The organism is Pseudooceanicola onchidii (genome assembly GCF_004959925.1).
In the GTDB taxonomy this organism is placed as follows: Bacteria; Pseudomonadota; Alphaproteobacteria; order Rhodobacterales; family Rhodobacteraceae; genus Pseudooceanicola; species Pseudooceanicola onchidii.
This window is the reverse complement of sequence record NZ_SPUW01000002.1, coordinates 1-55,558: the sequence shown is the minus strand read 5'-3', so window position 1 is coordinate 55,558 and position 55,558 is coordinate 1. Positions and strand designations below refer to the sequence as shown.

The 55,558-nt window shown below is 64.3% G+C and carries 54 protein-coding genes (1 of these 54 cut by a window edge); 18 read left to right on the top strand and 36 right to left on the bottom strand.

The window, feature by feature from the left end; translation table 11 throughout:
• The 3 genes from E4S58_RS08160 to E4S58_RS08150 all read left to right on the top strand — a co-directional run.
• Nucleotides 1-314: the 3' portion of a DUF2946 family protein gene (locus E4S58_RS08160; RefSeq protein ID WP_136635924.1), read on the top strand. 52 nt of this gene lie to the left of the window's left edge; only the last 314 of its 366 coding nucleotides appear in the window; its start codon lies off the left edge, out of view; the stop codon is at nucleotides 312-314.
• Between the two features lie 109 nt (nucleotides 315-423).
• Nucleotides 424-1,401 carry a copper chaperone PCu(A)C domain-containing protein gene (locus E4S58_RS08155; protein ID WP_240789509.1) on the top strand — a complete coding sequence of 326 codons (978 nt, stop codon included), beginning with the start codon at nucleotides 424-426 and terminating at the stop codon, nucleotides 1,399-1,401.
• 7 nt (nucleotides 1,402-1,408) lie between these two features.
• Nucleotides 1,409-2,002 (top strand): SCO family protein, encoded by a 594-nt coding sequence (locus tag E4S58_RS08150; protein ID WP_136635922.1) that lies wholly within the window; start codon nucleotides 1,409-1,411, stop codon nucleotides 2,000-2,002.
• An 18-nt stretch (nucleotides 2,003-2,020) separates the two neighbouring features.
• Here E4S58_RS08150 and E4S58_RS08145 read toward each other — a convergent pair whose 3' ends face one another.
• The 6 genes from E4S58_RS08145 to E4S58_RS08120 all read right to left on the bottom strand — a co-directional run bounded on the left by E4S58_RS08145 (nucleotide 2,021) and on the right by E4S58_RS08120 (nucleotide 8,456).
• Nucleotides 2,021-2,428 (bottom strand): Cu(I)-responsive transcriptional regulator, encoded by a 408-nt coding sequence (locus tag E4S58_RS08145; protein ID WP_136635921.1) that lies wholly within the window; start codon nucleotides 2,426-2,428, stop codon nucleotides 2,021-2,023.
• Nucleotides 2,429-2,543: 115 nt separating this feature from the next.
• A complete protein-coding gene (locus E4S58_RS08140; RefSeq protein ID WP_136635920.1) occupies nucleotides 2,544-4,976 on the bottom strand; it encodes a heavy metal translocating P-type ATPase in 2,433 nt (810 codons plus the stop codon).
• Nucleotides 4,977-5,039: 63 nt separating this feature from the next.
• Nucleotides 5,040-5,870 carry a metal ABC transporter permease gene (locus E4S58_RS08135; RefSeq protein ID WP_169052637.1) on the bottom strand — a complete coding sequence of 277 codons (831 nt, stop codon included), beginning with the start codon at nucleotides 5,868-5,870 and terminating at the stop codon, nucleotides 5,040-5,042.
• On the bottom strand, nucleotides 5,867-6,718 hold the full coding sequence (locus E4S58_RS08130) for a metal ABC transporter permease (protein ID WP_136635919.1): 852 nt from the start codon (nucleotides 6,716-6,718) through the stop codon (nucleotides 5,867-5,869). The genes E4S58_RS08135 and E4S58_RS08130 overlap by 4 nt, the downstream gene beginning before the upstream one ends.
• Nucleotides 6,715-7,566 carry a manganese/iron ABC transporter ATP-binding protein gene (locus tag E4S58_RS08125; protein ID WP_136635918.1) on the bottom strand — a complete coding sequence of 284 codons (852 nt, stop codon included), beginning with the start codon at nucleotides 7,564-7,566 and terminating at the stop codon, nucleotides 6,715-6,717. Before E4S58_RS08125 ends, E4S58_RS08130 begins: the two co-directional genes overlap by 4 nt.
• Entirely contained in the window at nucleotides 7,563-8,456 is an 894-nt protein-coding gene (locus E4S58_RS08120) for a metal ABC transporter substrate-binding protein (RefSeq protein WP_136635917.1), read from the bottom strand. Before E4S58_RS08120 ends, E4S58_RS08125 begins: the two co-directional genes overlap by 4 nt.
• 117 nt (nucleotides 8,457-8,573) lie before the next feature.
• Between E4S58_RS08120 and E4S58_RS08115 the strand changes: the two genes are divergently transcribed.
• Complete coding sequence (locus tag E4S58_RS08115; RefSeq protein WP_136635916.1) at nucleotides 8,574-9,002, top strand: Fur family transcriptional regulator; 429 nt, start codon at nucleotides 8,574-8,576, stop codon at nucleotides 9,000-9,002.
• A 52-nt stretch (nucleotides 9,003-9,054) separates the two neighbouring features.
• On the opposite strand, the gene E4S58_RS08110 is transcribed toward E4S58_RS08115, so the two are convergent.
• The gene (locus tag E4S58_RS08110; protein WP_136635915.1) at nucleotides 9,055-9,696 is read right to left on the bottom strand and encodes a YjbF family lipoprotein; all 642 of its coding nucleotides are present in this window, start codon (nucleotides 9,694-9,696) and stop codon (nucleotides 9,055-9,057) included.
• Complete coding sequence (locus E4S58_RS08105; RefSeq protein ID WP_240789508.1) at nucleotides 9,693-11,816, bottom strand: YjbH domain-containing protein; 2,124 nt, start codon at nucleotides 11,814-11,816, stop codon at nucleotides 9,693-9,695. Before E4S58_RS08105 ends, E4S58_RS08110 begins: the two co-directional genes overlap by 4 nt.
• Nucleotides 11,817-11,983: 167 nt before the next feature.
• Here E4S58_RS08105 and glmM point away from each other — a divergent pair, with 167 nt between their 5' ends.
• Both glmM and E4S58_RS08095 read left to right on the top strand, forming a co-directional pair.
• A complete protein-coding gene (gene glmM / locus E4S58_RS08100; RefSeq protein WP_136635913.1) occupies nucleotides 11,984-13,324 on the top strand; it encodes a phosphoglucosamine mutase in 1,341 nt (446 codons plus the stop codon).
• A 6-nt stretch (nucleotides 13,325-13,330) separates the two neighbouring features.
• A complete protein-coding gene (locus E4S58_RS08095; protein WP_136635912.1) occupies nucleotides 13,331-14,116 on the top strand; it encodes a metallophosphoesterase in 786 nt (261 codons plus the stop codon).
• Nucleotides 14,117-14,122: 6 nt separating this feature from the next.
• On the opposite strand, the gene E4S58_RS08090 is transcribed toward E4S58_RS08095, so the two are convergent.
• From E4S58_RS08090 to E4S58_RS08070, 5 genes are all read right to left on the bottom strand, one after another.
• Nucleotides 14,123-15,499, bottom strand: coding sequence for a nidogen-like domain-containing protein (locus tag E4S58_RS08090; RefSeq protein ID WP_136635911.1), 1,377 nt, complete (start codon nucleotides 15,497-15,499; stop codon nucleotides 14,123-14,125).
• Between the two features lie 69 nt (nucleotides 15,500-15,568).
• Entirely contained in the window at nucleotides 15,569-17,053 is a 1,485-nt protein-coding gene (locus E4S58_RS08085; RefSeq protein WP_136635910.1) for a calcium-binding protein, read from the bottom strand.
• A 111-nt stretch (nucleotides 17,054-17,164) separates the two neighbouring features.
• A complete protein-coding gene (locus tag E4S58_RS08080; protein WP_136635909.1) occupies nucleotides 17,165-18,049 on the bottom strand; it encodes a glycosyltransferase in 885 nt (294 codons plus the stop codon).
• A 1-nt stretch (nucleotide 18,050) separates the two neighbouring features.
• Nucleotides 18,051-18,728 (bottom strand): ABC transporter ATP-binding protein, encoded by a 678-nt coding sequence (locus tag E4S58_RS08075; RefSeq protein WP_136635908.1) that lies wholly within the window; start codon nucleotides 18,726-18,728, stop codon nucleotides 18,051-18,053.
• Nucleotides 18,728-19,984 carry a KpsE/RkpR family capsule polysaccharide export protein gene (locus tag E4S58_RS08070; protein ID WP_136635907.1) on the bottom strand — a complete coding sequence of 419 codons (1,257 nt, stop codon included), beginning with the start codon at nucleotides 19,982-19,984 and terminating at the stop codon, nucleotides 18,728-18,730. The genes E4S58_RS08075 and E4S58_RS08070 overlap by 1 nt, the downstream gene beginning before the upstream one ends.
• Before the next feature lie 84 nt (nucleotides 19,985-20,068).
• On the opposite strand from E4S58_RS08070, the gene E4S58_RS08065 reads away from it, so the two are divergent.
• From E4S58_RS08065 to E4S58_RS08055, 3 genes are all read left to right on the top strand, one after another.
• Nucleotides 20,069-20,836: an ABC transporter permease gene (locus E4S58_RS08065; protein WP_136635906.1), complete on the top strand. Its 768-nt coding sequence runs from the start codon at nucleotides 20,069-20,071 to the stop codon at nucleotides 20,834-20,836.
• Nucleotides 20,837-20,912: 76 nt separating this feature from the next.
• Entirely contained in the window at nucleotides 20,913-23,162 is a 2,250-nt protein-coding gene (locus E4S58_RS08060) for a glycoside hydrolase family 99-like domain-containing protein (RefSeq protein ID WP_136635905.1), read from the top strand.
• On the top strand, nucleotides 23,155-24,144 hold the full coding sequence (locus tag E4S58_RS08055; protein ID WP_136635904.1) for a hypothetical protein: 990 nt from the start codon (nucleotides 23,155-23,157) through the stop codon (nucleotides 24,142-24,144). Before E4S58_RS08060 ends, E4S58_RS08055 begins: the two co-directional genes overlap by 8 nt.
• Nucleotides 24,145-24,154: 10 nt before the next feature.
• On the opposite strand, the gene E4S58_RS08050 is transcribed toward E4S58_RS08055, so the two are convergent.
• From E4S58_RS08050 to E4S58_RS07965, 19 genes are all read right to left on the bottom strand, one after another.
• Nucleotides 24,155-25,495 carry a polysaccharide biosynthesis/export family protein gene (locus E4S58_RS08050; RefSeq protein WP_136635903.1) on the bottom strand — a complete coding sequence of 447 codons (1,341 nt, stop codon included), beginning with the start codon at nucleotides 25,493-25,495 and terminating at the stop codon, nucleotides 24,155-24,157.
• A gap of 207 nt (nucleotides 25,496-25,702) precedes the next feature.
• Nucleotides 25,703-25,906 carry a hypothetical protein gene (locus E4S58_RS08045; RefSeq protein WP_136635902.1) on the bottom strand — a complete coding sequence of 68 codons (204 nt, stop codon included), beginning with the start codon at nucleotides 25,904-25,906 and terminating at the stop codon, nucleotides 25,703-25,705.
• Between the two features lie 147 nt (nucleotides 25,907-26,053).
• The gene (locus E4S58_RS08040; RefSeq protein WP_136635901.1) at nucleotides 26,054-27,799 is read right to left on the bottom strand and encodes a DUF2793 domain-containing protein; all 1,746 of its coding nucleotides are present in this window, start codon (nucleotides 27,797-27,799) and stop codon (nucleotides 26,054-26,056) included.
• An 87-nt stretch (nucleotides 27,800-27,886) separates the two neighbouring features.
• The gene (locus E4S58_RS08035) at nucleotides 27,887-30,007 is read right to left on the bottom strand and encodes a GumC family protein (RefSeq protein WP_240789507.1); all 2,121 of its coding nucleotides are present in this window, start codon (nucleotides 30,005-30,007) and stop codon (nucleotides 27,887-27,889) included.
• Nucleotides 30,008-30,184: 177 nt separating this feature from the next.
• Nucleotides 30,185-30,406: a 50S ribosomal protein L31 gene (gene rpmE / locus E4S58_RS08030; RefSeq protein WP_136635899.1), complete on the bottom strand. Its 222-nt coding sequence runs from the start codon at nucleotides 30,404-30,406 to the stop codon at nucleotides 30,185-30,187.
• 12 nt (nucleotides 30,407-30,418) lie between these two features.
• Entirely contained in the window at nucleotides 30,419-30,802 is a 384-nt protein-coding gene (rplS, locus tag E4S58_RS08025) for a 50S ribosomal protein L19 (RefSeq protein WP_136635898.1), read from the bottom strand.
• A 473-nt stretch (nucleotides 30,803-31,275) separates the two neighbouring features.
• The gene (gene trmD, locus E4S58_RS08020; protein ID WP_136635897.1) at nucleotides 31,276-32,067 is read right to left on the bottom strand and encodes a tRNA (guanosine(37)-N1)-methyltransferase TrmD; all 792 of its coding nucleotides are present in this window, start codon (nucleotides 32,065-32,067) and stop codon (nucleotides 31,276-31,278) included.
• A gap of 3 nt (nucleotides 32,068-32,070) precedes the next feature.
• Nucleotides 32,071-32,571 (bottom strand): ribosome maturation factor RimM, encoded by a 501-nt coding sequence (gene rimM, locus E4S58_RS08015; RefSeq protein WP_136635896.1) that lies wholly within the window; start codon nucleotides 32,569-32,571, stop codon nucleotides 32,071-32,073.
• An 8-nt stretch (nucleotides 32,572-32,579) separates the two neighbouring features.
• Complete coding sequence (locus tag E4S58_RS17875) at nucleotides 32,580-32,732, bottom strand: hypothetical protein (RefSeq protein ID WP_169052634.1); 153 nt, start codon at nucleotides 32,730-32,732, stop codon at nucleotides 32,580-32,582.
• A gap of 35 nt (nucleotides 32,733-32,767) precedes the next feature.
• The gene (gene rpsP, locus E4S58_RS08010) at nucleotides 32,768-33,151 is read right to left on the bottom strand and encodes a 30S ribosomal protein S16 (RefSeq protein ID WP_136635895.1); all 384 of its coding nucleotides are present in this window, start codon (nucleotides 33,149-33,151) and stop codon (nucleotides 32,768-32,770) included.
• A gap of 47 nt (nucleotides 33,152-33,198) precedes the next feature.
• Nucleotides 33,199-33,507 (bottom strand): chorismate mutase, encoded by a 309-nt coding sequence (locus tag E4S58_RS08005; RefSeq protein ID WP_136635894.1) that lies wholly within the window; start codon nucleotides 33,505-33,507, stop codon nucleotides 33,199-33,201.
• Nucleotides 33,500-34,105: a GNAT family N-acetyltransferase gene (locus E4S58_RS08000; protein ID WP_136635893.1), complete on the bottom strand. Its 606-nt coding sequence runs from the start codon at nucleotides 34,103-34,105 to the stop codon at nucleotides 33,500-33,502. The genes E4S58_RS08005 and E4S58_RS08000 overlap by 8 nt, the downstream gene beginning before the upstream one ends.
• Complete coding sequence (locus tag E4S58_RS07995; protein WP_169052636.1) at nucleotides 34,095-34,628, bottom strand: GNAT family N-acetyltransferase; 534 nt, start codon at nucleotides 34,626-34,628, stop codon at nucleotides 34,095-34,097. Before E4S58_RS07995 ends, E4S58_RS08000 begins: the two co-directional genes overlap by 11 nt.
• 32 nt (nucleotides 34,629-34,660) lie before the next feature.
• Nucleotides 34,661-35,215: a GNAT family N-acetyltransferase gene (locus E4S58_RS07990; RefSeq protein WP_136635891.1), complete on the bottom strand. Its 555-nt coding sequence runs from the start codon at nucleotides 35,213-35,215 to the stop codon at nucleotides 34,661-34,663.
• Nucleotides 35,212-35,751 (bottom strand): GNAT family N-acetyltransferase, encoded by a 540-nt coding sequence (locus tag E4S58_RS07985; protein WP_136635890.1) that lies wholly within the window; start codon nucleotides 35,749-35,751, stop codon nucleotides 35,212-35,214. Before E4S58_RS07985 ends, E4S58_RS07990 begins: the two co-directional genes overlap by 4 nt.
• On the bottom strand, nucleotides 35,748-36,302 hold the full coding sequence (locus tag E4S58_RS07980) for a GNAT family N-acetyltransferase (RefSeq protein ID WP_136635889.1): 555 nt from the start codon (nucleotides 36,300-36,302) through the stop codon (nucleotides 35,748-35,750). The genes E4S58_RS07985 and E4S58_RS07980 overlap by 4 nt, the downstream gene beginning before the upstream one ends.
• Complete coding sequence (ffh, locus tag E4S58_RS07975) at nucleotides 36,299-37,816, bottom strand: signal recognition particle protein (RefSeq protein ID WP_136635888.1); 1,518 nt, start codon at nucleotides 37,814-37,816, stop codon at nucleotides 36,299-36,301. The genes E4S58_RS07980 and ffh overlap by 4 nt, the downstream gene beginning before the upstream one ends.
• Before the next feature lie 288 nt (nucleotides 37,817-38,104).
• On the bottom strand, nucleotides 38,105-38,806 hold the full coding sequence (gene pyrF / locus E4S58_RS07970) for an orotidine-5'-phosphate decarboxylase (RefSeq protein WP_136635887.1): 702 nt from the start codon (nucleotides 38,804-38,806) through the stop codon (nucleotides 38,105-38,107).
• Nucleotides 38,807-39,017: 211 nt separating this feature from the next.
• Nucleotides 39,018-39,317, bottom strand: coding sequence for a hypothetical protein (locus E4S58_RS07965; protein ID WP_136635886.1), 300 nt, complete (start codon nucleotides 39,315-39,317; stop codon nucleotides 39,018-39,020).
• 211 nt (nucleotides 39,318-39,528) lie between these two features.
• Here E4S58_RS07965 and clpB point away from each other — a divergent pair, with 211 nt between their 5' ends.
• Both clpB and E4S58_RS07955 read left to right on the top strand, forming a co-directional pair.
• Nucleotides 39,529-42,147, top strand: a complete 2,619-nt coding sequence (gene clpB, locus E4S58_RS07960; RefSeq protein ID WP_136635885.1) for an ATP-dependent chaperone ClpB — start codon at nucleotides 39,529-39,531, stop codon at nucleotides 42,145-42,147.
• A gap of 113 nt (nucleotides 42,148-42,260) precedes the next feature.
• The gene (locus E4S58_RS07955; protein WP_136635884.1) at nucleotides 42,261-42,680 is read left to right on the top strand and encodes a hypothetical protein; all 420 of its coding nucleotides are present in this window, start codon (nucleotides 42,261-42,263) and stop codon (nucleotides 42,678-42,680) included.
• 100 nt (nucleotides 42,681-42,780) lie between these two features.
• Here the strand turns inward: E4S58_RS07955 and E4S58_RS07950 are convergent, their stop codons facing one another.
• Nucleotides 42,781-43,269, bottom strand: coding sequence for a fasciclin domain-containing protein (locus tag E4S58_RS07950; protein WP_136635883.1), 489 nt, complete (start codon nucleotides 43,267-43,269; stop codon nucleotides 42,781-42,783).
• Between the two features lie 270 nt (nucleotides 43,270-43,539).
• On the opposite strand from E4S58_RS07950, the gene E4S58_RS07945 reads away from it, so the two are divergent.
• From E4S58_RS07945 to kdsA, 4 genes are all read left to right on the top strand, one after another.
• The gene (locus E4S58_RS07945; protein WP_136635882.1) at nucleotides 43,540-43,941 is read left to right on the top strand and encodes a hypothetical protein; all 402 of its coding nucleotides are present in this window, start codon (nucleotides 43,540-43,542) and stop codon (nucleotides 43,939-43,941) included.
• Nucleotides 43,942-44,011: 70 nt separating this feature from the next.
• On the top strand, nucleotides 44,012-44,962 hold the full coding sequence (locus E4S58_RS07940) for a KpsF/GutQ family sugar-phosphate isomerase (RefSeq protein WP_136635881.1): 951 nt from the start codon (nucleotides 44,012-44,014) through the stop codon (nucleotides 44,960-44,962).
• Nucleotides 44,963-44,964: 2 nt separating this feature from the next.
• Nucleotides 44,965-45,756 carry a 3-deoxy-manno-octulosonate cytidylyltransferase gene (locus tag E4S58_RS07935; protein WP_136636791.1) on the top strand — a complete coding sequence of 264 codons (792 nt, stop codon included), beginning with the start codon at nucleotides 44,965-44,967 and terminating at the stop codon, nucleotides 45,754-45,756.
• Entirely contained in the window at nucleotides 45,753-46,574 is an 822-nt protein-coding gene (kdsA, locus tag E4S58_RS07930) for a 3-deoxy-8-phosphooctulonate synthase (protein ID WP_136635880.1), read from the top strand. Before E4S58_RS07935 ends, kdsA begins: the two co-directional genes overlap by 4 nt.
• A gap of 64 nt (nucleotides 46,575-46,638) precedes the next feature.
• Here kdsA and E4S58_RS07925 read toward each other — a convergent pair whose 3' ends face one another.
• On the bottom strand, nucleotides 46,639-51,165 hold the full coding sequence (locus E4S58_RS07925) for a beta strand repeat-containing protein (RefSeq protein ID WP_136635879.1): 4,527 nt from the start codon (nucleotides 51,163-51,165) through the stop codon (nucleotides 46,639-46,641).
• A gap of 263 nt (nucleotides 51,166-51,428) precedes the next feature.
• Entirely contained in the window at nucleotides 51,429-51,881 is a 453-nt protein-coding gene (locus tag E4S58_RS07920) for a DUF302 domain-containing protein (protein WP_240789506.1), read from the bottom strand.
• 106 nt (nucleotides 51,882-51,987) lie between these two features.
• Between E4S58_RS07920 and E4S58_RS07915 the strand changes: the two genes are divergently transcribed.
• The 3 genes from E4S58_RS07915 to msrQ all read left to right on the top strand — a co-directional run bounded on the left by E4S58_RS07915 (nucleotide 51,988) and on the right by msrQ (nucleotide 55,148).
• Complete coding sequence (locus tag E4S58_RS07915; RefSeq protein WP_136635878.1) at nucleotides 51,988-53,493, top strand: FMN-binding glutamate synthase family protein; 1,506 nt, start codon at nucleotides 51,988-51,990, stop codon at nucleotides 53,491-53,493.
• Between the two features lie 116 nt (nucleotides 53,494-53,609).
• Nucleotides 53,610-54,515 (top strand): protein-methionine-sulfoxide reductase catalytic subunit MsrP, encoded by a 906-nt coding sequence (gene msrP, locus E4S58_RS07910; RefSeq protein WP_136635877.1) that lies wholly within the window; start codon nucleotides 53,610-53,612, stop codon nucleotides 54,513-54,515.
• Between the two features lie 3 nt (nucleotides 54,516-54,518).
• The gene (gene msrQ / locus E4S58_RS07905) at nucleotides 54,519-55,148 is read left to right on the top strand and encodes a protein-methionine-sulfoxide reductase heme-binding subunit MsrQ (protein WP_136635876.1); all 630 of its coding nucleotides are present in this window, start codon (nucleotides 54,519-54,521) and stop codon (nucleotides 55,146-55,148) included.
• 185 nt (nucleotides 55,149-55,333) lie between these two features.
• On the opposite strand, the gene E4S58_RS17970 is transcribed toward msrQ, so the two are convergent.
• Nucleotides 55,334-55,558, bottom strand: a 225-nt coding sequence (locus E4S58_RS17970) for a hypothetical protein (protein ID WP_205965369.1), incomplete at its 5' end; no start/stop codon positions are given.

The window sequence follows — 55,558 nt, the reverse complement described above, 5'->3', positions numbered from 1 at the left end:
TCGCGGTTGGCAGTGCCGTGTCGGCCGCCATGATGGCCCCCGACCGGGGAGATCTGGCCGAGGCGCAGCTGGCCATGATGGGCATGACCGCCGAAGATCTGTGCGGCGATCACGCAGGGCATGGCGAACACGGCGGGCATGATCACCGCTGTCCGTTCTGTCACCTCGTGTCGGATCCCGCGATGCCCGCCCCGGCCGACATTGCATCGCGGCTGATACCCGTGACTGCCTGGCAACTGGCCGGTGATCTGCACCGGGCCGCGCAGGCGCGCGATCACGCGCGATCGCCCCGGGCTCCGCCACTCTCAGTCTGATCGCGGCCCGTTCGGGCCATCCGACACATGGCGGCTTCGGCCGCACGTCAGCGCAGGCGGTCGCCCGGCCAACCGGGGCATCCGCGCGCGCGATCCGATGGAGATACCCATGAAAACCATGCTTCTTGCCGGGGCGCTTGTCGCGCTTGCCGGTCCCCTGTCCGCCCATGCCACCCTTGAACAGTCTCAGGCCAAGGCGGGCGCCACCACCAAGATCACCCTGCGCGTGCCCCACGGCTGCAAGGGCGAGGCGACGCATACCGTCCGCATCAACCTGCCCGACGGCTTCTACGCCGCGAAACCCATGCCCAAGGCGGGCTGGACCCTGTCCACCGGGACCGGCCCCTATGCCACGCCCTATGACAACCACGGCACCGAGATGACCGAAGGCCTGCGCGAGGTCACCTGGTCCGGCGGGCACCTTGAGGATGGCTGGTACGACGAATTCACCGTGCGCGGCACCATCGGCGCCGACATCGCCCCCGGCACCGTGATGACCTTTCCGGCGGTGCAGGAATGCGCCAACGGCACGGCGGACTGGACCGACACCTCGGGCGCGTCGGGCGTTCCGAACCCTGCGCCCAGGCTGACGGTCGTGGTGGGCGATGCGGGCCACGGGCACGGACATGCGGGCGGCACGGCAGACCAAGCCATGGCCCCGGTGACCGTCGGAGAGCTGACGATCACAGGCGCCTTCACCCGCGCCACCCTGCCCAATGCTCCGGTCGGCGGTGGCTTCATGACGATCACCAATGCAGGCGCGACCGATGACCGCCTGATCGGCGCGACCACCCCGGTCGCCGGCCGGGTCGAGGTGCACGAGATGGCGATGGAAGGCGACGTGATGCGCATGCGCGACCTGCCCGACGGGCTGCCGGTTCCGGCCGGTCAGACGGTGACGCTGAAACCGGGCGGCTATCACCTCATGCTGATGGAGCTGTCCGCGCCGCTGGTCGAAGGCGACACCGTGCCGGTCACGCTGACCTTCGAACAGGCCGGAGAGGTGCAGGTGCCGCTGCCGATCGGCAAGGTCAACGCCAAGGCCGCCGGGTCGATGGACCACGGCGCCCACGGCATGAAGCACTGAGGCCGCCATGACCATCACACGCAAGCACATGGTCCTGGGCGGTTTGTGGGGGCTGGCCGTGCTGGCCCTCATCGCCGTGGCCTGGACCCGACTGATCAGCCCCATGGTCGACGGCGGGCTCGCCGATACCATCGGGCCCGGCGACTACCGCCTTGAGACCACGGACGGGACTGCCTTTACCGAAGACACGCTGAAGGGCAGCCCGAGCGCGGTCTTCTTCGGCTTCACCCACTGCCCCGAGGTCTGCCCGACCAGCCTGGGCGACATCGCCGCCTTCCAGGAAGAACTGGGCGAGGACCGGATCCGCGTGTTCTTCGTGACCGTGGATCCGGAACGCGACACGGTCGACCAGCTGCGGGATTACGTCGGCTGGGCACCCGGAGTTCAGGGCGTGGCAGGCACGCGGGAGGAGATCGACAAGGCGATCAAGGCGTTCCGCATCTACGCCCGAAAGGTACCGCTTGAGGATGGGGATTACACCATGGACCATTCGGCCAACATCCTTCTGTTCGACCGCAGGGGCCGGTTCTTTGAACCGATCGGATATCAGGAAGACCTGGCGCGGGCGGTCGCCAAGATCCGCCGGATGAACGGGGTCTGAGGGCCCGACGGCCCGAGGTCAGGTGCCGCGCGCGGTGTCGGCGGTGCCGCTCAGCCCGTCCAGGATCGCGCAGTCCGGATCGTCGTTGCCGTGGCACTGGCGGATGAGCGTCTCGAGCTCGGACTCCAGGGCCTGCAGCTGCCGGATCTTCGCGCGCACCGCATCGAGGTTGCGCAGCGCCAAGGCCTGCACGTCGCGGCTGGCGCGGTCCGGGTCGGCGTTGAGGTCGAGCAGCCGGCGGCATTCCTCCAGCCCGAAGCCCAGGTGACGGGCCTGCGCCAGCATCCGCAGCCGGGTGATCTGGCGGTCGCCGAAATCGCGATAGCCGTTGTCGGCGCGGTCGGCATCGACCAGCCCGATGTCTTCGTAGTAGCGGATCGTCTTGACCGACAGCCCGGTTTCTTTCGCGGCGCGTCCGATGTTCATGTCACGGCTCCTTTCCGATCAGGATAAAGGGTCCACCTGCGGGAGGGTCAAGAGGCGAGGGCGGACCGGGGGCGCGGCCCCCGGACCCCCGGAGTATTTCCGGCAAGATGAAGGCCTATAGTTTCTGCGCCCGAAGCCGCAGCGCGTTGCCGATGACCGACACGGAAGACAGGCTCATTGCGGCGGCGGCGAACATCGGGGACAGCAGCACGCCGAGGAAGGGATAGAGGATCCCGGCGGCGATCGGCACGCCTGCGCTGTTGTAGATGAAGGCGAAGAAGAGGTTCTGGCGGATGTTGCGCATCGTCGCCTCGGCCAGCTTGCGGGCCCGGACGATGCCGGTCAGATCGCCCTTCACCAGCGTCACGCCCGCGCTTTCGACGGCCACGTCCGCGCCGGTGCCCATGGCGATGCCGACATCGGCTTCGGCCAGCGCGGGGGCGTCGTTCACCCCATCCCCGGCCATGGCGACCGACAGCCCTTCGCCCTTCAGCCGGGTGACCAGCGCATGCTTGTCCTCGGGGCTGACACCGGCGTGCACCTCGTCGATGCCAAGCGTCCCGGCCACCGCCCGGGCCGTGGCTTCGGCGTCGCCGGTGGCCATGACGATCCGCAGGCCAAGGTCGTGCAGCGCGCGGATGGCGTCGGGCGTGGTGTCCTTGATCCGGTCGGCGACCGCGATCAGACCGGCGGCCCGGCCGTCGACGGCGACGTACATCGCGGTCTTGCCCTCGCCCTGCAGCGTGGCGGCGCGGTCGGTCAGCGCCCCGACATCGACGTCGAGATCCCGCATCAGCGCGGCATTGCCAAGCGCGACGCGGCGACCTTCGACCGTGCCGGTGACACCTTTGCCGGTGACGGCGTCGAAATCGGTGCTGTCACGGCGGGCAGCGCCGCGGTCCTCGGCCCCGGTCACGATCGCCTCGGCCAGAGGGTGTTCCGAGCCGCGTTCCAGCGCGGCGACCAGCGTCAGCAGCTCGGTCTCCTCGATCTCCACGGGGTCGACATCGGTGAGGGTGGGCTTGCCTTCGGTCAGCGTGCCGGTCTTGTCGACGATCAGCACGTCGACCGATGCGAAGCGTTCCAGCGCCTCGGCGTCGCGGATCAGCACGCCGGCATTGGCACCGCGTCCGGTGGCGACCATGATCGACATCGGCGTTGCCAGCCCAAGCGCGCAGGGGCAGGCGATGATCAGCACCGACACCGCCGCGACAAAGGCATAGGACAGCGCCGGCGAGGGGCCGAAGGCCCACCAGGCCACGAAGGCCAGCAGGGCGCAGGCGACCACGGCGGGCACGAAGTACCCCGCGACCCGGTCCGCCACCGCCTGGATCGGCGCGCGCGACCGCTGCGCGGCGGCCACCATCTGCACGATCCGGTTCAGCGTCGTGTCGTCGCCCACGACCTCGGCCCGCATCAGGAAGGACCCGGTCTTGTTGAGCGTCCCGCCGGTCACGGGCTCTCCTGCCACCTTTTCCACCGGGACGGGTTCGCCGGTGATCATGCTTTCGTCGACCGAGGATCGGCCTTCGGTCACCACGCCGTCCACCGGCACGCTGTCGCCGGGCCGGACCCGCAGGATGTCGCCCTTCTGCAGCGCGTCCAGCGGCACGTCTTCCTCGGTCTCGCCGGTGACGCGGCGCGCGGTCTTGGGGGCAAGGTCCATCAGCGCCCGGATCGCATCGCCGGTGCGGTCACGCGCGGCCAGTTCCATCACCTGGCCGATCAGCACCAGCACGAGGATCACCGCCGTGGCTTCGAAATAGACCGGCGTCATGCCCATGCCGTCGGCCATCTGCGCGGGCAGAAGGCCGGGGGCCAGCATCGACACCACCGAAAAGACATAGGCCGCCGCCGTGCCGATCCCGATCAGCGTCCACATGTTCGGGCTGCGGTTGACGATCGAATTCCAGGCGCGCCGGAAGAAGATGCGGGTGAACCAGACGACGGCGGTGGCCAGCAGGAACTGGATCCAGACAAAGGCCGTGTGGCCCAGCCAGTCGGCAAAGGGGATGCCGATGTGCGACCCCATTTCCAGCACGAAGACCCCGGCAGCGAGCGGCGCGGTGATCTTCAGCCGCCGCTTGAAATCGACGTATTCCGGGTGCGGCCCGCTGTCGAGCGAGGGGGTCATCGGTTCAAGTGCCATGCCGCAGATCGGGCAGTCGCCGGGATGGTCCTGCACGATTTCCGGATCCATCGGGCAGGTGTACATCGTGCCTTCGGGCATGGGTTCGGGATCGGGACGGTCGCCCAGGTAATCCTCGGGCGCGGCGTCGAACTTCGTCTGGCAACGGTGCGAGCAGAAATAGAACTTCTCGCCCGCGTGCTTGGACATATGCGCGGCGGTGGCCCGGTCGACGCTCATGCCGCAAACGGGATCTTCGGCGGTGCGGTAGGCCTCGGGATCGGCGGTGAACTTCTTGGCACAGCCGTCACAGCAGAAGTGATAGGTACGCCCGTCCAGTTCGACCGTCGGCTTGCCGGCCGTTGGGTCCACGGTCATGCCGCAGACCGGATCGCGGGTGATGGTTTGAGCCTCGGCCATGGGGTGCCCTTTCGTCTGCACGGGGTGTCGACGGGTGATCTAGGGTCTCCAGTCGCTGGAGGGTCAAGGGGTGATTTTCACCCCGTCCCGCAGCCGCCGCCAGCCAAGCGCCAACAGGAACATTGCCGTCATGATCAGAACGATGGTCGGCGCGGGCGCGCTGTCGATCCAGAAGCTGAGGTAGGTGCCCGCCAGCCCCGCCAGCAGCGCCACCAGGACCGAAACCTGCATCATCGGCAGGAATCGCCGGGTCAGCAGGAAGGCAATCGCCCCCGGCGCGATCAGATAGGCCACCGACAGGATGATCCCGACCGAGGTCAGCATCGCCACGATGGTCGCCGACAGGATCGCCAGCAGGCCGTAGTGCAGCCAGCCGACTGGCAGGCCGATCATCCGCGCCTGCACCGGGTCGAAGCTGTGGGCCAGGAAATCGCGCCACTTCACCCCGAGGATCAGCGCCACCCCGGCCGAGATCGTGCCCGCCGTCCAAAGGTCATCCGGCCCCACCCCCAGCATGTTGCCGAAGAGGATGTGATCCAGGTGCATGTCCGACGAGATCCGGGTGTACAGCACCACCCCCAGACCGAACATGCCGGAAAAGACCACGCCCATGACCGTGTCCTGCTTGATGCGGGAATTGTCCTTGATGAACCCCGTCGCCACGGCACAGATCAGCCCCGCGACAAAGGCCCCGATGATCAGCGGAATGCCCGCGATATAGGCCAGCACCACCCCGGGAAGCACCGCGTGGCTGGTGGCGTCGCCCATCAGCGACCAACCTTTCAGCACCAGGAAGGTCGACAGCATCGCCGCCGCAGGCGCGATCAGCGCCACGGCCAGCAGGGCGTTCTGCATGAAGGGGAATTGCAGGGGCAGCAGAAGGGTCTCCATCATGCGCCCGCCTCGGCCTCGGCCCGGCGGCGACGGGCGGCGAGCATCCCGTGGGTGGGGGCGAAAACCAGCGCGATCAGGAACAGCAGGGTCTGCAGGCAGACGATCACGCCCCCCGTCGCCCCGTCGAGGAAATAGCTGATGTAGGCCCCAAGCGCCGAGGTCACCGACCCGATCACCACCGACAGCATCAGCAGGCGCGGGAAGCGGTCGGTCAGCAGATAGGCCGTGGCCCCCGGCGTCACCACCAGCGCGATGACAAGAAACGCCCCGACCGTCTGCATCGCCGCGACCGTGCAGGCCGACAGCAGGGTGAAGAACACGATCTGCAGCAGCCCCACGTTCAGCCCGATCGACCGCGCGTGGCTTTCATCGAAGAAGACCACCAGCAGGTCGCGCCACTTGGCCAGCAGCACCGCCAGCGACACGCCCCCGATCAGGGCCAGTTGCAGCGTATCCTGCGGGGTGATCGCCAGGATGTTCCCCATGATGATGGTCTGGATCGACACCGCCATGGGGTTGAGCGAGACCATGAACAGCCCCAGCCCGAAGAAGGCGGTGAAGATCAGGCCGATCACCACGTCCTCTTTCAACCCGGACCGCTGCCGCAGGAACAGCATCGCCAGCGCCGCCAGCCCGCCCGACAGGAAAGCCCCGATGGCAAAGGGCAGGCCCAGCATGTAGGCCCCGGCGACCCCCGGTACGACCGAATGCGACAGCGCATCGCCGATCAGGGACCAGCCCTTGAGCATCAGGTAGGCCGACAGGAAGGCGCAGACCGCGCCGACCAGCGCCGACACCCAGATCGCGTTGGTCATGTAGCCGTACTGAAAGGGCTCCAGCAGGATCATTTGCGACCCTTCGCGGTGTGGTGCCGGTCGTCGTAGATCACCAGCGGGCGTTCATCGTCGGTGTAGATGTTCAGCTTGCGCGGGTCTTCGTCGTCATGCAGGTGCGGCCCTTCCAGCAGGAAATGCCGCAGCACCCCGCCAAAGGCCTGTTTCAGGTTGTCGGGGGTAAACACCTCGGCCACGGGGCCGTGGGCCAGAACCGTGCCCTTGACCAGCACGACGCGGTCGCAGAATTCCGGCACGGAGCCCAGGTTGTGCGTCGCAACCAGCATCACCCGGCCCTCTTTGCGCAGCTCGCGCAGCAGGGCGATGATCTGTTCTTCGGTCTTCACGTCGACGCCGGTAAAGGGTTCGTCCAGCAGGATGACCTGTGCGTCCTGCGCCAGCGCGCGGGCCAGGAAGACGCGTTTCTTCTGACCGCCCGACAGCTCTCCGATCTGGCGATGGCGGAAGTCGGTCATGTTGACCCGGGCAAGCGCCTTCGCGACGGCCTCGTGATCCTTGGCGCGGGGGCGGCGGAAGAAGCCCATGTGGCCATAGCGGCCCATCATCACCACGTCCTCGACCAGCACCGGGAAGGTCCAGTCGACCTCTTCGGCCTGCGGCACATAGGCGACGGCCTGATCCTTCATGACCTTGCGCACCGGCTGGCCCAGGATCTCGATCTTGCCCGACGACGCGGGCAGGAACCCCATCAACGCCTTGAACAGCGTCGATTTTCCGGCCCCGTTCACGCCGACCAGCGCGGTGATCGTGCCACGCGGAATGGCGAACGACGCATCGCGCAGCGCGGTGTGGCCGTTGCGATAGGCGACCGTGAGGCCGGTGGCGCGGATGCCGTCGGTCATTCGCTCAGACCCGCGACGATGGTTTCGGCCGTGACGCGCAACAGGTCGAGGTAGGTCGGCACCGGCCCGTCCGCTTCGGACAGGCTGTCGACGTAGAGCACCCCGCCATAGGCCGCGCCGGTTTCGCGCGCGACCTGTTTCGCGGGCTTGTCGGACACGGTGCTTTCGGAAAAGACCGCCGGGATGTCATTCTCGCGCACGGCGTCGATCACCTTGCGCACCTGCTGCGGCGTGCCCTGCGCGTCGGCGTTGATCGGCCAGAGGAAAACCTCGGTCAGCCCGAAATCCCGGGCAAGGTAGGAAAACGCCCCTTCCGAGGTCACCAGCCAGCGGCGGCTTTCGGGCAGGGCGCGGGCGGCGTCACGCAGCGGGCCGATGACGGCGGCGACCTCGGCCTTGTAGGTCTCGGCGTTGGCGGCATAGGTGTCCGCGTTCGCGGGGTCGGCTTCTGACAGGGCGTCGCGAATATTGTCGATGTAGATCAGGGCACTATCCAGCGCCATCCAGCCATGGGGATTGGGCTTGCCGTCATAGTCCCCGCCCGTGATGGCGATCGGATCGATCCCGTCGCTGACCACGGCCGAGGGCACGTCGCGCAGGTTCGACAGGAACTGTTCGAACCACAGTTCAAGGTTCAGCCCGTTCCACAGGATCAGGTCGGCATCCTGCGCGCGGATCAGGTCGCGCGGGGTGGGGCTGTAGCCGTGGATCTCGGCCCCCGGGCGGGTGACCGACACGACCTCGGCCGCGTCCCCGGCCACGTTCTGAGCCATGTCCGCGATGACGGTAAAGGTGGTCACGACCTTGATCCGGTCCTGCGCCGTGGCGGGCAGGCCAGCGGTCAGGGGCAGAAGGGCCAGAGCCCAGGTCAGGAACTGTCGTCGGAACATGATGCACTCCTTGTCACTCAGGATGCATCTAGGAACGATTTGCAACTGTCAAGCTATCTGCGAATGATTTGCAACTAACACTTGATCGCACAGGCGGCTTTGCGCAATACCCGGGCAATGACCAAGATCGACCGCAGAACCGAAGACCTGACCGCCGCGCTGCGCCGCGCCGGGGTGCGCATCACGCGCCAGCGCAAGGCGCTGCTGTCGGTTCTTGCCGCCGCCGATGACCACCCCGAAGCCGTTGAACTGCAACGCCGCGCGGAAACCGAAGTTCCGGGGATTTCCCTGTCGACGGTCTATCGCACCCTGACCGAGCTTGAGTCGCAGGGGGTTATCATGCGCCATCAGTTCGAAGGCACGCCCGCGCGCTTCGAACACACCGAGACGGATCATCACGATCACATGATCGACATGGAATCCGGCGAGGTCATCGAATTCACCGACGACCGGATCGAGGCGCTTCAGGCCCAGATCGCCGAGGCCATGGGGTACGAGATCATCCATCACCGGCTTGAGCTGTACGTGCGCAAGCGGCGCGGCTGACGTGTCGATAGAAGTAGTTTAGCGTTAAACTAGTTTCGGAGGACGGGCGTCATCAGCCCAGATCTTCCAGCCGGAAGGACCCAAGAAGCGGGCTGACCCACTGGACCGACGTCACGATCCGGCCCCCGCGCAGCACGTAGCGGTTTTCGAACCCGGTGCCGTCGCCACGGCAGGTTTCGACCACCTGGCCCTCTGCCCGGGCATAGCTGCAGGTAAAGCTGTGGCGCACTTCCCGATCTTCGCTGTCCAGATAGACATGTACCCGCTGCGCCTGCCCGGATCCGGCCAGCACGCGCGGCAGCACCTGGGTCACGTCGGCCTGCATCAGATCCGCCCCCAGCCCGCGCGAGGCCACCAGAACCCCCTGCCGCAGGCTGAAGCTGATCGCGTCGGGTGTCAGGTACGTCCGCACGTCCCCATTCTGTCCGGTCTGGAACATCAGCGACGCGATCGGCTTGTCGACCGAACTGGCCAGCAGCATCGGAAGATTGCCATTCTGCGCCCGGAACTCGGGCGTGACGGCGGCGCGGATCTGGTCGGCCGTGGGCGGCGGCGCGGCCTTGTCCTTGCCGGTCAGTTTCGCGGTCACGCGCTTTGCCATGTCGAGGCCAAGCTGCGGATTGCCGGTGTCGTTGCCGCATCCCGCCACCAACGCCAGCACCGCTGCCAGCACTGCACCTGTCGCCAGTTTCACCGCCAGAACCTCCCCCAGCTCTTCTCGAGCTCGGGCTCGTGGTAACTTCTGATCTGGTCGTAAAGCCGCCCATCCACGTCCAGCCGCGCCCCGCCATCGCGCGACAGCGGCTGCAGGGTTGCCTTGTAGGTCTTGCCGACCGGCCGCCCGAGGAAGTGATCCAGCGGGATCTCAAAACGGATGCCCTTGTCAAAGGACCCTTCGCCGAAGTCCGAGAACGAGACATTGGTGAAGGTCGCATAGGCGCCGACCTTCCAGCCGTTCACGAATTCCCGGTCCAGCGCAAAGGTCCCGCCCCAGTCGCCGGCCAGATACCGCCCGCCGTCGACCTGACCGTGAAAGCCGTTGCCGAAATCATAATAGGCCGAGACATGGCCGGTCGCGACCTTGTAATTCCGCAACCCGAACGCCTGGTCGAAATCGCGCTGCTGCACATAGTTGACCTCGACCCCGAGGGCGAGGCGGCTGTCGACCGGTTTCCACAGCAGTTCCCCGCTGACCCCGGCGTACATCGGTTCGAGGTAACCTGCGGTCACGCGGCCATAGAGGTTTTCGCCGGGCCGGAAATACGACGCCAGGGTCAGCTTGGTCAGCGCCGTGTCGGCCTTGGCATAGCGTCCGGCATCGGACCGCACGCGGGGCAGGGCCGAGGGATCGAACCGCGTCGACCCCTGCCGGTTGCCGATCACGCGCTGATCGACCTGACCCGACAGAACAAGCCCAGGCGCCAGATCATACCGCGCCGCGAACCGCAGGCCCAGATCGGCGCGCACCGGGTTGTCCGGGTCGAAATAGCTGGCCTTCACATAGGGACCGGCCGACCAGGTCAGCCGCGGATACTGCCCCTCGAGCACATCCGGCGCCCTAGGCTTGCCGCGATGGCTGACCACCTGCGCCGCGTCAAACATCCGCTGCGCGCCATTCGGGTCATGTTCGAACCGCGCAAGGTCGTCGCGCCGGATCACGACCGCCGCCGCGGGCATCCCGTTGACCATCGGCACGATCCGGAAGGTGTCGACCGACGCCGGGGTCGCGACGCTCAGCACGCGGGCGGTCCGTCCGATCGCCTCGGCCCGGGCGATGTATTTCTCGTTGCGGATAAAGATCGTCGCCTGCCGCCCGTCCAGCGTCACGGCCTCGACATGGATGCCGTCGGGCTGCAACAGCGTCTGCATGCCGCCCCGCAGCTGCTGTTTCGCGGGTTCGTTCGTCACCCATCCAAGCGCCTGCGCGGATTTCATGTCGCGCGGTTTGACGGGGATCGGTGCGCCGCCTTTCCCGCCCGGCACAGCAGCCTTGCGGGGGTTCGTCGCGAAGGTCAGGCCAAAGGAATAGGTGTCGCCATGCAGGTAGGCCAGCTGCAGGTTGGCCCCGTCGCTCAGCCGGTAGTCGAGCCCGAGGTTCACCGGCGTCTTCGGCGCGATCAGGTTCCGACCGGCCGCAGATTCAAGCAGATAGGCATCCGAGGAATATTCCGCCTTGAGCGTCAGGCGATCCGTGGCCTTATAGCTGACACCACCAAAGAACGCAGCCTGCCCGCGAAACCAGCGGCCCAGTTCGACCTGTCCGCCGGTACCGGTAAATCCGCCCGGGCGGGAATTGAAACCAGATCCAAAGACGCTCAGGGGGTTCTTGAAGCCACCCTGCGTGGCCATCCGGCCCCAGCCAAGCCCACCCGTGACCGTAAGGCGCGGCGACAGGTGCTTTGTGGCCACCAAATATTCAGATGAATAGATGCCGGTCCCGATGATGTCGCGCAGACCGATGGCAACCGCAGGGCGATACCGCCCTTCGTCGATGATCCGGTACCGCAGGTCAAACGACCGATCGAACGTTGGTTCGCCAGTCGCGATCACGTAGTTCTTAATCGTCCCGTAACGGAAGCTTCCGCTCAGCCGTGGCGTGATCTGGAAGGTCATCGTTGCGCGGGTAAAGGCGGGCGAATGGCTGATCGTCGTCGAAAGTTCTGCGTCGTCGGCGCTTTGCGCCGTCGGCATGTCGATCAGGCCAGGGGCGCCATAGTTGTTGTAGCTATAGCTTTGCTGCGCGGACGGAACAGTGGGCTGTACCGCCGCGAAGGTCGCCAAGGCGAACCCCAGGGTTGATTTGGTCTTCGGCACTGCCACCTGCCTCCCAGGCCAATTGCCGACGACCGTATCCTCTGCATTTGCCCGGGGCAATGCGCGACCGCGCAAAAGTGGCAGTTGGCTGCCGTTTGCCAAGCTGGACTTGAACCGTTGATCGCCGTAACAAAGGCCTCCAGACCCGCCTAAATTCAGGAGGCACGATGTCCCGTTCTCTTTTCGGCACCGATGGCGTGCGCGGACGGACCAACACCCACCCCATGACGGCCGAGGTCGTGATGCGCCTTGCCGCCGCGGCGGGGCGATATTTCCGGCGTGACCAGCACGACCACCGGGTCGTCATCGGCAAGGATACCCGTCTTTCGGGCTACATGCTTGAAAATGCGCTGACTTCTGGTTTCACATCTACCGGGATGAGTGTTTTCCTCCTTGGTCCTGTGCCGACCCCGGCGGTCGGGTTCCTGACCCGCTCCATGCGGGCGGATGTGGGTGTCATGATCTCGGCCTCGCACAACCCGGCCGAGGACAATGGCATCAAGTTCTTCGGGCCCGATGGATTCAAGCTGTCGGACGACGCGGAGGCCGAAATCGAGCGTATCATGTCCACCGACATCGCCCTGGCGCAGCCCCAGAACATAGGACGCGCCAAGCGGATCGATGATTCCGGATCAAGATACGTCGAATACGTTAAAACAACCTTCCCGCGGCAGCTGCGACTGGACGGTCTGCGCATCGTCGTCGACTGCGCCCATGGGGCCGCGCACCGCGTCGGCCCTGCCATCCTGTGGGAACTTGGCGCCGATGTGATCCCCATCGGGACGTCCCCCAATGGACTGAACATCAACGACAAATGCGGATCGACCCACCCGGAGGCCGCCGCCGCCAAGGTGCGGGAAACCCGCGCGGACATCGGCATCTGCCTGGACGGTGACGCCGACCGCCTGATCCTGATCGACGAAACCGGCGAACAGGTCGACGGTGACCAGATCATGGGCCTGATCGCGACCAGATGGGCCGCCGAAGGTCGGTTGGCCGGCAATGCGCTTGTCGCCACGGTCATGTCGAACCTCGGGCTGGAACGGCACCTGAACGACACCGGTATCGGTCTTGAACGCACCAAGGTCGGCGACCGCTATGTCGTTGAAAAGATGCGCGAAGGCGAATTCAACCTCGGCGGAGAGCAGTCTGGCCATGTTGTCATGACCGACTATGCAACCACCGGTGACGGATTGGTCGCCGCCCTTCAGGTGCTGGCCGCGCTGATCGAAAGCGACCGCAAGGCCAGCGAAATCCTGCGTGTCTTCGATCCGATCCCGCAGGTGCTGCACAACGTGCGCTACACGCAGGGATCCGAACCCTTGGCGGCCGACGCGGTGCAGCAGGCCATCGAGGACGGGGAAAAGGCGCTTGGATCTTCCGGCCGCCTGTTGATCCGCAAATCGGGAACCGAGCCGCTGATCCGCGTGATGGGTGAATCGGAAGATCACGGCAAGCTTATGGAAGTCATCGACAATATCAGGTCGGCGGTGGAGAAGGCGAGCTGAGGGCCGATGCTGGGACGACTGAAAGGTCTTTTTGCGGGCAAGGAACCCAAACCACGCCGCCGCGTCGCCGCCGACCCGACGGTCGAGACCGTGCTTGCTCCGGGCACGCCGTTCTGCGCCATCGGCGACGTTCATGGCTGCCTTGACCTGCTTGAGCCGCTCTACACCAAGCTGCGACAGGAATTCGGCCAGGACATTCCGATCGTCTTCCTGGGCGACGCGATCGATCGGGGACCGAATTCTGCCGGAACGCTTGCATTCATCCGCGGCCTTTGCGTGGACTCGCCTGATCGGCACGTCAACCTCATGGGAAATCATGAGAAAATGATGCTCGATTTCATCGACGATCCCGCCGGGCGTGGACTGCGCTGGCTGACCTTCGGTGGTATCGAAACCCTGGCCAGCTTCGGCATCCAGGCACATTCAAAACGGCCCGACGTCGAAGATGCGGTCGAACTGGTCGAACAATTGGAAGACGCGATGCCGGACGGGATGCAGGACTGGATCCGCCAGTTGCCCGCCCGGTGGTCGACGGGCAACCTGCATTGCGTTCATGCCGGGATGGACCCCGATCGCGCCGTCGACGATCAAAGTCGTCGCGAGATGATCAATGGTCACCCCGCCTTCTTGGAGGTCCCGCGCGACGACGGCCAGACCATCGTCCATGGGCACACCGTGATGGCCGAAGCAACCATCGGCGATTGCCGGATCTCAATCGACACCGGGGCCTATTTCACCGGCACACTCACCGCAGCCCATATTGACGCCGACGCGTGCCGGTTCATCACCTGACCTGCCCTAAAGCAGGTCGTGCACCACACCTGCCATCATCAGGTTGATCTGGGGCTGAGCCGCGCCATCGACCAAGGCCCACAGGATCTGCCCGGTCGGCTTGTAGATGACAAAGGCCTCGGCCACCCCCGACTGCCCTGCGCCCGCCGTATCTGCCCAGTTGACCTGGAAGTTGCCGGGCAGGTTTGCACCTTGCCCCCACACAAGCAAATCACCCTCGACCGCAGAGTAGTCCTGCACCCAGTCTGATCCGTGATCGGCAATCCCGAGGTGAAAGAACCGGTCCGCGCCGGTGCCACCATTCAACCGGTCGAACCCGAAGCCGCCGTTCAGGAAATCGGCCCCGTCTCCGCCAAAGATCTCGTCCGACCAGGCCGCGCCCGACAGCGCATCATCGCCCTGCTGCCCGATCAGCTGATCGACGCCGAACCCACCTTCCAGGGTGTCCTGACCGTCGCCGCCATAGATCAGGTCGTTGCCGTGACCTCCGTCAAGATAATCTTGTCCCGCACCGCCGTAGATCACGTCGCGCAGGTCGGCGTCCGTATTGCCGCCCATCACGTGATCATCCCCGCTGGCGGCGTTCAGGGTATCCGCGCCATCGCCGCCGAACAGCCAATCGGCGTCGGCGAACCCGCGAAGGATGTCATTGCCGTTACCGCCGCGCAGGATGTCATCTGCCGCGCCACCAGACAGCGTATCGTTGCTGTCCCCACCAATCCGGGCGTCCCCGGTCACGGGCGTCAGCCCGGGCAGCGCGCCGTCGCGCATCTCGAACAGCCAACGTCCGGTGATGCCGGTGTTGCCGGTCCGCGTGTCCAGGGTCAGCGCCTCTCCGGCCTCGATCCAGGGTTCGGGCAACCGTGCTGACGACAGGATCATCTGGGCGCCCACCTCGGTCTCGTGGGTCGACTGCACCCATTCAATCCGCTCGTAGGTGAACCGCAGGTCGAAATCGCCGTTGCCCCGATCGGTCAGTTGCATCTGGAACAGGTTCGACGGGTCACTCGACCGTCGGAACCGCCCGACATCTTCCCAAGTAACGGTCAGAACACCGCCCTGCATGTCGACCCAGATCGGCCCGCTTTCGATCCCTTCGCCATTCAGGCGTGTGTCCACGTCCGCCCAGAAGGGCGCGAGAATGTCGAGCGACGGGTCGACGCCATCCGACGAGGGTACGGCCTCGGCGCCCGTACCAAAGCTCATGACCCCGTTGGTTCCGATCCAGATGTCGTCACCGGAATAGGTCGTCCCGAAGACGTTGAGCCCATTGGCAAAGACCGCACCGGCCGCAATGCGGAACGCGCCGTCGTCGGACCGTGGCAAGGCCAGTTCGCCAAAGCCCGAAGCACCACCAAGCCCACGTTGGACAGAGCCCGCCATCTTCTGCCTACCTTCACTTCACATGATATCGTTTTGGCAGACGATCCTTACGATCGGGTATACGTCGCTCTAGAAAATGAAACAGTCGTTGGTCAGCTCAATCTCGGTCAGTCGGGTCGGGTCAAGTGTCGACAGTCGCAGGGAAAAATCTCCGAAACTCAGATCGGCACCGTCCCAGCGATCGTCGATTGTCAGGGATTGGACGTCGTAGATCCGGCCCCATGCCGAAACATCGATCCTGTCGACACCAAGCTGGAAATCCGTCACCCGATCCATCCCGGTATCGGCAGAGAATACAAAGACATCCGCACCATCGCCGCCGGTCAGAACGTCCTGCCCCGCCCCGCCCGCGATGATGTCGGCCCCGGCGCCGCCGGTCAGGATGTCGTCGCCAGCATTGCCCCAGATCAGATCGTCCCGGCCACCACCGACCAGATCATCAGCAGCACCAGTCCCGATCAGAGGGGCAGCGATCGATGTCTTGTCGAGCGTTGCAAGGGTCAGACCGGGCTGTCCGGCAGCCACGATCTGGATCTCGCTGGTCAGCGATACCGCAGACAGGGACACGATGTTTTCCATCGCACCGCCCTGGGAATTGACCAGTGTCGAACGTACGTGACAGCTGCGATCCGGCATGATCTCAAGCAAGGTCAGCCCGTCATCGGCGCCGCCGACAACGAGGAATCCGCGCTCACCGACCTCGAACCCGGTCAGGGCATCGACTCGCGAAAATCGCGTGTCGAGCGTGTCGATCAGGTGATCTTCCTGGAACATCACCCCGTGATCGTTGACGCGCAGCAGCGTGAGGCTTGAGGACATCGTTGCGCCGACAGCCACGAAACTTTCTCCGTGCGCGGCGACCGTTGCAAGGCCGTCAAGCCCGGCAATCCACATCCCGTCCTTGATGCCAAGGCTGTCGATCAGCTCCGGTGTGCCGTCGGTGCCAATCCAATAGGTCGAGACCGCCTCGTCCGTCGTGGACGCAACCGCCAGATACTCCGTCCCGCCGACGCGCAGGCCCGCCATGTCGGTGACATTGCCAAGCGCGGTTTTCCCGTGATCGGTCACTGTCGCGCGAGGGGCCAGAGTTTCGCCATCAACCCATTCATAGATTCTGAGCCCTGCGCTGTCGCGCGATCCGGTCGCGACAAAGCTGTACCCGCCTGCCTCGATGACCTCCATTTGTGTCACCGGCCCCATCAGCGGGGCAGAGATGGTTGTCTGTTCCCCAAGCGACCCGTCCGGTCCGATGGCAAACGCCGCGATACTGGCGGTTTCGACAGCCGACACCAAAAGATGAGGCGCGTCATCGCCCACCACCTCGGCATCCGAAATGCGGTACGTCGTCGAGGCGCTGATGGTTTCCGACTGCCGATGCTGGATGGTCCCGAGATCGTCCAACTGGTAGCGCGTCATCGTTCCGGTCGACTGTGCGCCTGCGAAGATCCAGGTTCGCGCCAAGGCCTCGTCTGACAGGGGGGTCAGGTCCGCCACCCCGCCGTAAAGGCTGATGTTGTTGCCGGTGAGTGTCGCTCGCAAGATCAGTTGTGTCATGGTTTGCCCCCGGATTTGATCCGGAAGCAAGATGAGACAGGGGGTCGATCTTCGCGTGGCGCAAACCGGGCAGAGCCGTGACCATGGCCAAAGGTTTGAGATGCATTCGTATCATATCAGGCGCATCCCTGCCGCAGCGCGCAGCAACAGCTTCTCGCCTGACCCGGTGCGATCTGAAAGCGCCAGCCAATCACGCGCGCGACCGCTAAGGAGCGCTTCAGAGAATTCAGAGAGCCGCGCCATCGCGGGCGGCGCAAGATGCGGCCGGACCTGCATCAGCGCGCGCGTATTCTGATGCAACCACGCGCCGAACTGGCCAGAGCAGAGAAAGTGGATGCGACGACGAATGCCTGAAACGCTGCGGGCATCGCCCAGCAGGTTCCCGCCATGTTCGCGGTAGAGGAGGCCAGGCTTCGGATCAAAAATGATCTGCCCCTCGATCCCGGCAATCACGCCGAAAATCCACCAATCAGGAAACGGCGGAGCACTGCGCAGCCCGGGCATCAGCTGACGGATGATCCGCGCCGCAGCTTCGTTCATGAGCGTGGCGTTGGCGGGGGCAAGGTTCTGTATCAGCGCTGTGGCAAACATGTCCGGCGGGCGCGGAACTTGGCGGCGGGGCTGTCCGCCTATGGAGGCACGCGCTGCAACGTGGATTGCCAGCCCCTTTTGCGTGGCAAGTGCTTCAAGGCCACGCGCTATCCTGTCGGGAAGCCAGATATCGTCCTGATCACAAAAGCCGATCATTCCGTTAGGAACCGACTGCAACAAGGCCATCACGTTCTGTGGATATCCACGCCGTGGCCCGTGCCGCAGCTGCACTGGAAACGGCGCGTGCTTCTGGAACTCCGTCACGATGTCGCGGCTTTGATCGGTGGACCCGTCGTCGGACACGATCAATCCGCTGGGCAGAACGGTCTGCTTGGCAAGGCTGTCCAGCTGGTCGCGCAGATGCCGGGCACCGTTGAACACCGGCATGAGAAGCGTGACATCCATCCTAGACCAACCACGGCGGATACCGGCCCTGCATCCGATGTTCGTGATGCTCGATCGCACGGGCGACCTTGGCGTAGAAAAATATACGGCCGTTCTCGAGTACGGCCCCTGACGTGCAAAGACGTGCCAACAGGTCCATCGAATGGGATACGACGATGGCGCTTGAACGTGAAAGCCGCGCACGCAGGACGTTTTCGCTGCGGGACCGGAATGCGCCGTCCCCGACCGAGGTGACTTCGTCTATCAGATAGGTGTCGAACGGGATGCCCGTGGATATCGCAAATGCCAGCCGCGCCTTCATGCCGGCCGAATACACCCGGACGGGCTGGTGAAAGTGGCCGCCAAGGTCCGCAAAGTCCGATACGTAGTCCGCCAGATCTGTCGTGTCGATGCCGTACAGCCGCGCGACGAAGCGGGTGTTTTCGGCCCCCGTCAGATCGGGGTGAAAGCTGCCCTGAAAGCCGACCGGCCAAGAAACGCTGCCATGTCGAAGAACCCGTCCCCGGTCAGGCCGCAAGGTTCCTGACAGCAATTGCAGTAGACTGGACTTCCCGGCGCCATTGCGCCCCAGCAAGGCCATCGCCTGCCCCTGCGGGAAGGCAAAGCTGAGATCACGTGCCACGATCGTTCGCTGCCGCCCCGACGAGAATGTCTTGCTGACAGACTCCAAAGCCAGCATCACTGGCGATCCCGCAATCCGTAGATGACGAGCATCAGGATCGACCAGATCAGGAACGCCCCCACTGCGACAAGGGTGATGATCTGCCAGGACCTTGGATAAAGGGCCCGTTCCGGCAGCCCTGCGGTAGCGTAGGTCGCGACGTACCTGCTTTGCCTGTCCGCTTCGATCCGCGCCGCTTCCCGCGCGGCGAGCGCCGTGACAAAACCCTGTTGGGCGATCTCGACGCCGACGGTCAGGCGTTCGAAGTCACCCATCAGCTTGGCGTAGTTTCGGCGTCCGTCCGTTCCGTTGATCTTCTGTTTCTCTTCGGCGATCCGGTTTTCGATGATGGCTATGCGTCGATCACTTTGCCGGATGCGAAAGTCGCCGCTATCCTCCCGCCGCTTGGCTGACTTGGCCTCGGCCAGGGTCTGAAACAATACATCACGCGCGATCCGCTCTTCTGTCAGTTGCTGTTGAAGCCCCGCGATCACCTGCATGTCGCCTTCCAGATCGGTCATGGGGTCAATCATCTGATGCCGCGCCCGGAATGTGGTCAGGGCTTCCCGCGCGTTCACCAGGTCTGCCTCGGCCCGGTCAAGTTCGGCGGTGGCGTGTTTCAGCCGGTCTTCGCGGGCGATCCCGCTGAGCCGGTTCACCAGGTCAGAAGCTGCCCGTTCCAAGGCGTCCGCAATGGTGAGGGCATGTTGAGGCGCGAAGCTTCGCACCTCGACCTCCATCAATCCCGCGGAGTAATCGTAGTGAACCCGCACCATGCGCCGCCAGAAGCGGGCTAGATCCTCAATCGTGCCGTCAGGTTTCAGGGCAAAAACGGGGTCCTGAGCATGGTGGGCGGACCAGGCCTCCTCCAGGTTTAGTGAGTGGTTCAGGTCGGCAACGACCGTCTGGGATTGCAGGAACCGCGCCAAAACGTCGGTATCCTTCGACGAACTCCCGCTTAACGACCCGATCGCAGGCAAAGCGGACAGGAACCCGCCAGAGGCCCCGTCGCCTTCGCTGTGGATCACAAAGCCGAAGGTCGCGGCAAACTGCGGTTGCGCCCGGGTCAGCATGTACCACGTCGCAACTCCGACCGGGCCAGGCACCATGAGGATGAAGACAGCCAGCATCATCGCATGGCGCAGTCTCATGCGGGCGGCTGCGGCGAAACCGGTGCCCCGCGTCGCAGCGGCGCTTGGCACAAGGGTCGGAAATGCCTCGGGCAAAGGCTTATTGCGCTTGGGATGCGCGGAGATCTGCGTGGCACTGGCCATCTTGATGACCCCATGTTGCTAATTTGTTCTTCACTTTCCCGGTGTACGACTCGGGCGTGAAGAAACCGATAACAAGGGGGGGCGATGCGTTCCTTTTCTGCGTCCCGCGCAATCACCGCGCTGATGATCCGTGAGATAGCAACAAGTTACGGGCGCACGCCCGGCGGCTACCTCTGGGCGGTCCTCGAACCACTTGCAGCCGTGGCGGTGTTGGCGGGGATTTTTTCGCTGGCCTTCGATGCGCCACCGCTTGGCCGGGACTTTGCGCTTTTCTACGCCAGCGGATACCTTCCCTTCGCCATCTACGCGGATCTGTCCCAGAAAATAGGCGTCGCGCTGCGCTATTCCCGCCCGCTGATGGCCTATCCCGCGATCACTTGGATCGATGCGGTCCTCGCCAGGTTTTTCCTGAATTTCCTGACGCATACGATCGTGGTGGCGCTGGTGCTGGGCGGCATGATCCTGTGGACAGGGCACCGCATCGCCTACCCAATTTTCATCCTCTCAAGCCTTGGATCATGCGCCTTGCTGGGGTTGGGGCTGGGGGTCGTCAATGCCTACCTATTCGAGCGGTGGCCGATCTGGGAAAGGGTTTGGGCAATTCTCAACCGTCCGGCCTTTCTGGCCTCGGGCATCCTATTTTTGCCAGAGGCCATCCCGCCGCCATTCCGCGACTGGATCTGGATCAACCCGCTTGTCCACGTGATCACCACGATGCGGTCGGGCCTGTACGAATGGTACCGGCCGGACGGGTGGGTGCCCCTATATCCAGTGGCCGCCGCGCTGGTGCTATTGGCCCTAGGACTGCTGATGCTACGCCGCGGAGCCCGCGATCTTTTGTGTCGAAACTGAGGTGAAACTGCGGCGAGATTCAGTCCGGCTTAAGCTTTCGCAGGCATGATCTTCCCATGATAGGACGGAGGTTCGCATGACCCGATTCCAACTGGCCCTGACCCGGCTCGGGAAGTTGATACGCCTGTGTGTGCCCGGGATCAGGCAAGGGGCTTACATTCGCCAGATCAGGCGCAGCGGAACCTTCGATCGCGAATTCTACATCCGCGCCCATCCCGGTCTGAACCCTGTGTTCCGTCTCGCGCCGCTTCGACACTATGTCCTTTGGGGAGAGGCCGTCGGCTTGCAGCCCAATCGCGCCTTCTCCCCCCAAGCCTATCTGAACCTCAATCCTGATGTGGCGTCCGCAGGTCTGCCGCCGCTTGGGCATTATCTCTCGACCGGTCGACACGAGGGACGGCCGCTGCGCAACATGCCGGTCGAATCCCTGCCGGAATGCGCAACCAGACCTCTGCGCTTCGATCCATCCCGCGTGAAGGCGCCCTATGCCATCCATCTCCATATCTTCTATCCCGATCTGTGGCCGGAGTTTCGTGACCGTCTGAGGACGATCGACATTGCGGCCGATCTTTTTATCACCCTCACCTGGCGGGGCCGGGAAACAGCTCGCCTGGCCGAGAAGATCGAAGGCGAATTCCCCGATGCATATATCCACGCCATGCCGAACCGGGGCCGGGATATCCTGCCCTTCGTGCGCCTGGTAAACGCCGGGGCGTTCGAGGGGTATGATGCCGTCTGCAAGATCCACACGAAGAAATCGCCGCATCGTACAGACGGGGTAACGTGGCGGCGCCACCTGGTCGACGGTATCCTGCCCGGCACGGGGACGGCACAGCGTCTTTCGCGCTTTGTCGAGGACCGCGACGCCGCGATGCTGGTCGCTGACGGGCAGAGTTATGATCTCGACCGGTGGTGGGGATCGAACAAAGCGAAGACCGAGGCCATGTTGCGCAGGGTCGAGATCGACCTGCCACGGGACACGGCGCTGTTTCCTGCGGGATCCATCTATTGGCTGAAGCCGCTGATGATCGGAATGATACGGGGCCTGCGGCTCACCGAAGACCTGTTCGAGGTTGAGCAGGGGCAGATTGACGGCACGCTGGCACATGCCTTCGAACGGGGTATCGGTGTTCTGGCAAGTGCGGCGGGTCAGAAGGTGCGCGAAGTCTCTGCCCTGTCTCGGGATTACAGGCCCGCGCCACCGGCGCCCAGGTATGTCTCGGCGTTTTACCTGCCGCAGTTCCACCCGACGCCGGAAAACGACGCCTGGTGGGGCGCGGGTTTCAGCGAATGGAGGGGCGTCGCAGCTGCGACCTCGGCCTTCCCCGGCCATCTTCAACCCATGCGCCCCGGGGCCCTGGGCTACTACGATCTGCGTTCGCCGGACGTCATGCAGGATCAGGCAAGGCTGGCCCGGCAGGCGGGCGTTGATGCCTTCTGTGTCTACCATTACGCCTTCGGGACGCAGCGGTTGCTGCACAAGCCGATGGACCAGTTGATGGCCAGACCGGACATCGATTTTCCCTTCTACCTGTGCTGGGCCAACGAAAGCTGGCGGCGTAACTGGGACGGTCTTAGCGGGGACGTGTTGATCGAGCAGGACTACAGTCCGGGTTTCGAGCAGAGGCTGGTCGAATCGACCCTGCCCTACATGCGCGATCCGCGCTACCAGCGTCCGGACGGGCGCCGCCCGCGTTTCGTGATCTACCGGCCCGAAGACATGCCTGCCCCGATGCAGAACGTGGCGCGCATGCGCCGCGCCTGGAGGGAGGCGGGAATCGGCCCAGTCGAATTGGGCGCGGTCTGCTTCCATGTCTCGGGCCGGTCGTCCGTAGCAGAGGATCTATTCGATTTCTGGGTGGAAATGCCGCCGCACGGTGTGGTGGCGCCGACGAGTTATGTCCATGGCGGTCCGGCGGGTTCGACGCTCCATCCGCCTCCGGCGCATGATTTCGGTGGACTGATCTACGATTACAGCTCGGTCGCTAATCACGCGCTGAGCCAAAGGTATCGTAAGACCCTGCCGGACCGGACCATCGCTGGAATCATGCCGTCGTGGGACAACACCGCACGGCGTGGCGCGCAGGCGCATATCGCCAGGGGCGGCACGCCGGCAGCGTTTCGCTACTGGCTGACACGGCTATGCGAGGGTCCCCTGCAGCAGTCCTACCGGGGCGAGCTTTTCGTGAATGCATGGAACGAATGGGCCGAAAAGGCGATGCTGGAACCGACAGAGGTTTTCGGTCACTGTAACCTTGACGTCTTGGCCGAGGCGACAGGATCCAGGCGGCGGGGCCAAGCTGAGCAGAGGCAGGATCATGCCTAGGCTCGTCCTCCACATCGGCACCCACAAGACCGGCACGACGATGATCCAGAACCGGCTGCACGACCTGCGCAACACGCTCGCCGACCATGGGGTCATCTATCCTGATCTCGGTCGGCACACGGGACATCACGGCTATCTCACGGATTGGATTGCGTTGCCCGAGGCCTATCGGTCGGCGAACGGTGGCCGCGCGGGACTGCAGCAACTGGCGCAGCGATGGCGGGACAGTGACGTCACCCTGCTATTGTCGAGCGAAGAGTTCTCTCGCGCGGGCGGGCGTGGCGGGACGGTGGACTTCCGGGATCTCGCCGCGATCTTCGACGGTTACGACATACAAGTCATATGTGTGCTGCGATGCCAGTGGCAGTTTCTCCAGGCGGTCTATCTCGAGGTGTCTCAATCGACGCCACCGCCGCCCCCGGCCCGGATCGTGGACGAGGCCATCGATACCGGCCAGGTCGATGGGCTGTGGTGCGATTACACCCGCCTCTATGACGGTTTGCGCGAAGAATTTGACGTCAACGCGATCCGTTTGGTGGATTACGCGCGCGCCGCCACCTCGCCTCATGGCTTGCTGCGCGAAGTGATGGCATCGGTGATGCCAGCGGTCCCGATCCCGCCTATGAGCCGTCACGACAATCGGTCTCCGCCGCCGCTGCCGGTCTGGGCGGCCCATGTTGTCGCCGGCGGGCCAAGCCCGGATGGCGCGATCCGACGGGCGGCCGCAGAAGCATATGACCTCGAATACGGGGGCGATCGTCCCGGGTGTATCTTCACGCGGGCCGAAATGCGCCGCCTGTCGGAATGCTGCGCGCCGCAGAACGACCGGCTGGCCAATCGCGTGCGCAAGGTGCAGCCGGGCTGGACACTCTCTGCCCCGACACCTCCGGACACGACGTTATATCGCGAAGACATTCGCCCCGAATACTGGATCAGGTTGGCCCGTCGCCTGGCATTGCAAGGCACACGGCATGCGGCGTGACGGCCCGCAATCAGTTGGAGGCAAGCGCCGCGCCGGAGGTCAGCAGAGTCGGCACGATCTGCTGCACGACACGGTTCCAGCGCGTGATCGGCTGTTCGGCAATGAACACGATGTCGTTCGGACGCATCTCGAACAGCGTGGCGAGCGTCAGGTTCACGGCGTTCCGGGCGTCGAGGCGATAGGCCGTCACGGGGGCGACCGCGCTATCCGACCCGCGCAGGACATAGATCTGCGAGGGGTTGCCCGTGTTGTTCGCAAACCCGCCCGACGAATACAGCGCGTCGGCCAGCGTGCTTTGGCGACCGAAGGGCATGGGGTAACGGCTGGGCGTGTTGACCTCGCCTGTCAGGTAGACGTAATCGCGGTCCACGCCGTCCAGGTCCATGCGATCCTTGAAGTTTTCGCGCTGCTCCTGCAGGGCATTGCGGCGTATGTCCATCTCGGCTTGCAGTTCGTTCAGCGCCTGGGTTCGCGCGGTCTGCCGGAATTGCGCCAGCTGGATCTGTTCTTCGAAATAGGCGCGGGCGCGTTCCAGTTCATATTCCGTGTCGACAAAGACGCTGTCGCCCGCAGTCAGGCGCAGTTTTTGCAACTGGGGCTCGGACAGGTAGTTCTCGAGCGGGATCTGGTAAAGCGACCCGTCGCGATAGATGCGGATCGACGCATAGTCGAGATCCTTGCTGTTGATCCCTCCGGCGGCCGAAAGCGCCTGGTCAAGCGTCAGATCGGTCAGGGTGATCGCCTGCACGGTCGGGTTCGCGACGGCCCCGCCGATCGCGACCCGCTGAGAGTTGAACTCCGCGATCTCGACGCTGAACGACGGATCGATCTGGTTCTCGACAAGGCGTTGAAACAATTCCGCTTCGGTTTCTTCCAGCGTCTTGCCCGCCACCATCACACGGCCGACCTCGGGAATCGCGATGGCCCCGTCATCCTGCACCGTATAGCCCTGCCGCCGGTTCTGCGCCGCAAGCAGGCCGCTCAGCTCTTCCACGGTCGAGGCATTGCCGCGCGTGGCCAACAGCAGCACGTCGCCAACGCCGATGGTATAGGGGCGACGGGCGGGTTGCGGCGGGACACGCAGGGTCAGGGCAGCGGGGCGTCGTTCAGGATCAACGGCCGTCGGCGGCAGAGGCCCGGCGCCACGTCCGGCCGAGGGACCGCCGGCAGACGCAAAGAAAACCTGCGGAAGATCTTTCGGCGTGTAGGTCGAGGCATTGGCCGCCTGAACGGAGACCCGGGTCATCTCGACGATCGACACATCGTCGTTGTCGACAACCTTGGAGGAGATATAGGCCGTTCCGCACCCGGTCATGACTGTGAGGCTGAGCAGTGCGAAAAGCTTTTTCATTCCGGGTTCCCGTTGGCAGCGACGTCCCTAAGTCGACGATTCTTGGCTCTGTTTCAAGACTTGACGCCGTCGTGGCCGCGGAATCGAACCTGGAGTGTGGCCTGTTGGTGCCGACACGTCCCGATGGAACGAAGGACCCGCCGAAACGAAAAAGCCCCGCCGTAAAGCGGGGCATTTCCTGGGCCACGGGCCCGTTTCCGTTCCGGATCAGGTGCCGGAAGAGGATTCGGTCGCAGCAACCACGACGCCAACGGCGATCGCGCCGGCGATGATCGCGCCGGTTGCAACGCCGGCTCCGCCAAGACCACCAAGGAAGGCGCCCTGGGAGGAAACGGTCGGTTTGGTGTTGTTTGCGGACGCGCCGGTCGCGGCAAGTGCGGCGATCAGCGAAAGTGCGGCAATGCGCTTCATGGGAAACTCCTCGGATAAACGTGCATGCAGGGAAAACGTAGTGCAGGCGACGTTGATCGGCAACAGAAGTGTTCGGGCGCCCCTTCGGTCGGTGGATTTTTGACCACGGTGAGTCCGAATTGCACCGGTCTGCAGGTTTCGGCGTCCCTACAGAGGGGTGAAAAGAGGCACGGCAGCGGCCAGGGTCACGGTCCCGCCCGAGGGGTCGAGTGTCGTCGCGAAGACGTCCCGCGCTCCGGACGATGCGCCGCTGGCAACAGGCTGGGTCGCGGCCATCGGGTCGCGGTCAAACGCGATCCCCCCGAACCAGACGCGGTGGCCTGCGCCGGTGTCGGCATGCCCCGCGTATCCGCCGGGTCGGTTCGACAGGTTCGGCAGAAAGACGGGCGCAACCGACACGGTGCCGGGCGCAAAGTTCGACACCCGGTCCGTCCCCGAAAGATCGAGCCCGCCGATGTGGCCCGTGGTCTGGTACCATGTGTCAGTGGCGGCGGGCACTCCTTCGTCCAGAAGGAATCCCTTGGGGCCCGAGCCCGACGCGGTATTGGCCAGCGGCGTGCCGACGGGCCAGATCCCGCCATTGTCCGGGTTTGCGAGGGCGGCGGGGAACCCGGACGACAGGGTGACGGTATGGCCAGTCTTGTCGACCCCGGCCGGGACGAACAGGCCGTGATCGACCACGCGGCTATAGTGGCGCTGAACCTGCCCCGAGGCCGTGCGATAGCCGAAGATCAGGATCCCGCAGGCCTCGGCATCCGTGTCGCTGTCGTTCCAGCCGCTGGCATCGGTCAGCTGCACGACCGTGTCGCCAGGCGCGAGGGGCGCGGCGAGGGTGGTGAGGCTGTCCACGCCGCCCGCGCGATACCGTTTGTGGTGGACCGGCGCGATCTCGGCCCCGTCGGCATCGAAACAGGCCAGGCCGATGCTATGCTGGTGCCGGTCGCCGTTGGCATAGGCGGACCAGTCCCCGGTCAGACCTTCCTGGCGCAGGCAGGCGCGCATCCGGTAGCACAGATGCGGGTCGACGGGGATCCGCTCGGGCATCGCGACGGGACCGGCGTAGTGCCCCGCGAAGGAAAACGCGGACGGCAGATCCGGCGCAATGGCGGTGTCGCGCGTGGCCCCGGGCGGCAGGTTCCAGTCGCCCGGCAGATCCCCTGAGCCGTTGGTCACCAGGCCTGACCGGGCGGCAATATAATCCTGCGTCACGAGGGCAGGCGCCCCAAGCGCGGCCGGGGTCAGCCCGGTGGCGCCCTGCGGAAAATCGACTACGCCGGTGGTGGCCGATGCGGTCAGCGCGGTCTGGAACGTGGATCCATCCGCGCTGACCTTGAAGACAAGGTCATCCGTGCCGACCAGCCCGATCTCGGCGCGCCCGGACCAGCCGGTCTGCATCAGCAGGCTGGCCGTATCGCCCGCCGTCGCCTTGTTGATCTTGAGCTGATGGCCCGCCCCGTCATGGCTCAGCAGGCTGGCGGGGGCCGACACCGACAGGCGGTTCACCTCATCGGCCGTCGTGTTGATGCCAAGCTTTGCGACCGTTTCGCCCGTGGCCGAAAGGGCCCCCCAGGTCGTGCCGTCGAACCGCAGCTGGCTGCCCGTGTCCTGGACCCAGGCGATCCAGCCGGTCGCGGGCTGAAGATAGATCCAGCCGGTGCCGTCCCAGAGGGCAAGGGACCCGTCCCGACCGCTCCACGCGCCGGTCCCGCCAAGGGGGACGACATAGCGATCGCCCGGATCCGGCGCACCGGGGGCCGCCGTGTCGGTCGCGCTGAGCACGCTGAGCTGCACCAGGGCATCCAGCAGCAAGAGCGCCTCGTTATGGGTGACGTGTTTCTGGGCCTGGCTTGGCAGGATGAAGGGCAGCGACAGGTTGGCAGAGCGGTCGGACATGAAAAACTCCCGGGAATGCAGCCGGGAGAGTTTCTGGTTAATTGGTTATGAATTCCTGACGCCACCGTACAGTGCCCTGCAGCGGGCCTATTCGTGGTAGTAGTTCGAATAGGATCCGTAGCTGTCGCCGTAGCCGTACCGCTTCATTCCGCGCTTGTCGATCTGGGTCAACACGAGGCCCGAGACCTTGACGTTCACGTTGGCAAAGGACCGCAGCCCTTCCGAGACCTGGCGGCGCGTGGTGCTGTCCCATTTGACGGCATACATGATCGCGTCGACGGACCCGCCGATGACCCGCGCATCCGGCACGGCCAGCACCGGCGGCGTGTCGATGATGATGTAGTCGAAGGCGGCGCGCGCTTCGGCCAGGAAACGGCCGAATGTCTCGGACGAGAAGATGTCGGCGGCGTTCACCTTGGACCGTTCGCCGATCAGCACGTAGGCCTGCAACTGGTCGTTCCAGACCACGGCATCCTGCAGCGATACCTCGCCCGACAGCACGGCCAGAAGGCCCTTTTCGGTCTTGATGTCGAAGTATTCGCTGAAGACCCGCTTGCGGATGTCGCCTTCGATCAGCAGCACGCTTTTGCCCAGACCGGCCAGGTTCTGCGCCATGGCCAGAGACTGGGTCGTCTTGCCTTCGCCGGGGATCGACGAGGTCGACATGATGACCTTCGGCGGATTGTCGAGGTTGGCGAGCAGGACCGAGGTGCGCAGGTTTCGCACGGCCTCGGCCGCGGCGGAACTTGGTTTGTCCGACAGGTACTTGAGCACGTTCTTCCGCTGCCGCGCCGGGATCTTCGGGATCTGGCCGATGACGGGCAGGCTGGTCGCCTTTTCCAGATCGTCCGAGATCCGGTAGGTGTTCTGCGCCGCTTCACGCGCCAGCACCACGCCCGCGCCGCCCACAAGCCCGAGGAAGACGCACATGACAAGGATGCGGGCCTTGCGCGGGGCCGAGGGCGACTGCGGCACGACGGCCTGGGACAGCAGGCGGCTGTCGGCCTGCTGAATGCCCTGCTGCACGCTGGTTTCCTTCAGACGACCGAGGAAATGTTCATAGATCAGGCGGCTGGCCTCGGCTTCGCGCTGGAACTGCTGCAGGCGCACAAGTTCACCCGACTGGCGGTCGATGCGCCCGGCAAGGTCGGTGATCGAGGTTTCGATGATCCGAAGCTGTTGCTGCGCGCGCAGCTGTTCCTGTTGCGCCCGGGTGAGGATCTGCTGGTAGCGGTCGTCGAACTGCTCCTGCGCGTCGGCATCCCCCGAGGCGACATCCGACAGCAGCGCCACGAGACGCGGATCGTTGGACACCGCCGCACGCTGGTCGAAGGCCGCATCGGCATTGTCCTTGAGGGTCGAGACCGAGGCCTCTGCCTCACCCACCTGCTTTGCCAGCTCATCGCGCCGTTCGCGCAGCTCCTTGATTTGCCGGTTGAGGGCGAAAAGACCCTCCGGGCTGATCAGGTCGGTGTTGGACGAAAATGACTTGAGCGCGGTTTCGGCTTCCTCAAGCTGAATGCGCAGCTCGCTGACACGGCCGGACAGCCATTCGGTCGCCCGCTCTGTCTTCTCGAATTTGACGGCGATCTGATCCTGAATGTACAGCTCGGCCAACCTGTTGGCGATCAACGCCGATTTCCGGCGGTCCTCGGTCGTTGCCGTGATGGTAAAAACGAAAGACTGCCGCACGTTGGACATCGAGAGATGGCCCAACACTTCGGTGACGACATCATCGCGAACCTGTACGGGGTCAGGCTCTTCTGCGGCCACCGTGCCGCCCCGGATCGTGCGAATGATCCAGCTCAGCGTGCCCCGGATCGAAAAGCGAGGCTTGGGTTGCAATTCCGTGTTGAATTCGGGGTCTGCCACAAGGTTCAGGTCGTCGACCAGTGTGCCGATCAGTTCGCGTGACTTGAGGACTTCGACCTCGGTGTTGATGGTTGCCTGATCACCTGACAGGCCTGTCATAACGCTTTCGATGTCGACAATCTGTTCCTGGCGGCTTTCCAGCGCGACAGTCGTGGAGGCCGTATACACCGGTACGGCCACGAAAAACGCGTAGTAGATCGCGAAAAGCGCCCCGAACAGACCCGCCCCGAGGATGATCAGCTTGCCACGCCACAGCGTGCCGATGATCTCGCTCAGGTTGATCTCGCCGTTGTCCGCAACCTGGCTTTGCCGGCTGGGATTGAGAGGTTTTGTCATGTCCATCGTTCTGCCCCGGACCCCCGTCTTGCGGGTGCTTCCCACACAAGGGGGTGAAAAGCAACAATATCGCGCCGGGCTGCCGCGATCTTGAAGGGCCTGCGCGGGCCGCCGCCAGTGCCAAAGAAAAACGCCGCCCCGGGGGGGGCGGCGTTTCGAACGTCACTCAGGCGGCTATCAGAAGCCGAGGCCTGCGTACTTGTTCTTGAACTTCGACACGCGGCCGCCGGCGTCCAGCAGGCGCGAGGAGCCACCGGTCCAGGCCGGGTGCACGGTCGGGTCGATGTCGAGCGACAGGGTGTCGCCTTCGGAACCCCAGGTGGATTTCATCTGGTGCACGGTACCATCGGTCATCTTGACGTCGATGATGTGGTATTCGGGATGGGTATCCTTTTTCATCTCGTCAGATCCTTACGCGTTTGCGCCCGACTTGGGCTTGTAGTTGGTGACCTCGGCGATACGCGCGGACTTACCGCGACGCGACCGGAGGTAGTAGAGCTTCGCACGACGCACGCGGCCACGGCGGACGACTTCGATGCTTTCGATATTGGTGGAGTAGAGGGGGAACACACGCTCCACGCCCTCACCGAAGGAGATTTTCCGCACGGTGAACGACCCGGCAATGCCAGCGCCGTTCTTGCGGGAAATGCAGACGCCTTCGTACATCTGCACACGGCTGCGGGTGCCTTCAGTCACCTTGTAGCCGACGCGGATGGTGTCACCCGCCTTGAAATCCGGGATCTCTTTCCCGAGGGAGGCGATCTGTTCCGCCTCAAGCTGTGCGATCAGGTCCATCGCAATCTCCTTTGTCCGCGGTTTTCCCGCGATTGACGCCACCGGATAGCTCTGGTCTTCGTACCGGGTCCCGCACATGCAGCCCGCCAGAGGTCAGGTCACTCTCTTCTTTGCGCTCGCCTGCGCTGCGATCCGGTGAAGAGGCCGGGACAGGGAACAGGCGAAGGGTCCGGATGGCAGTTGCCCCGGACGGGCGGCGTATATGCGGGATTCGCGTTTGGATCAAGAGGGAAGGGGTTTCCGGCGATTTCGGGTGTCCACGGACCGGAACAAGGCCCGCAGGGCCGCCGGTCCATCGCCCCGCTGCCCGATAAGCGATTGCTTGCAATCGCTGAAAGGGGCGCCCCCCTCGGGCGATGCGTCGACGTCTGCGCGCGGATGGAGCGATGAGCTACCACGGCGGCACAAAGTGAGATCCACAAATGGGGCTCGCCCACCCGGCGGACGGGCGACGGACCTGCGTCGCGGCTGCGTCAGCCCTTCTTTGCAATATACGCATCCCACAGATCCGGGCGCCGGGCCTTGGTCATCTCTTGCGACATCCGTTGCCGCCACTTGGCGATTTCGCCGTGGTGGCCCGACATCAGCACGTCGGGGATCTTGTGCCCCTTCCACTCGGCCGGGCGGGTGTATTGCGGATGTTCCAGCAGCCCGTCGGAAAAGCTTTCGTGTTCGGTCGACTCCGCATTGCCCAGCACGCCGGGCAGCAGGCGCACCGTGGCGTCGATCACGGCCTGCGCGGCCAGTTCGCCGCCGGTCATGACGAAATCACCTAGCGAGATCTCTTCGATGCCGTAGTGCCGGATCACCCGTTCATCGAGGCCCTCGAACCGGCCGCAGATCATCGTGATGCCCTGTGCGCGGGACAGCCGTTCAGCCATCTGTTGATTGAACCGCGGGCCACGCGGCGACAGGTAGACCAACGGCCAGGCCCCGCGCGCGCCCGCCATCGCATGTTCGATCGCCTGGCCCATCACGTCGGGGCGCAGAACCATGCCGGCGCCGCCGCCGGCGGGCGTGTCATCGACGTTGCGATGCTTGCCCTCGCCGAATTTGCGCAGGTCCACCGTATCAAGCTGCCACTTGCCGTCGGCCAGCGCCTTGCCGGTCAGGGATTCGCCCAGCACGCCGGGAAAAGCCTGTGGAAACAGGGTGATGATCCGCGCGGTCCAGACCCCGGCCAGCGTCGGCGTTTCGGTCATCAGGTCGCGCGGCACCAGCGTCGGGCGGATGCTTTTGCGGCCGTGGGATTTCGGCTCGGCCATGGGTTACAGCAACCCTTCGGGCGGGTCGGCGATGATCCGGCCTCCGGCCAGATCGACCGTGGGGACACAGGCCTTGGTGAACGGCAAAAGCACCGTGTTCGGCAGGCCAGGCCCCTGAATTTCCAGAAGATCCCCGGCCCCGTGATCCATGACGGACCGCACCGTGCCAATTTCGGTCCCGCCGGTGTCAAGCACCCGCAGGCCGATCAGGTCGGCGTGGTAATATTCGTCGTCCTCGGGGGCGGGCAGGCGGTCGCGTGGCGCGAACAGGTCGACACCCTTCAGCGCATCCGCTTCTTCCTTGGTCGTGACGCCGCCCAGCCGGGCGACGAAACCGTTCTTGATCGGACGGATCAGCGTGACCGAAAAGCTTCGGTCCGCCGCATCCGTCAGGGGGGCGTAATCGGCGATCGCCGATGGTTCGGCGCAGTAGCTTTTCAGCCGCACCTCGCCCCGGACCCCGTAGGATCCGGCAATCGCGCCAACACAGACCTTGTCGCCCATGTGCCCTCCTATTCGCAGAACATGCCGCGGATCGCGCCGCCCATTTCCTCGCAGGCCTCGGCCTGCTGCTGACGCTCATAAAGCATGCCCGCGCCAAAGGCGACGGCCAGCAGGATCAGCGTCCGGATCGGGCGAAACAGCATCGCGGCGTCAACCGGCAACGGCCCGGGACAGTCCCGGGCCGCGACCGATCAGATTACTCTGCGGACTCTTCCGCCGGGGCAGCAGCCGCTTCGGCCGCTTCAGCTGCCTTGGCCGCCTTGGCTTCGGCGCGGTCCTGTGCGGCTTTGCCCGGGGTGCCCTTCTTGGGGTTGTTGCGCTCTTTCTTCTCGACGACGCCGGCCGCTTCGAGGAAACGGGCAACACGGTCAGTCGGCTGGGCGCCCTTGTCGAGCCACGCCTTGATCTTCTCGACGTCCATCTTCACGCGCTCTTCGCTGTCTTTCGGCAGCAGCGGGTTGTAGGTGCCGAGCTTCTCGATGAAGCGGCCGTCACGGGGCATACGGCTGTCCGCAGCAACGATCCGGTAGAAGGGGCGTTTCTTGGAACCGCCACGGGCGAGACGAATTTTCATGGCCATTTGGGTTACTCCTGTTTGAATGGCGAGGGTTTGGCGGGAAGGTCCGCCTACGATTGGTGTTGCCGGTGATGCCGGATCACCTCCTGAATGATGAAATTCAGGAATTTCTTGGCGAAGTCGGGATCGAGATCCGCTTCCTTCGCAAGATCTTCAAGCCGCGCGATCTGCGTGGCTTCACGGGTCGGGTCGGACGGCGGAAGGTCGTGTTCGGCCTTCAGCATGCCCACGGCCTGCGTGTGCTTGAACCGCTCTCCGAGCGTGTAGACAAGGATCGCGTCCAGCCGGTCGATGCTGGCGCGATGGCCCTTCAAAAGCTCTGCCGCGCGGGCGACGACATCGTCCTGTTGATCAGTCAATGGCGAATCCTTTCGGCTTGAATAGCGGGTTCTGGTAGGACTGGATCTCAAGTTCGATCCCGTCCGAGATCTGGCTGTTGCGCAGCTTGGCGGGCGAGGGGTGGCGATAGCAGACATCGCTGCCGTCCACCGTCTGCGCGGCATCGTCCCGCGTCGCGCCAAGCCGTTCGGCCAGCCGGATACTGTCAAGGTTCTTGGGATCGAGGTAGCTGACCGCGCCCTCCCATCCCAAGGTCGAATAGAAATAGCGCCGCGCCGCATGGGTCGCTTCCAGCGCATAGCCCTTGCCGGCCGTGTCGGGCCAGATGATCCAGGCGATTTCCGCCTCGGGCCATTGCGCGGGCTTCCAGCCCCCGGCCATGCCAAGCGTCGCGTCGGTCTTGCGGTCGTGGATCATCCACATGCCATAGCCCCGGATCCGCCAATGCCCGATCTCGGCCGCATAGAGCATCCAGCTTTCATAGGCGTTCAGCGGCCCACCCATGAAGCGGGACCGATACGAGCTGAAGGTATGCTTGAAGTTCGGATAATCGGCGGGCTCCGGCCCGCGCAGGACCAGACGCTCCGTCTCGATGACCGGGATGGCGTCAGTCGACATTGGTCCCCTCTTCAGGTTCAGGGAACCGCCATGCGGGCACGGGGCCGTCGGGGATCAGCACGTCCTTGATCCGGCGCGCGCCCATCTTCTCGGCCATGCGCACGACCTTGCTGTAGTCGGGGTAGATCAGGCTCATCGGGGTCTTGATGCCGAGTTCACGGGCGGCATAGCGGCGGATGCCCTGCACGGCTTCGGTCGCAAGACCCTGGCCGGTGTAGTCGCCGAACATCACCCAGATCAGTTCCGGTTCGGGCCAGCCGTCGGGCTGCTGCAGACCGGCCACGCCCAGCACCTTGCCTTCGGCCTTCTCGGTCAGGATCCACAGGCCAAAGCCGCGCAGGGCCCAGTGGCCTATGCCGGAACACAACGCATCCCAGGTCTCGCCGCGCGGACGCGGGCCGCCGACATAGCGGCTGTCCTGGCTGGAAAAGAAGCCGTCCAGCGCATCGAGGTCTTCGACAAGGCCACCACGCAGGTGAATGCGCGCCGTGTCGAACGTCGGGATGAAGTCGTTTTTTGTCATTGTGGTCCTCCCAGTGGTGTCGGTCAGCCCGGTCATGCCGCGCCCTCCGCAATTGACGGGTGGCGATAGATCAGGCAGGGCTCTCCCAATAGCTCTGTTTCCTGTTCGACCACCGCGCCGAGTCGGTCTGCCAGCGCCCGAGAGCGCAGGTTGTCGGGGTGGATCTGGCTGATCAGCCGGTCCAGCCCAAGGTCGTGTGCCGCATGGGCCCGGATCGCCACCGCCGCTTCGGCCACCAGTCCGCGCCCTTCACCGGCGGCAAAGGCATGCCAGCCGATTTCGGGTTCCGGCCAGCTGACGTGGTTGAGCAGCCCGACACGCCCCACGGCCTGCCCGGTCGCTTTCTCCTCAAGCGTCCAGAAGCCATAGCCGTGCCACATCCAGTGCCCGATCGCCCGGCAGAAGGCGCCCCAGACGTCGAAATCGCGCGTCACCGGGCCGCCGATGTATTTCGTCCGTTCGGCATCCTTGTGAAATTCGGCGACGATCGGGAAATCCCGCGCCTCGGGGCCGCGCAGCACCAGCCGCTCGGTCTCAAGCCGGGGGACGGGGATGTCGTGGACGGGCATGGTCAGGGGCTGGGTCATGCGTAGGCCTCCGCCCCGCCATTCACCAGATCCTGCGGGCCGGGGTGGCGGTAGACATGCAGGTGCCCAAGACGCGGATGGTCAAACTCGGCGTCCTTCACGGCGCCAAGACGCGTGGCGACGGCGGCGGATCCCGTGTTGGCGGGGGCCACCAGCGAAATCACGGTGTCCCAGCCCAGAATGTCATAGGCATAGGCGCGGGCGGCTTCGGCGGCTTCGGTCGCATAGCCCTTGCCCTCGGCACCGTCGAACAGGTCCCAGCCGATCTCCGGCTCGGGCCAGCCTTCGGGGTTCCAGATGCCGACCATGCCAAGCGCGTCGTCCGTCGCGCGATCCGCGACGATCCAGCGGCCATAGCCCAGCAGCTGCCAATGCCCGGCCTCGGTCGCCAGCTGCCGCCACGCGCGTTCACGGTCCAGCGGGCCGCCGATGAAACGGGCGCGGTCCGAGGCGTAGAAGGCCGCGAACACGTCGAAATCCCGCTGCTCGGGCGCGCGCAGGGTCAGCCGTTCGGTGGTGAGAACCGGGATCGTCATGACAGCCCCTCAAGCAGCTTCTTGCCCGCGAGCGTCCGGGGCACATGCCGCCAGATGCGGAATTCGCCGGCCATCTCGTGCGCAAAGGTGCCTTCGGCCCGCGCGCCCAGCTTCTGGACCAGACGCACCGAGGCCTCGTTGCCCGGATCGACGAGCGAGATGATCGAGGGCCATTTCTGATCGGTGAAGAGCCAGTCCAGCACGCCGCGCGCGGCCTCTTCGGCGATGCCGCGCCCTTCGGCCCCTTCGATCAGGTTCCACGACAGTTCCCGTTCGGGCCAGCCGCGCGGAAACCAGGGGCCGACAAGGCCATAGGCTTCGCCGGTTTCACGGTCCATCACCGCAAACAGGCCATAGCCGCGCAGGTGCCAGTGCCCGATGATGGTCGCGACGGACCACCAGGTCGCCTCCTCGTCCGGATGATGATCGAGAAACTGCGGAGCACCCGGCACGAGGAACATTTCCTGTGCGTTGAACTCCGGGCTGGCGGGGGACACCAGACGCAGCCGCTCGGTCTCGATCACCGGGGAAGGGGGCGTCGCGACGATCATTTCTTCTTGCCGAACCCGCTCAGACCCGGGGGCAGGGCGCCACCGCCCAGACCGGGAAGGCCGGGCATCTTGCCCATGGCACCGGATTTCTGCATCTGCTTGGCCGCCTGTTCGATGGCACGGCTGTCCATCTTGGACGGATCAAAGCCTTCGGGCACATCGCCGCCCTTGCCGAACATGCCCTTCATGGCCTGTTTCAGCATGCCGCCCTTGCCCATCTTCTTCATCATGTCCGACATCTGCCGGTGCATCTTGAGCAGCTTGTTGAGGTCGGCGACCTCCATCCCCGACCCGGCGGCGATCCGTTTCTTGCGCGAGGCCTGCAGCAGTTGGGGATTGGCGCGTTCCATCTTGGTCATCGACTGGATCAGCGCGATCTGCCGCGTGATCACCTTGTCGTCGAACCCGGCTTCCTTGGCCTGACCGGCCAGTTTGCCCATGCCCGGCATCATGCCCATGATGCCTTCCATGCCGCCCATCTTCTGCATCTGTTCCAGCTGCATCCGCAGGTCGTTCATGTTGAAGCGACCCTTCTGGAACCGCTTCATCATCTTCTCGGCCTGTTCGGCCTCGATCGTGGCCTGCGCCTTCTCGACCAGGGCCACGATGTCGCCCATGCCAAGGATGCGGCCCGCGATCCGGTCCGGCTCGAACGTCTCGATGGCGTCCATCTTTTCGCCAAGGCCGACGAACTTGATGGGCTTACCGGTCACGGCACGCATCGACAGCGCGGCACCGCCACGCCCGTCACCGTCCATCCGGGTGAGGACCACGCCGGTCACGCCGATCTTGTCGTCGAACTCGGTCGCGACGTTCACCGCGTCCTGGCCGGTCAGGCCGTCGACCACCAGAAGCGTCTCGCGCGGGTTGGCCACGTCGCGCACGGCGGCGGCCTGGGCGATCAGCTCCTGATCGATGTGCAGACGACCCGCGGTGTCGAGCATGTAGACGTCATACCCACCAAGCGCCGCCTGCGTCTTGGCCCGCTTGGCAATCGCCACGGGATCCTCGCCCTTGACGATCGGCAGGGTGTCCACGCCGATCTGGCGGCCGAGGATTTCCAGCTGTTCCATCGCGGCCGGGCGGTTCACGTCCAAGGACGCCATGAGGACGCGCTTGCCCTCTTTTTCCTTCAGCCGCTTCGCCAGCTTGGCGGTGGTCGTCGTCTTGCCCGAGCCCTGCAGACCGACCATCAGGATCGGTGCGGGCGGGTTGTCGATCTTCAGTTTGCCGGGATCCGCGTCCGGATCACCCGCCAGCACGCCGACCAATTCGTCATGCACGATCTTCACGACCTGCTGGCCGGGCGTGATCGACTTGGTCACCGCCTGGCCCGTGGCCTTGTCCTGCACCGCCTTGACGAAATCGCGGGCCACCGGCAGCGACACGTCGGCCTCAAGCAGGGCAACACGCACTTCGCGCAGCGCGGTCTTGACGTCCTCGTCGCTCAGCGCGCCCTGCTTGGTCAGCCGGTCGAAGACACCAGAGAGGCGTTCGGATAGATTTTCAAACATGCCTCGGCCCTCCTGCGACCTTTTCCAGACAATGCCCCTGATGTGGTCAGGAACGGTTCAAAGCACAAGCGCACCAGTGGGCGCGACGCGCTGACTGGTGGCGATCCCCGCAATACGGCAAGGGACCGGAATCAACATAGACTCCGGGTATTGAGGGGGCGTTTAGGCGCCAGACACCTTGCTGTCAAGGAAAGCGGGGGCCGTCGGACCCTCAAGACTGTCTTCTTCTGGTCCCAAATACCTCGGGGGGAGGCCGCAGGCCGGGGGGCAGAGCCCCCTCGACGCCGCTCAAAGATCGCGGATCTCGGCCTGGATCGCCGCTGCCGCAGCACGCGGGTCGTCCGCCGTCCAGACAGGCCGCCCGACGACGATGTGATCCGCGCCGTCGCCGATCGCCGAGGCGGGCGTTGCCACGCGTTTCTGATCGCCAAGCGCCGCTCCGGCGGGCCGCACGCCCGGGGTCACGATCAGCCGACCGTCGGAATTGCCAAGCGCGCGCACTGCAGCGGCCTCCTGCGGGGAACAGATGATGCCGTCGGCCCCGGCCTCGAATGCGCGTGATGCGCGTTCGATCACCAGGTCGCGCGGCGTGCCGGGGATCATCAGGCCGTCATCCAGATCTGCCCGATCCAGCGAGGTCAGGATCGTCACGCCAAGGATTTTGGTGTTCGATCCCGCCGCACCCTCCTTGGCCGCACGCACCACGTGCGGATCGCCGTGCACCGTCAGGAAGTCGATGTCGAACTGCACCAGCCCGCGCACGGCCGCTTCGACCGTGGCGCCGATGTCGAACAGCTTCATGTCGAGGAAGATACGCTTGCCGTGATCCTGCTTGAGCTCATTGGCCAGCGCCAGTCCGCCGCCGGTCAGCATCCCCAAACCGATCTTGTAGAAGCTGACCGCGTCACCCAGGCGCTCGGCCAGCGCCAGCCCGTCCAGAGCATTCGGGACGTCGAGCGCGACGATAAGCTTGTCCGAGGGGGTGGTCATGGCGTCTCTCCCGCTGTGGTGCACCCCGACATAGGCCGGGTCGGCACATAAGGAAAGCGGCGAAAGGGAAGGCCGGGCCAAAGGAAAGGCCGGGAAGGATCGCGGATCGGGCAGCGCGCCGCGATCCCTCCCGACCTCTTCCGCTAACCCGACAGGCGGGCGCGGGGCCGATCCGCCCTAAGGGACAGGGTGGCGGACCGGAAGGGGTGTCTCAGGCCGCGTGGCCGAGCATCCGTTGCCACAGCGCGTCCGTGGCCGAGGTGATCTCGGCGGGCACATGGGCAAGGATGTTGTCGGGCCGCTGCGAATGCATCGGGCGATAGTCGCGGCTGTGCCGACGCAGGGCCATTTCGGCCAGTTTGCGGGTCACGACGCCGCTGTCCATGTCGAGAGGTCCGCGCAGGGCGCAGGGATAGGTGTATTCCGTCCCGTTCTCGCGCAGGGTGACGCGGGCCTCGAATGCCCGGCTCGCGGGGTTGTAGGTGACGTGGTTGATCTGGGTGGTCGTCATGGGACCCTCCTGACTGCTACGATGTCCCCAATCTGGGGTGCCTTGCAGTAAAAACCCAATCACGGTGCAAAGAGTTCCGTAGAATCCCGCTCAAATCCGTCGCGATCGGCTTGAACCCGCCGATTGCCGACCCCACATCCAGATCAAGGTTCCGGGCCGCATGCCTATATAGGGTGTGTCCATAGGGAACGCTTGTCAGAAGGAGAGAGCCATGGACTTGAGCAAGTTCACGGAACGGTCGCGCGGTTTCATCCAGGCCGCACAGACCATCGCGATTCGCGAAAACCACCAGCGCCTTGTGCCCGAGCACATCCTGAAGGCCCTGCTGGATGACCCCGAAGGACTGGCCAGCAACCTGATCGCCAAGGCGGGCGGGAATGCGAAGGCCGTGAAACAGGCCGTAGATGCGGCGCTGGCCAAGATCCCCGTCGTCACCGGCGGCAGCGATCAGGTCTACATGGACAACGCCACCGTGCGGGTCGTCGCCGAGGCCGAGAAGGTCGCCGCCAAGGCCAAGGACAGCTTTGTGCCGGTCGAACGGCTGCTGACCGCGCTTGCGCTGGTCAAATCCGCCGCCAAGGACGCGCTGGAGACCGGCGGTGTGTCGGCCCAGAAGCTGAACGAGGCGATCAACGACGTGCGCAAGGGACGGACTGCGGATAGCGCCAATGCCGAGGAGACATTCGAGGCGTTGGAGAAATACGCCCGCGACCTGACCAAGGCCGCCGAGGAAGGCAAGATCGACCCGATCATCGGGCGCGACGACGAAATCCGTCGCTCGATGCAGGTTCTGTCGCGTCGGACCAAGAACAACCCCGTGCTGATTGGTGAACCCGGCGTCGGTAAGACCGCGATTGCCGAGGGCATGGCCCTGCGCATCATCAACGGCGATGTGCCCGAAAGCCTGAAGAACAAGAAGCTTCTGGCGCTGGACATGGGCGCCCTGATCGCCGGTGCGAAATATCGGGGTGAGTTCGAGGAACGCCTGAAGGCCATCCTGAAGGAGATCGAGTCCGCCGCCGGGGAGATCATCCTGTTCATCGACGAGATGCACACGCTCGTAGGGGCCGGGAAGACCGACGGCGCAATGGATGCGGCCAACCTGATCAAGCCTGCGCTGGCCCGGGGGGAGCTGCACTGCATCGGCGCGACCACGCTGGATGAATACCGCAAATACGTCGAAAAGGACGCGGCCCTGGCCCGCCGGTTCCAGCCTGTCATGGTTGAAGAGCCGACGGTGGAGGACACGATTTCCATCCTGCGCGGCATCAAGGAGAAGTACGAACTGCACCACGGCGTGCGGATCTCGGACTCGGCCCTCGTGGCTGCGGCGACCCTGTCGAACCGCTACATCACCGACCGCTTCCTGCCCGACAAGGCGATCGACCTTGTCGACGAGGCCGCGAGCCGTCTGCGGATGGAAGTGGACAGCAAGCCCGAGGAGCTGGACCAGCTTGACCGGCAGATCCTGCAGATGCAGATCGAGGTCGAGGCGCTGAAGCTTGAGGACGACGCGGCATCCAAGGATCGGCTGGAAAAGCAGGAACTGGCCCTGGCCGACCTGCAGGAAAAGTCGGCCGAGATGACCGCCAAGTGGCAGGCCGAGCGCGACAAGCTGGGCGAGGCACGCGACATCAAGGAACAGCTGGACCGCGCCCGCGCGGATCTGGAAATCGCGAAGCGTCACGGTGATCTCGCCAAGGCGGGTGAGCTGTCCTACGGCATCATCCCGCAGCTGGAAAAACAGCTGGGCGAGGCCGAACAGCAGGAAGCCGATGGCGTCATGGTCGAAGAGGCCGTCCGTCCGGAGCAGATCGCCCAGGTGGTCGAACGCTGGACGGGTATCCCGACGACCAAGATGCTGGAGGGCGAGCGCGAGAAGCTGCTGCGCATGGAAGACGGGTTGCACAAGCGGGTCATCGGCCAGAACGCCGCCGTCCGCGCGGTCGCCAACGCCGTCCGCCGTGCGCGGGCCGGTTTGAACGACGAGAACCGGCCGCTTGGCTCGTTCCTCTTCCTCGGGCCGACCGGCGTGGGCAAGACCGAGCTGACCAAGGCCGTGGCGGAGTTCCTGTTCGACGACGACTCTGCGATGGTGCGGATTGATATGTCCGAGTTCATGGAGAAGCATTCGGTCGCGCGTCTGATTGGCGCCCCTCCGGGATACGTCGGCTATGACGAAGGCGGTGTGCTGACCGAAGCCGTGCGGCGCCGGCCCTATCAGGTCGTGCTGTTCGACGAGGTCGAGAAGGCGCATCCGGATGTCTTCAACGTGCTGCTGCAGGTCCTGGACGACGGCGTGCTGACCGACGGTCAGGGTCGCACCGTGGACTTCAAGCAGACGCTGATCATCCTGACGTCGAACCTTGGCGCGCAGGCGCTGAGCCAACTGCCCGACGGCGCCGATGCCGGCGCGGCCAAGCGCGACGTGATGGATGCGGTGAAGGCGCATTTCCGTCCCGAATTCCTCAACCGTCTGGACGAGATCATCGTCTTCGACCGGCTGGGACGGGCGGACATGGGCGGCATCGTCGAGATCCAGCTGTCGCGGCTGCTGAAGCGGCTGGCGGGGCGCAACATCCGGATCGAACTGGATGACGCGGCCAAGAAATGGCTGGCTGACGAAGGCTATGATCCGGTCTTTGGCGCACGTCCGCTCAAGCGGGTGATCCAGAAGGCGATCCAGGATCCGCTGGCCGAGGCGCTTTTGGGCGGTGAGATCAAGGATGGCGACACCGTGCCGGTCTCTGCCGGATCCGAAGGCCTGATCATCGGCGACCGGGTCGGGACCACCGACCGGGGCAAGCCGGATGATGCGGTCGTGCACTGACCCGACACGGTCACGGGAAAATCGGAAGGGGCGATGCAGATCGCCCCTTTTCTATTGCGCGGATAAGGCATTCAGATGGGGCACGCGCCTGTCGCGCGGTTTCATGGTGACACATGCCCATTATTCTCAAAGACAAGATCAAACCTGTCGCGGCCCGGTTGTACCCGGCACATGGCGACTGGTCGCTGGATATCGACTTTGCCCCTTTTGACGTTGAGGTCGACGGCAAGTTCGAGCGGTTCGAATATCCGTTTCGCGGTGAAGCGGTCGAGCTGAAGACCGACGACCCGATGGTCTTCGTCGGTCAGACGCTGGATTTCCCGCGCAATCCCGAGGACGGCTATATCGACGGATCGGTCTATTTCCACCACGCGCACAACCCGGTCGACATCACCCGGCTGACCTTTGCGCAGGACGCGGGCGGGTCGCTGCGGCTGGCGGTCGACAGCACCTGGGTGATGAGCTTTGAGCAGTCCGACTTCGAAGATTTCGACCTGTCCTTCGAGGTGCCGCTGACGATCTCACGCAAGTGAAGATCCAAGGCAGTTGGCAAGAAAACGGCCCGCCGGATGTCTCCGACGGGCCTGTTCAGATCCGTGAGTGAGTTGGACGAGACCGGATCTGAAATCCGTCTTACATCGCGGGCATCAGCACCTTGTCGATGACGTGGATCACCCCGTTCGAGGCTTCGATGTCCGGCGTCACGACGGTGGCATCGTTGATCATCACCTTGTCACCCAGATCGACGGTGATCTCGCCGCCCTGAACGGTGGCGGCGGTCATGTCGTCGCTCAGGTCGGTGGATTTCACTGCGCCCGGGACCACGTGATAGGTCAGGATCGCGGTCAGCTGGTCCTTGTTTTCCGGCAGCAGCAGCGTGTCGACGGTGCCTTCGGGCAGGGCTGCAAAGGCGTCGTCGGTCGGGGCGAAGACGGTCAGCGGGCCTTCGCCCTTCAGCGTCTCGACAAGGCCCGCGGCTTCGGCGGCGGCCAGCAGGGTCGAGAACGATCCGGCCTCGGCTGCCGTGTCGACGATGTCTTTCTTCATGCCGTGGGATTCGGCGAGGGCAGGCCCGGCGATCAGGGTGGCGGCGGTGAGCGAAAGAAGGGTTCTGCGAAGCATTGGTCTCTCCAGGTTTTTGAAGAATGCCGTCAGTGGCATCGCAAGGGCTACGCCGCCCCCTTGGCGGTGGATCACGTTCAAATTTCCGTAGGGTCAGCTTGATTTTCGCGAGGCCGAATTAGCCGGGCCGAACAGGCCTGCGACGTAACGGGGACGTGATCGGCGGATGGTGATACGCTGGTGATCCGGGCCGCGATGTCACGGCCGTGTCAGGCGCTGGAACGTGATCGCCACGTCGCGTGTTGATCATCGAAGACCGAAGGAAACCCCATGAAGACCCTGACGATCCCGATCATGCTGACCGCCTTTGCCGTGGCGGCCTGCCAGCCGCTTCTGGCGCCCGACACACCCGACCAGATCCCGCAGGTGATGCAGGGCAGGTGGGGTCTGACCGAAAACGACTGTGACCCGACGCGCGACGACAACAAGGGGCTGATGGTCGTGGGTCCGGATACCCTTCGCTTCTACGAAGCCCGCGCGACCCTGACGCAGATCACCGGCGGCGACAGTACGCGCCTTCAGGCCGACTATGCCTTTACCGGTGAAGGCCAAAGCTGGACGCGGCAGATCACCTTTGAATCCCAGGATGGCGGCATGATCCTGCTGCGCACCGATCAGGGTGACGGCGCCACGGGGGACACCTATCGCTATCTCGACTGCGAGGCGGTCTGAGCACGGCGTTGGACAGTGCCGTGCATCGGCGCTATCACCCGGATCAACACGACTTCCGGAAGGCCTGCCCATGACATCCGCGCTTGATACCGCCCGCGCCGTTCTGACCACGGAAAGCGCGGCGCTGGCCCAGCTGGCCTCGGAACTGACCGAGGATTTTGCCGATGTCGTCGACACGCTGCTGAAGGTGCCGGGCCGCGTGATCGTGTCGGGCATGGGTAAGTCGGGCCATGTGGCGGCCAAGATCGCGGCGACGCTGGCCTCGACCGGGACGCCGGCGCAGTTCGTCCACCCGGGCGAAGCCAGCCACGGGGACCTGGGCATGATCACCCGCTCGGACGCGGTGATCCTGATCTCGAACTCGGGCGAGTCGAAGGAACTGGCCGATATCATCGCCCATACCCGCCGCTTCGACATTCCCCTGATCGGCGTGACCAAACGTGCCGACAGCACGCTGTCCAAGCAATCCGACCACCTGCTGCAACTGTCCGACGCGCCCGAAGCCTGCGCCATCGGCATGGCGCCCACGACCTCGACCACGCTGACAATGGCGCTTGGCGATGCGCTGGCCGTGGCGCTGATGAAGGCGCGCGGGTTCGAACGTGCGGATTACCAGACCTTCCATCCCGGCGGCACGCTTGGCGCGCAACTTCTGACCGTGGCTGCGGTGATGCACAAGGCCGACGCCCTGCCGGTCGTCACCCCCGCAACCCCCATGGGCGACACCCTGCTTGAGATGTCGGCCAAGGGCTTTGGCGTCGTGGCCGTGGCCGAGGACGGGGTGCTGCGTGGCATCATCACCGACGGCGACTTGCGGCGGAACCTCAAGGGCCTGCTGGATCACACCGCCGGAGAGGTCGCCACCGCCAACCCGCGCACGATCCCCGCCGATATCCTTCTGGTCGACGCGCTTGGCATCATGAACGACAACCGGATCTCGGCGCTCTTTGCCGTGGATGCCGAGGGGCGGCTGGAAGGGCTGATCCATATCCACGATGCCTTGCGCCTGGGGGTGAAATGACCATGAGCACCGTCGTCTTCATCCCCGCCCGCTATGCCTCGACCCGCTATCCGGGCAAGCCGCTGGTCGAACTGACCGGCGCTACGGGTGAGAAAAAAAGCCTGATCCAGAGGTCATGGGAGGCGGCGAAGGCCGTGGATGGCATCGACGCCGTCTATGTCCTGACCGACGATGACCGCATCCGCGCGGCAGCAGAGGCCTTTGGGGCCGAGGTCATCATGACTTCGTCTGACGCACGCAACGGCACGGAACGCTGTGCCGAAGGCGTCGCGAAACTGGCCCAGATGCCCGAGATCGTGGTGAACCTGCAGGGCGACGCGCCGCTGACGCCCGCGTGGTTCGTCTCGGACCTCGTCGCGCATATGAAGGCGCATCCGCAGGCACAGATGGCGACCCCGGTGCTGCTGACCGACGCGGAAACGCTGGCCAATTTCGTCACCGACCGGAAAGTGGGCCGCGTCGGCGGCACCACGGCGGTGATGCGCGCGGACGGTACGGCGATCTATTTCTCGAAAGAAGTGCTGCCGTATGTCGGATCGCTCGAAACCCCTCCGCAGGTCTGGCACCACGTTGGTTGCTATGCCTATCGGCCCGACGCGCTGACCGCCTATGCCGCCTGGCCCGAGGGCCCGCTGGAAAAGGCCGAAGGGTTGGAACAGCTGCGGTTCCTGGAAAACGGCTGGCCGGTCGCCTGCGTGGCGGTCGAGGGCAAGGGCCGCGTGTTCTGGGAGCTTAACAACCCCGTCGATGTCGACCGCATCGAGGGCGTCCTGAAGAAGGAAGGTATCGCATGAAGACCGTGAAGATCGGAGATTTCGAGGTTTCGAACGCGCTCCCCTACATGCTGATCGCGGGCCCCTGCCAGATGGAGAGCCTGGACCACGCCCGCATGTTGGCCGAAAAGATCGCCGCCGCCGCTGATGCCGCGAAGCGCCCCTGGGTGTTCAAGGCCAGCTACGACAAGGCGAACCGGTCGTCCCTGTCGGGCAAGCGCGGGCTGGGGATGGAGAAGGGTCTGCAGATCCTTGGCGATATCCGGGCAGAATTCGGCTGCCCGGTGCTGACCGACGTGCACGAACCCGGCCATTGCGCCCCTGCGGCCGAGGTCGTGGATATCCTTCAGATCCCCGCCTTCCTGTCACGCCAGACCGATCTGCTTCTGGCCGCCGGGGAAACCGGCAAGGTGATCAACATCAAGAAGGGCCAGTTCCTTGCGCCCTGGGACATGGAGAATGTCGCGGCCAAGGTCGCCTCGACCGGAAACGACAACATCCTGCTGTGCGAACGCGGCACGTCCTTTGGCTACAACACGCTGGTGTCGGATTTCCGCGCGCTGCCGACCATGGCCGCAACGGGCTATCCGGTTGTCTTCGACGCCACCCATTCGGTGCAGCAGCCGGGCGGCAAGGGCACCTCGACCGGCGGGCAGCGTGAATTCGTCGAACCCCTGTCCCGCGCCGCCGTCGCCGTCGGCACCGCCGCGCTGTTCATCGAAACCCACGAAGACCCCGACAACGCCCCCTCCGACGGGCCCAACATGGTCCCGATCGAAGATCTGGCGCGCCTGCTGAAGGGGCTTGCGGCGATCGACGATCTGACCAAGGGTCTTTGATCGCCTTGACCGTCCATTAAAAAAGGGGCCCGCGGGGGCCCCTTTTTCGCGTCGTCTGTCCGGATCAGGCGACGGTATCCAGCGTGAAGCTGTCCCAGGCGCTCCAGTCCGATCCGTCGTTCACACGCAGCCACATGGTCTGCGAACTTTCGACTTGATCACGAGTGAACCAGATGCCGTCGAGATCGCTGGTCACGTAGCCTGACTTGGCATTGACTACGGCACCGTCCGCATACCAATTGTTGTTCCCGGCGCTGTCATAGATCTCGTACGACGTGATGGCATCACCATCCGCATCCGAGACACTGATGACAGTGCTCAGTTTCTTCCATTGGTATTCGCTTAGCGAGATCGACTGATCATCGACGGCGACCACAGGCTTGACGTTGGTAGCAGGCGCCGCAGCCGTGGTAAGCGTGAAGCTTTCCCAGGCGCTCCAATCATCGCCGTCATTGGCACGGACCCAAAGTGTCTGCGTGGATTCGACCGCATCGCGTTTGAAGTAGATGTCACTGAGGTTGGACGTCTGGTACCCGGTCGAGGCATCCCGCAACGCGCCGTCGGCCCACCAGTTGTGTCCACCGACGCTGTCATAGACTTCGTAAGTGGTGATGCTATCGCCTTCGTCTGGATCTTCCACCGTCATCACCGAGCTAAGCGAAACCCACTGATATTGGTCCAGTCTGACGGTCTGGTTTTCAATCGTGACAGTTGGCTTTGTGTTCACCACAGGTGCGGGCGCAGTGGTCAGAGAGAAACTCTCCCAAGCGCTCCAATCAGTGCCATCGTTGACGCGGACCCACAGCGTTTGGGTCGATTCAGCCGCATCGCGCGTGAACCAGATGCCATCAAGGTTCGAAGTCTGATAGCCTGCGCTCGCATCGCGCAGCGCGCCATCGACCCACCAGTTGTTGCCGCCGACGCTGTCGTAGACTTCATAGGTGGTGATCGCGTCATTCTCGTCGTCCGTCACGTCGAGAAGTGTATTGAGCTGGATCCACGCGTACTGGTCCAACCGGATCGTCTGATTGGCGATATCGGTAATGACTGGAGCAGTATTCGGCTTGAATGTCGTGAGTGTGAAAGACCCCCATTCGCCCCATTCTGTGCCGTCGAACGCACGAACTTCCAAAGTCTGTTGCGATGGCGCGTCGTCACGCTGGAAGTAGATGCCCGCAAGGTTCGCCGTCTCATAGCCTGATGACGTGTCGCGAACGGCGCCATCGACGTACCAGTTATTGCCCCCAGTCGTGTCGCGGACTTCGTACCGCGTCATGCTGTCGCCGTCCTCATCGGTAATCGACAGTACGGTGTTCAGCTGGGTCCAGCGGTAGGCCGCTGTCGACATCGTCTGATCAGCGACAGAGGTCACGGGCTTGCTGTTGTCCTGCACCGTATTGAGCGTGAAGCTTGTCCATTCGCTCCAATACGTCCCGTCAAAGACCCGAACTTCCAGATCCTGCGTCGACGGCGTGGCGTCGCGTTTGAAATAGATGTCGGAAAGGTTGCTGGTCACGTAGCCCGCAGAGGTGTCCCGCGTGGCTCCATCGGCGTACCAGTTGCTCGCCCCCGTGGTGTCACGCAGCTCGTACTGGGTGATCGAACTGTTGGCGTCATCGTAGACTGTCATGACGGTGCTGAGCTGCCGCCACTGGTAGTCTCTGACGTTCATCGTCTGATCTGGGATCGCCACGATCGGATCAAAGTTGATCGCCGCCAGATCCGCTGTGGTCACGCCCGCCAAGGTGATCGACAGGCCTACGCCAAAGTCGACCTTCACGCCGTCGGCGGTGTCCACGGCGGCAGCGAGGGCGTTGTAGATCTCGACATCCGTCAGCCCGGTGGCGTCCAGGTCGATCTCGTCTTCCGCGTAGTTGAAGTTCCGGATGATGTCGTCGCCGTCGTTGGCGCTGAAGATGAACAGGTCGTTGCCGTCGCCGCCTTCCAGCGTGTCGTTGCCGGCGCCGCCGATCAGCGTGTCGTTGCCGTCGCGACCTTCCAGGCGGTTGGCCTCGGCATCGCCCGTCAGGCTGTCGTCCATCCAGGTGCCGCGGACGCGTTCGATGTTCGTCAGGTTCTGGGAAAAGGCGACGCCGTTGTATTCGCCGGTGGCCGTGCCGACGCTTTGGGTCAGATCGACGACCACGCCCGCCGTCATGCCGCCGGTGTGATAGTTCACGCGGTCGAAGCCATCGCCGCCGTCGACAGTATCGTTGCCGCCCCGGGTCACGAAGCTTTCGTCGGCCGCGCTGCCCGCCAGGCTGTCGTTCCCAGATCCGACGGCGATTTCCCAGATCGTGCCGTTCACGGTGTCGGTGAACCCGTCCTGCTGGATGATCCCGGTGGCCAAGTTTGCCGTGACCGCGCTGTCGCTGGTCCCGTAGTTCAGCTTCAGGGCGCCATTGCCGGTGACGTTGATCGTGTCGTTACCGCCATAGGGGTCGAACTCGGCCCACTGTTCGCTGTCGAAGTGGATGGTGAAGGTATCGCCCTGGCTGGTGCCCCGGACACCCAAGCCGCCATTGTACCACCCCGCATCCAGCGCGTTCTTGACGTTGATAATCGTGTCGGTGCCATCGGCGCCTGCATTGATCGATCCGGTGTTGGCAACGCCGTCGATCGATACTGTCAGGGGGCCGCTGACGAATTCGTTGCCGATGTCGACATAGCCGTTCACGATGTTCGACAGGTCTATCGTGTCGTTGCCGCGACCGCCGTCGACATAGTCGTAGCTCGAGTTTTCGCCCGGGTTGATGTAGTCATCGCCCGAACCGCCGAAGATCTCGTCCGATCCGTCGCCGCCGCTTAGCGTGTCGTTGCCCGCGTTGCCGGTGATCGTGTCGTTGCCGTCTTCACCCTCAAGCCGGTTGGCGTCGGCATTGCCGATCAGGGTGTCGTTGAGATCGGTGCCGCGGATGGCTTCGATATTCGTCAGGTTCTGGGAAAACCCGACCGTCTGCCATTCGCCGGTCACCGTTCCGGTCGCAAGGTTCAGGTTCGCGGTGATCCCCGCGCTCATCCCGCCGCGATCATAGCGCACGCGGTCAAAGCCGCCGCCGCCGTCGACGGTGTCGGCCCCGCCTTCGGTGATGAAGGATTCATTGCCCGACGTGCCGAGGAAACTGTCGGCAAGGCTGGTGCCCCGGACTTCCCAGACCGTGCCGGTGACCGTGTCGGTGTCGGATCCCTGCTGGATCTGGCCGGTGACGAGGTTCGCGATGATCGCGCCATCGCCTTCGTCATAGCCCAGTCGGACCGATCCCGATCCGGTGATGTTGATGCTGTCGCTTCCGCCGCCACCCCAGACCTGGATCCACTGGCCGCCCGCGAGGTTGATGTTGAAGGTATCGTCCTGGTCGGTGCCCTCGACCGACAGGCCGTCCGCCCAGAGCGCGTTCGTCACGTTGATGATCGTGTCGGTGCCCTGGGCGCCCGCCGCGATCGACCCGGTGTTGCCGACGCCGTCGATGGAGATGGTGGCCGCGACCGTGCGACCGCCGTTCGCGATGTCGACAAATCCGGTCGAGACGTTGCTGAGATCGAAGGTGTTGTTGCCGGTGCCGCCGTCGAGGTAATCGTAGTCGGTGTTGTCGTCGGGGTTCAGGTAGTCGTCGCCCGACCCGCCGAACAGGAAGTCGGTGCCGGCGCCGCCATAGAGCGTGTCGTTGCCGCCATGGCCGAACAGGCTGTCGTTGCCGTCGCGCCCTTCCAGCCGTTCATCGGCCGAACTGCCGTCGACCTGGTCGTTCAGGTTCGAGCCACGGATGTATTCGATGCTGGTCAGGTTGTCGGAATAGGCGACACCGTTCCATTCATAGCTGACCGTGTTGGTCGTCTGGCTCAGGTCGGCGGTGATGCCGGTTGTCATCTGCCAGCGGTCATAGCGTACCCTGTCGAACCCGGCGCCGCCGTCCACGGTGTCGTTGCCGCCCTGCGTGATGAAGCGGTCGTTCTCGGCCGACCCCAGCAGGGAGTCGTTGCCGTCCCCGGCCTGCAGTTCGTTGACGCGGCCGCTCGCAGTGTCGGTGTAGCCATCCTGCGTGATCGTGCCCGCGTTCAGGTCCGCGACGACGGCGCCGCTGCTGTAATTGTAGGCCAGCCGGATGAAGCCCGACAGGGTGAAGCTGTCGTTGCCGGCCCCGCCTGCCACCAGCATCCACTGGTTGCCGCCGATCGACAGGTTGAAGGTGTCGTCGCCATCCGTCCCGAAGAGACCGAAGTTTTCATAATCCAGCGGCACGTCGACATTGAGGAGCGTGTCGGTGCCTTCGCCCGCCGACGTCACGGTCCCGGTCCCGGCCACACCATCAAGCGTAACGCTGATCGGGCCGTTCAGATCGTCGTAGGAGGCTTCGTAGTATCCCGACGTCGCCCCGGCAAAGTTGATCGTGTCGTTGCCCAGTCCGCCCTGGATGAAATCGGCGTTGTCCGTAGCGCTGGGATTGATGCTGTCATCGCCCGATCCGCCGTACAGCTGGTCTGACCCGCCCTCACCGCTGAGGGTGTCATTCCCGGCGCCGCCGAAGATCCGGTCGTCGCCCGAGGTTCCGGTGATATTGTTGCCAAGATTATCGCCATAGAAATCGGCCATTGTCGAAATCTCCCCCAATAGATGTCGATTAGATGTTTGCGTGATAAACCAAATTAACTCCTTTCTACGAAAGGCGTTGTCTTTGCGTCAAGATTCCAATTGCAGAAATGGATTTGCTCCGGGCAATGTCCCGGTCTCAACCGGTCTCAACCGGTCTCAGCCGGTCGTCGACAGGATCGCGACGAAGGGCTGTGTGTATGCGGCCAGTGGCAGCCGCAGATTCAACGTAAATGATGGACGAAGGTTGGCGCGTCCGCCGCGCCCTACTCGGCCCCGATGGCGGCTTTGACGATACCGTCCAGCAGCGCCTCGATCTTCTGCATCTCGCCTTCGGGATAGCTGCGGAAGCCGATGATGGTTTCGTCCGGGGTGTCGTGACGGACCGCGACGAAAATCGTGTAGGGGCAGAACATCAGGTTCTGCCAGTCGGCCTCCATCACCTCGCGCGACAGCTTGGCCGAACAGAAGGAATAGACGTCGGCCTCGTCGAAGATCACCACGTCCGACCCGACATCGGCGCGGGTCCGTTCCAGCATCTCGCCGGTGTGGCTGACATGATCGATCACCAGGCCTTCGTCGAGGATCGCGTTTTCCAGTCCGAAGGTGACGTCATCAAAGCTTTGGTCCGTGGTGTAGGTCACCATGTCCCGGGCCAGGCCGGGCGTGGCCGCAAGGCAAAGGGAAAGGGCCAGGGCAAACGGGCGGCGTGTCGTCATGGTGTTACCTCCTCGGGGCAGATGCGGTTTGTCTTGCCGCGTGATCACTATACCTCCAATCTGGCGCGGACACGACATGTGACACATCGCACCGAAGGAATATGAAATGGGGTTCGTCGGATCGGCGCTTGAATACCTGGCGCTGCTTTTCTTGCTGGTCATCGGCCTTGTGGCGGCCACGACGATCGTGCTGTTCATCCTGGACAGGACACAGACCAACGACGCGATCCGGCGCAATTACCCGGTGATCGGGCGGTTCCGGTACCTGTTCTCGACCCTGGGGGAATTCTTCCGTCAGTACTTCTTCGCGATGGACCGCGAGGAAATGCCGTTCAACCGGGCGCAGCGCGACTGGATCTACCATTCGGCGGACGGCAAGGGAAACACCGTGGCCTTCGGGTCCACGCGCAACCTGTCGATCCCGGGCACGCCGATCTTCGTCAACGCATCCTTCCCGCCGCTGGACGACCAGGCGGCGATGACCCGGCCGCTGACCATCGGGCCCTATTGCAAGGAGCCCTACGATGCGCCGTCGATCTTCAACATCTCGGGCATGAGCTATGGCGCGATTTCCCGCCCCGCGGTCGAGGCGCTGAGCCGCGGCGCAAAGCTGGCCAACATCTGGCTGAACACCGGGGAAGGGGGGCTGTCGCCCTATCACCTGACCGGCGGTTGCGACATCGTCTACCAGATCGGCACGGCGAAATACGGCGTGCGCGACGAACACGGCAACCTGAGCGACGACAAGCTGCGCGAGATGGCGGAAAAGCCGGAAGTGAAGATGTTCGAGCTGAAGATGGCGCAGGGGGCCAAACCCGGCAAGGGGGGTATCCTGCCCGGTGAAAAGGTGAACGCCGAAATCGCCGCGATCCGGGGGATCGCCGTGGGGCAGGACAGCATCTCTCCGAACCGGCACCCCGAGATCCGCAATTTCGCCGAGCTGCTGGACCAGATCGCCCACATCCGCCGTGTCACCGGCAAGCCCGTGGGCTTCAAGACCGTCATCGGATCGTCCGACACCTTCGAGGCGCTGTTCCAGCAGATCCTTGAACGCGGCGCGATCCACGCCCCCGACTTCATCACCATCGACGGCGGCGAAGGCGGCACCGGCGCCGCGCCCATGCCGCTGATCGACCTGGTGGGCATGCCCCTGCGCGAGGCCCTGCTGCGCGTTGCCGACCTGCGCGACCGGTTCGGCCTGCACGACCGCATCCGGATCATCGCCAGCGGCAAGCTGGTGAACCCGTCCGACGTGGCCTGGGCGATCTGCGCGGGCGCGGATTTCGTCACCTCGGCGCGGGGGTTCATGTTCTCGCTTGGCTGTATCCAGGCGCTCAAGTGCAACAAGAACACCTGCCCGACCGGCATCACCACGCACCAGAAGCACCTGCAGCGCGGGCTGGTGGCGGAACAGAAGTACAAGAAGGTCGCCAACTTCGCCAAGCAGATCAACAAGGAGGTCGAGACGATCGCCCATTCGGTCGGCGTCAACGAACCTCGCCGGATGCGCCGCCATCACGTCCGGGTGGTGCAGGCCAATGGTGAAAGCGTCCTTCTGTCGAAGCTGCGTCCGCCGACCGATGCGGGCGACGTGAACAAGGCGCATATCTAGGGGCGCGGCCCCGGAAATGTTACAGGCGGTGCCAATCCGGTGATCTGGCGCATCGTGATGTAACCTTTTGCCGGTCTGCTGCGTACCTGTAACAAAGACACACAGCGGAGGCCCCCATGGCACCTATCTGGAAAAGCCGGTTCAAGGACAACGACGTCACGCCCGAGGACATGTACCTCAACCGACGTCAGCTGATCGCGGGGGCCGCCGGTCTGGGCCTGGGCTCTATCGCCGGGCCCGCCCTGGCCGCGCCCGAGGGGCTCGAGCCGAACCCCTACGAGGACATCACCAACTATAACAACTACTACGAGTTCGGGACGTCCAAGACCGACCCCGCCAAGTACGCGGGTGCGCTGACCACCGAACCCTGGACCGTCAAGATCGACGGCATGGTCGACAACCCCGGCGACTACCAGCTTGAGGACATCATCGCCAACGCCCAGATCGAGGAACGGATCTACCGCTTCCGCTGCGTCGAGGCCTGGTCGATGGTCATCCCCTGGAACGGTTTCACCCTGGCCAGCCTGCTTGAGCGTGCGGGCGTGCAGTCCGGCGCGAAACACGTGGCCTTTGAAACGGTCATGCGCCCCGAGGAAATGCCGGGCCTGCGCTACCCCGTGCTCGACTGGCCCTACCGCGAAGGCCTGCGCCTGGACGAGGCGATGCATCCGCTGACCCTGATGGCGACCGGCATCTACGGCAAGGACCTGCTGGGCCAGAACGGCGCGCCGCTGCGGCTGGTCGTGCCGTGGAAGTACGGCTTCAAGTCCATCAAGTCGATCGTGCGCATCACCCTGCAGACCGACGAACCCTTCATATCGTGGAAGGATGCCAACGTGCAGGAGTACGGGTTCTATTCCAACGTGAACCCCGAGGTCAGCCACCCGCGCTGGTCGCAGGCCACCGAACGGGTGATCGGGTCGGGTCTGTTCGGGTCGCGGCGCGAGACCGACATGTTCAATGGCTACGCCGAAGAGGTCGCCAGCCTCTACGACGGTCTGGACCTCAAGAAGAACTTCTAAGCCATGACTGATACAGCCGCGACACCCGGCCTGCGGGACCGTGCCATTCAGGCCGTCAACCAGACCGCCCGAAAGATCCCGGCCTGGCCTCTCTATATACTGGGGGCCGTGCCGCCGGTCTGGCTGTTCATTGCCGGGCTCACCGGCGGGCTGGGGGTCGACCCGGTGAAGGCGATGGAACACCAGATGGGGGAATGGGCGCTCTGGCTGCTGATCGCCAGCCTCTGCATCACGCCCCTGCGCCGCTTCGCCGGGGTGAACCTGCTCAAGTTCCGGCGCGCCATCGGGCTGCTCGCCTTCTTCTATATAATGGGGCACCTTCTGATCTGGCTGGTTCTCGACGTGCAGATCCCGTCGCAGATCTGGGCCGACATCCTCAAGCGTCCCTATATCACCATCGGCATGGGGGCCTTCGTTCTGCTGATCCCGCTGGCGCTGACCTCGAACAACTGGTCGATCCGCAAGCTCGGGCCCAGGTGGCGGCAACTGCACAAGCTTGTCTATGTCTCCGTGGTGCTGGGGGCGCTGCACTTCATCCTCCTGGTGAAGGGCTTCCAGATCGAGCCGCTGATCTACATGGCCGCGATCCTCGGGCTGCTTGCCCTGCGTCTGCCGGTCTTCCGGCGCCGCTAAGGCCCCAAGCCCGGTCCCGATCGAAACGCCCGCGCCTGTCGCGGGCGTTTTCGTGTCTCACGGGGTGACTCGCCTGAATCGGCCCGTCCGACTCGCGTGAATCGGGTTCCCCAAGGGAAGAGTCGGACCGGATTCTGGCCCCTCTTGGGGGTAACCCTGTGGGTAACCCAAAATCTGGGGGGTGCTCACGCAAAGGAGAGGCCAAGTGAGCCTTGGTTAACGCTCACATCAAGAAAAAATACTGCCTTAAGTGTCTGTTTATAAACGGCTATCCACTTTTTTGAAAAAAAGATGACGGTTCCCGCAGAAAAGCCCTTGCGGACCCCGGCCCCCATCCGTAAATACCCCCTCACCGGCGGCGCTGAGGCGCACAACGGGACGCCAGACGGAACGACGGAGCGAGGCTCTGA

Excerpts from the sequence above, each read along its gene's own strand:
- E4S58_RS08155 (WP_240789509.1), top strand. The coding sequence starts at position 424 with ATGAAAACCATGCTTCTTGCCGGGGCGCTTGTCGCGCTTGCCGGTCCC.
- E4S58_RS08150 (WP_136635922.1), top strand. The coding sequence starts at position 1,409 with ATGACCATCACACGCAAGCACATGGTCCTGGGCGGTTTGTGGGGGCTG.
- E4S58_RS08145 (WP_136635921.1), bottom strand. The coding sequence starts at position 2,428 with ATGAACATCGGACGCGCCGCGAAAGAAACCGGGCTGTCGGTCAAGACG.
- E4S58_RS08140 (WP_136635920.1), bottom strand. The coding sequence starts at position 4,976 with ATGGCCGAGGCTCAAACCATCACCCGCGATCCGGTCTGCGGCATGACC.
- E4S58_RS08135 (WP_169052637.1), bottom strand. The coding sequence starts at position 5,870 with ATGATGGAGACCCTTCTGCTGCCCCTGCAATTCCCCTTCATGCAGAAC.
- E4S58_RS08130 (WP_136635919.1), bottom strand. The coding sequence starts at position 6,718 with ATGATCCTGCTGGAGCCCTTTCAGTACGGCTACATGACCAACGCGATC.
- E4S58_RS08125 (WP_136635918.1), bottom strand. The coding sequence starts at position 7,566 with ATGACCGACGGCATCCGCGCCACCGGCCTCACGGTCGCCTATCGCAAC.
- E4S58_RS08120 (WP_136635917.1), bottom strand. The coding sequence starts at position 8,456 with ATGTTCCGACGACAGTTCCTGACCTGGGCTCTGGCCCTTCTGCCCCTG.
- E4S58_RS08115 (WP_136635916.1), top strand. The coding sequence starts at position 8,574 with ATGACCAAGATCGACCGCAGAACCGAAGACCTGACCGCCGCGCTGCGC.
- glmM (WP_136635913.1), top strand. The coding sequence starts at position 11,984 with ATGTCCCGTTCTCTTTTCGGCACCGATGGCGTGCGCGGACGGACCAAC.
- E4S58_RS08095 (WP_136635912.1), top strand. The coding sequence starts at position 13,331 with ATGCTGGGACGACTGAAAGGTCTTTTTGCGGGCAAGGAACCCAAACCA.
- E4S58_RS08090 (WP_136635911.1), bottom strand. The coding sequence starts at position 15,499 with ATGGCGGGCTCTGTCCAACGTGGGCTTGGTGGTGCTTCGGGCTTTGGC.
- E4S58_RS08085 (WP_136635910.1), bottom strand. The coding sequence starts at position 17,053 with ATGACACAACTGATCTTGCGAGCGACACTCACCGGCAACAACATCAGC.
- E4S58_RS08080 (WP_136635909.1), bottom strand. The coding sequence starts at position 18,049 with ATGGATGTCACGCTTCTCATGCCGGTGTTCAACGGTGCCCGGCATCTG.
- E4S58_RS08075 (WP_136635908.1), bottom strand. The coding sequence starts at position 18,728 with ATGCTGGCTTTGGAGTCTGTCAGCAAGACATTCTCGTCGGGGCGGCAG.
- E4S58_RS08070 (WP_136635907.1), bottom strand. The coding sequence starts at position 19,984 with ATGGCCAGTGCCACGCAGATCTCCGCGCATCCCAAGCGCAATAAGCCT.
- E4S58_RS08065 (WP_136635906.1), top strand. The coding sequence starts at position 20,069 with ATGCGTTCCTTTTCTGCGTCCCGCGCAATCACCGCGCTGATGATCCGT.
- E4S58_RS08060 (WP_136635905.1), top strand. The coding sequence starts at position 20,913 with ATGACCCGATTCCAACTGGCCCTGACCCGGCTCGGGAAGTTGATACGC.
- E4S58_RS08055 (WP_136635904.1), top strand. The coding sequence starts at position 23,155 with ATGCCTAGGCTCGTCCTCCACATCGGCACCCACAAGACCGGCACGACG.
- E4S58_RS08050 (WP_136635903.1), bottom strand. The coding sequence starts at position 25,495 with ATGAAAAAGCTTTTCGCACTGCTCAGCCTCACAGTCATGACCGGGTGC.
- E4S58_RS08045 (WP_136635902.1), bottom strand. The coding sequence starts at position 25,906 with ATGAAGCGCATTGCCGCACTTTCGCTGATCGCCGCACTTGCCGCGACC.
- E4S58_RS08040 (WP_136635901.1), bottom strand. The coding sequence starts at position 27,799 with ATGTCCGACCGCTCTGCCAACCTGTCGCTGCCCTTCATCCTGCCAAGC.
- E4S58_RS08035 (WP_240789507.1), bottom strand. The coding sequence starts at position 30,007 with ATGACAAAACCTCTCAATCCCAGCCGGCAAAGCCAGGTTGCGGACAAC.
- rpmE (WP_136635899.1), bottom strand. The coding sequence starts at position 30,406 with ATGAAAAAGGATACCCATCCCGAATACCACATCATCGACGTCAAGATG.
- rplS (WP_136635898.1), bottom strand. The coding sequence starts at position 30,802 with ATGGACCTGATCGCACAGCTTGAGGCGGAACAGATCGCCTCCCTCGGG.
- trmD (WP_136635897.1), bottom strand. The coding sequence starts at position 32,067 with ATGGCCGAGCCGAAATCCCACGGCCGCAAAAGCATCCGCCCGACGCTG.
- rimM (WP_136635896.1), bottom strand. The coding sequence starts at position 32,571 with ATGGGCGACAAGGTCTGTGTTGGCGCGATTGCCGGATCCTACGGGGTC.
- rpsP (WP_136635895.1), bottom strand. The coding sequence starts at position 33,151 with ATGGCCATGAAAATTCGTCTCGCCCGTGGCGGTTCCAAGAAACGCCCC.
- E4S58_RS08000 (WP_136635893.1), bottom strand. The coding sequence starts at position 34,105 with ATGTCGACTGACGCCATCCCGGTCATCGAGACGGAGCGTCTGGTCCTG.
- E4S58_RS07995 (WP_169052636.1), bottom strand. The coding sequence starts at position 34,628 with ATGACAAAAAACGACTTCATCCCGACGTTCGACACGGCGCGCATTCAC.
- E4S58_RS07990 (WP_136635891.1), bottom strand. The coding sequence starts at position 35,215 with ATGACCCAGCCCCTGACCATGCCCGTCCACGACATCCCCGTCCCCCGG.
- E4S58_RS07985 (WP_136635890.1), bottom strand. The coding sequence starts at position 35,751 with ATGACGATCCCGGTTCTCACCACCGAACGGCTGACCCTGCGCGCGCCC.
- E4S58_RS07980 (WP_136635889.1), bottom strand. The coding sequence starts at position 36,302 with ATGATCGTCGCGACGCCCCCTTCCCCGGTGATCGAGACCGAGCGGCTG.
- ffh (WP_136635888.1), bottom strand. The coding sequence starts at position 37,816 with ATGTTTGAAAATCTATCCGAACGCCTCTCTGGTGTCTTCGACCGGCTG.
- pyrF (WP_136635887.1), bottom strand. The coding sequence starts at position 38,806 with ATGACCACCCCCTCGGACAAGCTTATCGTCGCGCTCGACGTCCCGAAT.
- E4S58_RS07965 (WP_136635886.1), bottom strand. The coding sequence starts at position 39,317 with ATGACGACCACCCAGATCAACCACGTCACCTACAACCCCGCGAGCCGG.
- clpB (WP_136635885.1), top strand. The coding sequence starts at position 39,529 with ATGGACTTGAGCAAGTTCACGGAACGGTCGCGCGGTTTCATCCAGGCC.
- E4S58_RS07955 (WP_136635884.1), top strand. The coding sequence starts at position 42,261 with ATGCCCATTATTCTCAAAGACAAGATCAAACCTGTCGCGGCCCGGTTG.
- E4S58_RS07950 (WP_136635883.1), bottom strand. The coding sequence starts at position 43,269 with ATGCTTCGCAGAACCCTTCTTTCGCTCACCGCCGCCACCCTGATCGCC.
- E4S58_RS07945 (WP_136635882.1), top strand. The coding sequence starts at position 43,540 with ATGAAGACCCTGACGATCCCGATCATGCTGACCGCCTTTGCCGTGGCG.
- E4S58_RS07940 (WP_136635881.1), top strand. The coding sequence starts at position 44,012 with ATGACATCCGCGCTTGATACCGCCCGCGCCGTTCTGACCACGGAAAGC.
- E4S58_RS07935 (WP_136636791.1), top strand. The coding sequence starts at position 44,965 with ATGAGCACCGTCGTCTTCATCCCCGCCCGCTATGCCTCGACCCGCTAT.
- kdsA (WP_136635880.1), top strand. The coding sequence starts at position 45,753 with ATGAAGACCGTGAAGATCGGAGATTTCGAGGTTTCGAACGCGCTCCCC.
- E4S58_RS07925 (WP_136635879.1), bottom strand. The coding sequence starts at position 51,165 with ATGGCCGATTTCTATGGCGATAATCTTGGCAACAATATCACCGGAACC.
- E4S58_RS07920 (WP_240789506.1), bottom strand. The coding sequence starts at position 51,881 with ATGACGACACGCCGCCCGTTTGCCCTGGCCCTTTCCCTTTGCCTTGCG.
- E4S58_RS07915 (WP_136635878.1), top strand. The coding sequence starts at position 51,988 with ATGGGGTTCGTCGGATCGGCGCTTGAATACCTGGCGCTGCTTTTCTTG.
- msrP (WP_136635877.1), top strand. The coding sequence starts at position 53,610 with ATGGCACCTATCTGGAAAAGCCGGTTCAAGGACAACGACGTCACGCCC.
- msrQ (WP_136635876.1), top strand. The coding sequence starts at position 54,519 with ATGACTGATACAGCCGCGACACCCGGCCTGCGGGACCGTGCCATTCAG.